We start from the raw sequence: 44157 nt of genomic DNA on the forward strand, positions 1-44157 counted from the left end.
TCATACCGCCAAAACCAAAGAGGAAAAACTAACACAGAACAAATATTTCTTTTGGTACAAACCTGAGGTAAAAGGTTGGATAAAAAGTCGTCTACTTAAACTTGGGCATAAAGAACTAGCCGCAAAGCTTTTGAGTCCTTTAAAACCTCAAAATCAGGAAGCCAAAAAGGTAGAGGAAGTTCAGCAGAAATCGACTACCGTAATGACCCAAAAACCAAATTTTAGCTCAAAAAAAACAATAGAAGCAAAGCCCAAAGAGGAATTTTTCCAAAAGAAAAAACCCTTGAAAAAGAAGAAAGGTTGGGCGTAAGATTAATTTTATAACATGATTGGAGTTTTTGATTCAGGCATTGGCGGCCTTACGGTTCTCAAAGAAATGATGTACACACTGCCTCACGAAAACTTCTTATATTATGCAGATACCGAAAACGTACCATATTCTTACAAGACCACGGAGCAAATCAAAGAATATGTAGAAAAAGCAGTTGTTTTTCTGAGAAATGAAGGTTGCAAATCTATAGTTTTGGCGTGTAATACAGCCACCAATGTGACCATAGAATATCTAAGAGAAAAATACGATTTACCGATAATCGCCATTCAGCCAGCTGTAAAAGTAGCGTTTGATAACAATACCGAAAACAAAAGAATTTTGGCTTGTGCTACACCTGTAACACTCAAAGCCGACAGATTTGAAAACCTTATCAACTCACTAGACATCGACCATATGGTAGATAGACTTCCACTCCCAGGTTTGGTAGAATTTGCTGAAAATGAACAATTCGAAAGCCCAGAAGTCTTGAAATACCTTAAAAAAGAATTCTCAAAGTTCAATTTAGAAAACTATAAATACGTAGTGTTGGGTTGTACGCATTTTACTTATTTCGAAAAAATGATTCAAGAAAACTTCCCGAATTTGCAACCCGTAGATGGTAACGAAGGCACCGCTCGGCATCTTAAAAATACTTTGGCTGGCCTAAATCTTCTCATTTCCACAGTTAAACCCACAATTCGTTTTGTAGAATCTGGTCGATATGTAAAGGATGAAGCTAGGTTTTGGAGGTATTTGGATAGGTAGAAAATCACCCACACACCTAATTACTTTCCAATCTGATAATGCAAAAGTGGTTTCTGGCCTAATAAATTCTCCAAGAAATAATCCCAACGTTTTTTGGTAAAATAGTCCCCTGTGGTTCTGCCAAAATTATGATTTCTGCTCGGCCAAATAAACATATCGAAGTCCTTTCCAGCTTTTATCAGTGCCTCGGCAAACTTATAAGTAGCTGAAGGATTGACGTTTTCGTCAATCGCTCCATGTGCTAGGAGCAATTTCCCTTTCAGGTTGGCCGCATTGGTAATGTTAGACTGTTGGTGGTAAAAATCACCCACTGGATAGCCCATGTACATTTCAGGCCACCAAGCTTTTTCCATGCGGTGGTCGTGATCTCCAGCAGAAGCCACGCCAACTTTGTAAAAATCAGGATGCAGCAACATCGCCCTAGCAGCATCATAACCTCCCGCAGAGTGTCCAAAAATACCGACTTTTTGGATATTCAAAAAAGGCTTCGACTTGGCCAATTGCTTGATAGCCAACACATGGTCGGTAGTACCATCGCCCAAATTTCTGTAAGAAACATCTTGAAAAGCCTTTGAACGGCCAAAAGTGCCCATTCCGTCTACAGTAACCACCACAAAGCCCAGCTCAGCCATGGGCTGCTGCAAACCAATGAGGCCTCCTTTGAAAGTCTTGGGTGTGATATCAATAAACGGTCCAGTGTAAGTGTAGTCGATAACTGGATACGATTTCTTTGGGTTAAAGTCGGTCGGAACGTAATAAATGCCATAAATCTCGGTTTTCCCGTCTTTACCGATAGCCGAAAACTGTTGTGGAGATTGATACCCTTTTGCTTTTAAGCTTGAAATATCTGCCTCCGAAATCTGCATGAAAATATTACCAGATGCCAAATCTCTCAAAACCGACTTTGTGGCTTGATTTACTGTGGAATAATTATCGACCACATATTCTTTATCTTCTGAAACATAGATTTCATGAAAAGCATTTTCGGGTGTAAGTAGCGTAAGTTCTTTGCCATCCAAACCTACGCTATACAGATGCTGATAATACACATTTCTACCTTTTTCTTTGCCCGCAGCCATAAAATACAGTTGATTTTTTTCTTCATCCGCATATAAAACCCTGTTTACCACGTATTCACCAGGCGTTAGATTTAGAATAATTTTTCCAGTTTTCCAATCTATCAAATACAGATTATTCCAACCCGATTGTTGCGAAGCCAAAATAAATCTATCACCTTTCAACTTTTGAAACATCGTGTTGTATTCTATGTGCGTTTGCTCCTTTTCAGAATAAACCGTCCGTATCTTGCCCGTATTTGCCTCTATATCCAAAATATCAAATTGCTTGTAACCTCGGTGGAAATAAGTCCCCATCAAAGTCACACTGTTTTTATCCCAGACCAAATCCAGGGGCATAAAATGTGGCGTAGTCAAACTCAATAATTTCGTTTCTTTCTTTGTATCGAGGTCGAAAATGACAGGAATTTTCTTCACAAGCGTGGTATCTCCAGGCGAACCACGGTAATATGAAAGCAGATTGGGTCGGAATTTCTCATCTTTGCTAAAATCCAACAGATACATTTTTTCCCCCATTCGCAAGTCTGCTATTTGCGTCAAAATCTTTTTGGAATCTGGCGACCAACGCACGTAAAACTGCTCTGGTCTTATGCCATTTTCTCCCTCAATAATATCGCTCCAGCCATAAAAAGTGCCGTATTCGTAGTCTTTTTTTCCATGAAAACTCAACTGAAACACTTGAGTAGTTTCAAGATTTTCCACAAAAAGATTATAATTTTTGTTAAAAGCTCTCCATTTTTTATCGGGAGAAAGACCTCGACTATCTACAGGTTTTGGTATTTGAGTAGAGCTAAGCTTATGATTAAAAAATTCCCAGTTTTTGTTTTTCCATTCAAACTCAATTTTGTTTTCCTCCGTAAATTTGATTTTGTCGAAAGGCAAATCAGTACTTTTGAGCGTATCTCCTGCTGCTTCATTGAGCAATTTGGCCAAAAGCTCATGATCGAAAGCACTTTTTGTTTCCTTTTTAGCTATATCGCTAATCAAAAACCTTTTGCCGTCTTTGGTATATGTTACATGCCAAAATGCATTCTTATCCTTTATCCAATTGGGGATAACTTCCAGATTATAAATCTCTTTTTGGATAGAGTTGGTCAAAAAATACTCGGCTTTTTTATAGGTTTCTTTGGTCACTTGGGCACTGGCTGAAATGCAAAATGCTGTTGACACAAAAAAGAAGGATTTTAAAAAACTAAAGACAGAAAATTTCTTCATTTTTTAAGATGGTAAGGTTTATAAAAGGGTCTTAACAAAGATTGGAATTAATATCGAATGTGGCAAGAATAAAGAGGTGATTTGTATTTAGAAGAAGTTTGCCAAATCAGCATTATATGAAATTTTCTATCAAAAGCACAAAACATTATCAAACTTTGAACAACACTTTATTTTTGATAAATTTGAAAAGTTTCTAAAAAACGAATTGGTCTTTCGTTTTTCTTTATATAAAAAACAAATCCTAAATATGGCTATTTCTCCAATTATTCAAGCAGTAGATTTGCTGAAATTATATCAATCCAAAGATTTGTTTATTGTAGATGCAAGCAATGGAAAAAATGCAAAGACAAATTACGAATCTCAGCATTTAGAGGGAGCAATATTTGTTGATTTAAACTCTCAAATGGCTGAAATCGAGGATGATGTGTCCATTGGTGGAAGACATCCATTACCCAAAATTGAAAATTTCATTAAAACATTATCCAATATTGGAATTTCCCCAAAAAGCCACGTAATAATTTATGATGACAAAAATGGATCGAATGCAGCGGCAAGGTTTTGGTGGATGCTTAAAGCTGTTGGGCTTGAAAAAGTACAGGTTTTGGATGGCGGAATTCAAGCAGTCAAAAAAATCCACTTTCCGACTAGGTCAAAAAAAGAAATTTCAGATAGAGTAGAATCTATAAAAGTCGACGATTGGAAACTTTGCATTGCAGAAATTGACGATGTTGAGTCGTTTTCCCAAAAAGAAAAGTACATCGTTGTTGATGTCCGTGATGCTGAGCGTTTCAATGGTGAAATTGAGCCTATAGATTTAGTTGCCGGGCATATTCCTGGTGCCATAAACATTCCTTACACAGAAAATTTAGACAAAAATGGGATGTTTTTGCCGCCGAAAGATTTAAAAATGAAATATGAAAAGGTATTTGGGAATGTTAAAAATGAGAATATAATAGTTCATTGCGGCTCAGGAGTAACCGCATGCCATACGCTTTTAGCAATCGCTTACGCTGAATTGGAAATTCCGAAACTTTATGTGGGCTCTTGGAGTGAATGGAGCAGAAACAATAAACCTATTGAAAAGAAAAGTTAAAAATAAGAAAAGTAGGATCCTTAAAATTTCAAAAAGTAATATTTTATACCATCGAAGCAACAATTATAAAATCAAACCATCCCACTTCCTCCACTTTCGCGTCCATTCTAATGCCCCAAAAACAGCTATAATACAGAATACAAAAAAGAGCATGGAATAAAGTTTCAAGTCTTTTGCGAAATACATGTAAGTGCTAATGATATCTATAACGAGCCACATCTACCAAGCCTCTACTTTCTTTTTCATGAGCATAAACGTGGCAATAATACGCATTGCGGTAGTGAAACTGTCCACATAAGGAAACGCACTCGGCAGACAAAATAGGTTTAGAAATATTTCATGCAGGTTTTTGGAGAAAGTAGCCATCAAATAAGTAGCTATCAAACCACCAAAAGTCAAAATTGCAGATGTTTTAGGTTTTAATTTCGTGATTCTAAGTTCGTTTTTCTGGTTGGCATTTTCTATTTTTGGAAACTTCCACCACCAAAAACTTATAATATTGGTCACAAAGAAAAAACCTTGCAAAAACATATCGGGATAGAGCTGAATCTGGTAAAACATGATACTCCCATAGCATACCTTTACCAACCTCAAGATTCAAGACCAAAAGTTCTCTTTCACCTAAAGCCCAAAGCATCAGAAATCGTATTTGAGAACTACAAATGACTCATTTCGTAGCCCCAAATGGCGAATAAGATGTTTTTCATATCGAATCTGATTAAAGGTAAGGATTATTAAAATCGAGGAATTTGTGCCCTAAAAGGCTTAATTCTCATCACAGCCAGCTATTTTGGCCTCAAAAACTGAACCTACTTGAGTTTTAAATCCTGGCAAAAGTTCTATCCCATTTCCAGCAAAATATTTCCAATTGTCAATGAGCTGCTGATTGGATATTATAACAGTTTTCGACCTTAGTGGATTATCAATATTCGTTGTAGATATTGTTAAATTGATTCCGTCGAAACAGGTAGTCATTTTCTTTTCAATAAATCCAAAATTTAGTTCGTCTGTTCCAGCAACATAGACTATTAACGTAATTTCTTTGCCAAGTGTATCAATAATAAGCGAGTCTCCAATTATATGAGCTGGTCCACTAATTACTAGAAATCTTACACTATCTATTGTATTCGTAGTCCCATTTAATTTTATCCTTGAAGCGGGTTTATTTGCACTTGGTATGAAGTTATAGGTTAATGATTGATTTACTCTTGGTTTCCTTACAATCAAACTTTGCTCTTTATATGGTGCTATGTTATGTACATTTTCTTGACCGTGTTGGGTTGCTCTAATGGTAATAATGCCGGGTTTGGATATAAACTGAAGAGAATCATTATAGATAGAACCTGGTCCTGAAGTAATAAAAAAAGTAATCGGAAGCAATGATGTAGCCGAAGACGTAAGTTTAATTCGGTTTACGTTGTAGGTAGTATCTGACGGTTTAGTAAAAGTTAGTGTTTGATTTGTTCCCCAACAATTTTTACTAAATAATAAATCTTTGGTATCAGACAATCCTTTGTCAGAAGTAATGGTACACCTCACCAAGGCCCAATAACTGGCCCCTGACTCACAAGTAATATTAGGCAAAGAAAAATTCGGTTGTGGGTCAGTGCTCACATGTACCAAATGCCTATGGCCGTTATGGCTGTCATAAACTTCCCATTTATAATTTATTGGCTCAGATGTAGGATTTATAACAGCGGCTGTAAACTGAGCTGTATTGATGGGGTTTTGATCAACATACTCATTCAAATCAGGATCAGCGATTATATTATCAACTATCGGCTTCTGGGTATTAAAATGAATTTTTAGAGAATCCTGCGAAAAAGCACCTGTTGAATCCACAACTTTCAATTTTAACCATATAAAATTATAGTTTAAATTATTAGCGTCTCCAACTTTAAAATAAGGTTTTAAGCCAGTGCTCGACTGTCCATCTGATAGTTCCCAATGATAGGAAAGACTATCATTAGGATTTGGGTCATAAGATAAGCTAGCATCAGGTGAAATAATATAACTTGCCGAACCAAAATTGACAGGCAGGAGTATCTTTGAAATTGGGTTTGAGTTAGAATTTGTGGCTTTAATTCTAATTATTTGTCCAAAAGTAGAATTTGATAAGTCTATAACACAAACATACAAATCTCCATTAACAGGGGAAGTCCTAATGGCTGCGATTTGATCATTTAAGGTACCAAACTTATATATAAATTCTGGATTATAATTTGCATCAAATTTTGTTCGGTAAATATTTTTACTCACAAAATCTCCAAAGAATAAGTTATCATGGTAAATTTCCGGATATGAAGCAAAATCATGATAAAAATCACCTATAACAATGGACGCGTTTCCACTTAGGTTATCGCCTGGTAAAGAAATTGTTCCCACTTCTGTTTTGTTTCCATGTATGTTTCCATATATAGCGTCTCTCATAGCTATTACAGGCTTTTTCCAAACAGCTGGTGGCGTAGGGGGTCTATTAGTATCTTCAAAATCAATGCCCTCAAAATAAGGCCAACCAAAATTTTCACCGGGACTTTCAAGAATGTTAATCTCCTCTGCTACGTTTGTTCCTACGTCTCCAATTAAAAACTTTCCTGGTTGTGAAATAGAACCCGTATGAGGTATTTTGAGTAATTTCCAGGGATTTCTCAATCCCCTTGCATAAGTTTTTGAAGCATTTGATCCCGGATCATTTCCATCATAATAAGGGTTATCTGGTAATCCTAGTCCAGTATTTTTATCTATCCTTAATATTTTTCCACTTAAAGAATTTAATTCTTGAGCTCTAAGTGAACCTATGTTTTGATCCCATGTAATTATTCCTATATCTAGTGATTTCTGGAAAAATGACGTTGGGTCCGAACCGTTATCATCACCAAAGGATGCTCCATCGCCTGCAGAGAATAGAAGAGAACCATCAGTACCAAAAGCCAATGCTCCTCCTACGTGTCCAATATAGGTAATAGGCCATCCATTCGAAAAGTTAGAACCAATAAGTATAAATTCTGAATTAATATCCACTGTTGGATTGGGAGAGGCAGGATTCATAACCGTAAACCTGCTAATTCTTCCAACAGAAGGAGCGGGTGCGGGCTGATTGTCAGGTATTGAATCTTCTTTTAGGACATAAGCTAAATATATATAGCCATTTTGCAAATATTGGGGATCTAAAGCAAATCCTTGTAGACCGCTTTCACAACATTCGGCTGTTTTAAAACTTATATCTAAAAATGGGGTAGAAGAAATATTGTCGTTTTTAATAAACCATAATTTGCCTGATTTTTCAAAAGTATAGGCTCTGCCTAAAGAATCAAACTCAATTCCAATTAAACCTGCATTATGATTAACAATAGTTTCAGAAACAAAACCTGAAGGTAAATCTTGGGCATTTGAAGTATTAAAATTTAAAATACCTATGAAAAATATTATAAGTAGTTTTGAATTCAATAATGTATCGTCTATAAAGTTTCTAAATACTAATACGAAAACTTAGACTCAAAAGTTTATAAATAGTTTAATTATTTAGGGTATAATATTAAAAAAATTAAGAGGATACATTTAATAGTTTGTGGAATTCAACAGTAACCCTCTTTCAGGAATCGTTTTTTAAAGTTTTGGGTCAATTTGGATAATTTATTTACTAATTGGCTAGCTACAAAGTCTAATTTTTTCGTGCTATTAAATGATGTTTAGGTTTCTTGGTAGACATTGTCAGTTAGGTAGGTCGAAAATACTTAAAGCTAAATTAAAGTCAATTGGAATAAATAAACTGAACCCGATTTTTAATTTTTAAAATTATCCTAAAGAAAATAAAATCAATTAGACATCCAGATTTCCTAATTATTACCTTCCTTGTTTCCACTTCCTAGTCCATTCCAATGCCCCAAAAACAGCTATAATACAAAATATAAAATAGAGAATGGAATAAAGTTTCACGTCTTTTGCGAAATACATGTAAGTGCTAATGATATCTATAACGAGCCACATCCACCAAGCCTCTACTTTCTTTTTCATGAGCATAAACGTTGCAATAATACTCATTACGGTAGTGAAACTGTCCACATAAGGAAACGCACTCGGCAGACTAAATAGGTTTGGAAATATTTCATGCAGGTTTTTGGAGAAAGTACCCATCAAATAAGTAGCTATCAAACCACCAAAAGTCAAAATTGCAGATGTTTTAGGTTTTAATTTCGTGATTCTAAGTTCGTTTTTCTGGTTGGCATTTTCTATTTTTGGAAACTTCCACCACCAAAAACCTATAATATTAGTCACAAAGAAAAAACCTTGCAAAAACATATCGGGATAGAGCTGAATCTGGTAAAACATGATGGAAGCCAACACCACATTCACAAGACCCAAAATCCATGACCACACGTTCTCTTTCACCGAAAGCCATACTGCCAAGGCACCAGAAATTGTAGCCCAAAACTCCAAATGGCTCATTTCGTAGCCCCAAATGGCGAAAAAGATGTTTTTTATATCAAATATGTCAGGCATTCAAAGATTAGTTATGAGTTGATAGTTGTGAGTATTGAGTAATGAGTTAGATAAAATTAGAATTAAAGAGTGGGATTAACCTATATAGGCAAGTACAACTTTACTTGAAACTCACAACTCGAAACTCTTATTTATTTTAACGATTTTCTAATGATTTTATCAAACCTCTTAATATTTTTGAGGTTTCCTCACACATTTCCTGTATCAAAAGTATTTCATTTTCATCTGCAAAATTCAATCTTTTAGCCAGATAAAGCATTGATTTCACCTCAGAACAAGACCCTTTTGAAATATATAAAAAACGGACAAATTCCTTTTTTGAGTATCGGTCAAATCCTTCTGCGATATTGTTCGATATAGACACCGAGGCTCTACAAATTTGATCTCGAAAACAAAATCTCGTAATGTGTAGAAGTTCTTATATACCAATTCTGCGATATCCTGAGCCTTTTGCCATGCAGTAAATCCTCAAATGACGTTATTTTCATTGTTGCGTATTGTTTGTTTTTATTATAATTTATTCATCCAAAAGACGAAAAAATCTTTTCAAAATAAAAATAAACCAAAAATATTCTCCCAAAACGCTCAGCACTATACTCATAACCGGGTACTCACAACTCAATACTAAACACTCACAACTCATTTATTCTTAAAAAGTGGCACCGTACTACATGGCTCGCCAAACATCAGACTTTTTACAATCGGCTTGAGTCGACGAGTAAGTTCTACATAAACATAAGTCGGAATCTGTGAATTACTACAGCCTTTCACTACGATTCTTTGGCCTGCAAATTGCTCCAAATCTAATGCGTTAAGAGCTTGTTCATAGAGTTTTTTCTCCAAATCTTCCAAATTTCCAAAAACCACCATATTGGCATAAGGTTCTAGCTGAATCGCCAAAAGCATATAAGCCCATGTGGGCACTATAGCATCTTCTGAGCAGATGATCGCCACATTTTTTCCACTGTATTCCGTCCAGTCTTTGGTTTTTAAAAACTCCCTAAAATCCTTTTCTTTCAGAATCAATCCCATAAAAAGATTGTCTTTGATATCGTAAACCAGCCGATCACCTTGGTGAAAATAATCCTCCAAATCAAACGATATCAGGCCGCTATTGGCCACTTTATTTACTATTTCTGCATCCATTTTTTCAGTTTTCTTCTTGTGTTTCAGCAACCAAAACTACTTTTTCTAACTCAATGGGTCTTGCTTCAAAATAGTTTTTTGCAGCTACTTGTGTACTTATTTTTAGAAATGTTCGGCCCAAAACAAAAACTTGTTGTACCAAAAACATCAGAAAAATGGTCAGACTAGCGTGCATTCCTATCAGTCTATCTATGCCCAAATAAACCACAGAGAGTATAATACCTAAAACAATAATCAACCAAAAAAGTGCAATGGCCGAAGGCCATTTGAAAATATAGCTGAAAGCCTTCCAGAAAGCACCGTAAGATGTAAGTGTCGGCGACTTAAATAACATCACTCTGCCATAATCGCCCATAATAACCACAAAACCAACAAAATATACAAGAATAAGCACGGGCGGAATCATCCACAAAATATAATCTTTCTCTGAGCCACCTTCGGCTATGGCCGCAAAAATGAAGAAAAACATGCCTGCCAAAGAAACCAATACCATTAAAAAAATAAACAAAAAAACCAAAAGCATAGCAAATCGTGCAAAATGCTGAGCCGAGGCTTCAAAAAAACGAGGAAACTTGAATTTTTCTTGTTCAGGGGCATCCAAAATACCTCCTGCAAAGAAGGTATTGAGCAACAGATACACTATTCCCAAAGTGAAAACTAAAGGCAAAAACGGCTGAAAGGCTTTCTGACTTTGGTGAAAAAAGTCTGTAAAAATCATAAAATCAAAGTCGGCTATAAGCTTATCCAAAGCCACCGAGGTGTAGGCTTCATTCAGAAATGTGACATAAAAAGGCCTGGCCACCAACATGGCCAGCACAAAACCAACAGCGTACATGAAAAACACCAGTAGTGGTTTTTGTGCTATTTGATTAAATGATTTGGTTATTATTCTTAGCATTTATATTCTTGCTTTATTTTCGAAAATTCACCTGGTAATATTACGAACTCACTGCGTTCGCAAATGAAAGTGTATTTTGTGTTAAATCTCTCTTTAATTCCATAAAATTCGTCTCATTTTACTCACGCTAGCTTCGGATTATTCTTGTGTCTGTCAAAATCCCGCTTGGTTTTTTTTTCCAGATTTTTCACAAAAGCATCGTTCAAATCTATACCAGTTTGATTCGCCAAACATATCAGTACAAACAACACGTCAGCCATCTCATCACCCAAATCTTTGTTTTTATCCGACTCTTTCTCTGATTGTTCCCCATATCGACGAGCCATTATTCTAGCCACTTCGCCCACTTCTTCCATCAATATGGCCGTATTCGTGAGTTCGTTAAAATACCTCACCCCAATGGTTTTAATCCATTCATCTACAATACTTTGTGCTTCTTTTATCTCCATGGACTACTTTTTGGCTGGTGGCGAAATCATGATATGAGCCCTGTGTGTTCCCGGGTCCATAATCCACGGAGCACCTGGCACCACCTCTTTGAGCGGCAATCCCGTAGAGGCCGCAGTAGCCCAAGGTATATACACCACATAGCGATAATTGGCCTTTTCTAAGCTTTCACCACTCAGCATATGCAGCGTTGATGGATTCTTGGGCATTTTCAATTTGCCCTTCTTGGCCTCCGCTTCACGAATATCAAAGACCTCCTTGAACGACTTGTTTTCCTTTTGTAATTGACGACCACGAGCCATAAAAGGCTCTAAATCTTGGTGATAACATGACACACTAAAACCCTTTTTGTTGGGATCGTCAGCCAAACAAATGTATCCACTACCTCCTTTCTGCAACTCTACCAATTCCCCATCCGCATTATAGCCCCATATTTTAGCATTTAATCTATCTGCTTCTGGCAAAGCCATTGTAGCTTCTTTAATTTGCTGCTCAGTTGGCAAAACTTGTGCAAAAGCACTTATTGAAAACAGAAAACCCAAACAAACCAATAATCTTTTCATGTTATTAAAAAATTTAAATTGATAATAAATCAGGGCGAATTCCATGGTCCTTTTGCATCAGACCCATGGGTCGGGCATTCTCCTTAACTCCTCGTCACCTCCTTTCGTCAGCTCCTGAAGGGGTATTGGCTCAATCCCTCTCGCAACACAAGGCTGCTTAGAAACAAAGATAGCAGGTAAAGCGATTTTTCAAATCGCAAAAAACCATTTTCACTGATTTTCATTTCTATAAATTTGATTTGAAAATCGAAATATGTGATTAACCCATATTTTTCGTATTTTTGGCATTCAATAAAAACTAAAAATCATCATTCCATGAAGCGAATAGGCTTAGTATCGGTGGCAGCTCTTTTCATAGTATTTCTAAGTTCATGGGGTATGTGGGGGCATTATGCCATCAATCAATCGGCCATATTCTCACTTCCTCAGCCTATTGCCCAGTTTTTCTATCGCCACATAGATTTTATTTCAGAAGGCGGCAACCTGCCTGATGTAAGAAAATATAGTCACCTCAAAGATAAAGCCGAAAACCCTCGCCATTTTATAGATATTGAAGACTTTGGCAACATACCATTCGATAGTATCCGAACCCGTAAGTGGGACGAAAAAAGTCTCCAAAAATGGGGAAATTTGCCGTGGTTTATGAGCGACACCTACAAAAGTCTTGTAAATTCCATGAAAACCGGTCGTCGTACCGAAACCTTGTTTTCAGCTGCTGAGCTAGGTCACTATTTAGCCGATGCTCACATGCCTCTTCATACTTCGTCCAATCACGATGGCCAACTTACCAACCAAAGAGGTATTCATGCACATTGGGAAGCCCTTTTGGTAGAACGCTATGCCAAAGGTTATAATTTGAAAGTAGCACCAGCCACTTATATTACCAATGTTGACGCCGAAATTTGGAATATCATCAGAGACACCCACAGCCTCGTAGACACACTTTTGGCAATAGACCGTAAACTAAGAAGTGAATTCCCAGCCGAGCAACTTTACGAAAAAGACAAAGACGGCAAAGTGGTAAAGAACAAATTCGGTCAGTGGGTATTTACCAAAGAATATTCAGAATTGCTACACAAGTCGCTCAACGGCATGGTAGAAAAACAAATGCGAAAATCTATTCAACAAGTAAGCAACTTTTGGTACACTGCTTGGGTAGATGCCGGTAAGCCAGATTTATTGGCCATGGAACAACCCGAACTTTTGAAAAGAACCAATAAACAGTACAAAAAAGACGTCAAAATCTGGCAAGGTGGACAATTACCTTATCAGTACATGGAGAAAGAATATTAGTAGTGCGACTTTTTATGCCGACATAAATTCAAATCGGCTCTACGCTATTTTTTCAATTTTCGGTTTATAAACCAAAGTTATTATAAGCTAGTAGCAGCGATTTTCCAAATCGCTGCTACTTCAATTCTTTCCTTCTTTTTCCCACCTCTCTCCAAGTAGTCAATATAATCTTGTTATCTGCCAAATACTTCTTAAAAACTGGATCCATCATGGTCATAGCGTCACCTTTACGCACTATTCCTGAGTCCGAAATATGCTTAAATATTTCCGAGGGCCAAGTGCAATGCATGATCACCATGGTTAAACCTGGTTTAAGACTTTCTATAGTTTCTATATATTTCTTGGTTTTTGAGGCTAATAGCTCAGCTTCTGAGCAGTCTTTTTTGCCTTCTGGACAACCCCATCCATAAGATACATTGTGCAAATCGTCAATCACCGGCAGACCAGCTGCCCACAATTGTTTACCAACAGCCGTGGTCATTTCTATGGTTAATCCTGCATCTTTTTCAGTTTGTAAAATCATAGAATTGTGTCCGCCGGGAAACATCACTGGTATTTTTTCTTCCATGGCCACTTTCAGATATCTTTCTAAGAAGTCTTTTCTCGCAAAAACCGTCCCCATATGCGTGTCCAAATGTGTCGGCTCCCAACCCATGGTGCGAGAGCGGTCTAGCTGGGCTCTTATTTCTTTTTCTATTTCATCTGGCGTGGCATTGGTGGCTGTTGCTCTTACGCTTGGCCACATGGCACCTTGTTTATCTACCAAACCCGGTACGGCAGGCTTGCCCATCAATGGCCCCCATCGGTAGCCTTTCCATTCAGAAGTAAGAGTTAAATGAAGCCCTGCATCTGTTTGAGGGTGGGTTTCAAGATACTTGAAAAAATCTGGAATCCAAGGACAGGGCATCATCATACTCAATGAATTGGCCACGCCTTCTTCCATAGCTTTTATGGCTCCAAGGTTAGAATCATACGACATCCCCACATCATCGATATGTAAAATGAGGACTTTGGAGCCTTTAGGAAAACCCAATTTCTCGGCATAAGTGGGTTCTTGGGCAAAGATATTTTGAGAAAATAGAAGTAGAATGAAGAGTATTTTTTTCATTGAAGGTTGATGTTTGGGTTGAATATTTATATGGTTTTTAAAGGTAATCAAATTTTACTTTTGGTGCAAAATATTGGCAATCGGGTATGGAGATGTTTTTGAGAACACAACCATTTGCTTCACTTTTTAATTCTAAACACCAAAAACAGAGCGGAAAGTCCAATTAAACCCATCAAAATCCAAAGCCAATATTTTGTGATTTCCAAAGGCTCAGTGTTGCCATTTACTACAAAACCTGCCCAAAAATATGGGTGAGCTTTAAGTGGATTTTTACTAATAAATGTTTTCTTGGCATTGCTCAGTGCCTCATCTTTGTATTGTCCTTCTTTGAGGTTTTTGTAAAAATCAATGATGATCTCCGCAGTCTCTTTGTCAGGTACTTGCCAAAGGCTGTAAACCGAAGATTGAACACCCGCATAAGTCAATGCACGAGAAATACTCATGATACCTTCCCCAGATTTTAAAATGCCATTTCCAGTATCGCAGGCACTTAAAACTGCCATTTTTGCGGGAAAATTGAGACTGTACAACTCCGAAAAAAAGAGTTTCTCGTTGTTTGAGAAGACTAAACAAGACTTATTGAAATCATCCTCAAAGAGTTGAGAATGCATAGAAAAATGAAAGATTCCAAACTTGTCTATTGAACTCAAAAACCTTGCTTTGGTAGCTTCATGATTTTTTACAGTTTCACCTCCAAACATACTGGCTATGGCTGTAGCTTCCTCACGAGCAAATTTTAAATCCGCAAAACCAGCCCTAACCAAACTTACCTCTGATTGGTTGTATTGTGGCGAAAAAGCGATGAGTTTTTTATTGGATATATCTATATTATTCTGCTGGTTAAACAACCAAATGGATAAAGAATAATGGTAGGAAAGTTGATTTTTCAAAACAATGAACTGCTTGGATTGCGGATCAATGAGCGATTCGAAAGGCAAATAACTCAAAAAACCTTCTGGGATAATGCTGATTTTAGGAGTTGAAGAATAAAAACCCAAATTTCTGCAAAGGGCAATGGCATTTGTCTGATAGTCAGCATTTATGTTTTTGGTTTTGGTCAGAAAAGCTTCCATCTGTGGTTTTAATGCACTTACCAAACCAAGTTTTTTTATCTCTAGATGGTTCTTGCTCAAATTCAAAACATATACGTGTTCGTTTCCGATATAATATTTTAAAATGGATTCGTCATTTTTGAGATTCGCAAGTACTTCGTTTACATCAAAATTAAGAACAGATATTTCTCTTATGGCCCGGTATGTTTCTGATGTACTTTCGAGTAATTTATTTATTTTATTCTCCAAAGTGTTAATCTTCAAGTTGTTTTTTGAGATAAGCTCCTTATCTGTAAGAACAAGGTTTTTATAATAGTTTAACTCTCCTTCGAGATCTTTTATTTGTGAGGCCGTGCGTAGATGGGCATTATCAGGCTTATAGGCTTTTTTGAGGTATTCTTTAAAAAGATGTTGTGAAGAATTCTCCTCAATCGAATTGATGTATTCTATGAGCTCTACTTTTGAAAGTTTTTTCTCCGTGGCGGTGCTCAGCAAACCTTCTATTATTTCAGAATGGTATTCGTTTAAGGTTTCATTATATTCACCTTTTTGATAGTATTCAAAAAACAACTTGGAGGCGATTTTATACAGCTTTTCGGCTTGAATTAAGTCTTTTTTATTTTTTGTTACTTTGTAATTCTTTAAATATACCTCTCCACTTTTTGTAAAAACCTTGATGAAATTCAAGGAAACAATCTCCTTAACGTCTTTAAATTCTATTTTTTCAAGTGACTTACTTTTTTTAGAAAGCTCAAAAACCAAGTCCTCTAAATTCTGTTTGACATCTTTTATCGCCGCTGGATAAAGGTTAAGGCTTAAATTTATGTCAGCCCGCATTGCCTTTAAAGTAAACTTACTAGAACTGAAGTTTTCAGGATTGATATTCTGTATGGCTAATTCTATGAATTTGAGAGCGTTGGGATAGTCTTTTAATTCATTATATATCTTCGAAATCTTTGAGTAACCCATCATTTGATGGTGGTTTGATTTGTATTTGTTCGCCACAGATAGTGTTTTTTTGGCTAATTGAAGTGCTTCATTGTATTTTTTTTCTTGGATATAATACTCTAATATTTCGTCGGAGGATTGAAGAAAGTATCGCAGGTCTTTGGGGTTATCGTAGGAGAAAATAGGGTCTTTTATCAGACTGGTCAATAATAGATTTGCCTTTTCCAATTCTTTATTAATCAGGTGAATTCGAATATTGTTGAGAACATAACTTTTTTTGGCTTCAAAATAGGTTGGTAGTTTTTTACTTTCTTCGGTGGAATACTTTTTTAGATAATGTGCATTGAGTATTATGTTGGCCTGCTGGGCTTTGGCATAATCTCCATAACCAATATATTGATATGTCAGATTTTGATAAACCGTAATCAAGTAATCTTTACGATCAAATTCGGTTTTGTGAACTTTCTCCCAAATATTAGCTGCTTTTGTGTAATACGTTATCGCATTTTTTTCATTACCTACTTCGCTGTATGCATAGGCTAAATTATTATATGTCAAGGCCGTATGCGTACTCACTTCGCCAAACTGCCTGATGTATTGACCCAAAGATGTTTTGTAGTAAGATATGGCCTCAAAATTTTTGTCATTGGTATCATATAGATAGCCCAAATCGTAAAGATAATCCGTTCGAGATTCAAGCATAGCTTGGTTAAAATCTTTAATTTCTAAGCCCTTTAGTGCAAAAGTTAGAGCCGCTGACCAATCGCCGGAATAGGCTATATAGTGGTACTTGGCCGTGTAAAAATTAAGTAAAAGTGTGGTTTCGTATGGTTTCCTGTTTTTTAAAGCAGACAGGTTTTTTATTCCTAATTCAACGTTTTTTATGAGTTCGTCATCGCTCAATTTGAAATCAAATAGCAATATGTAGTTGTCTATAAAGTTTTTTTCAGAACTGCTAAGAGATTTGTTACTTTTAAGAGATAAAGACGCGGCTTTCGCAGCTTTATAATCCGATTTATCATCTAAGTCGTAAATTTTTTTCAAACCGTCAGCGAATACTTTGGATTGCGAAATTGCGGTATTGCTTGAAAAAAGAAAAAGTAGAAAGAATATAGAAAACGAACCTAAAATTTTTGTCATTTTGTTGAGAGATATAACGAAAAATACTTGATTTCTACACAAAGTAAAAATCAAGTATCTATTTAATTTGTTTTAAATTTAAAACAAAGATTTGTAAGATGAGGTATCGAAGGTAGATTTATCCGAAAGTTTCACTTCCTCTATCTCCATATCCACGGTATTTCCATTTTCGGCTTTTACACTATAGCCCAACACCGCACGACCTTCTTTGGCCATTCTGGCTAGTTCGGGATGTGCATAATAGGCCATGTAGTTTTTCAGAGCACTTTTACCGCCCATTCCTCCCGAGCCATAACCCATTTTTTGTCCCAATTTCGCAAACTCACCAACACGACTCTGGCTTATCCACATCAATACCTCGTCCTTAGATTCTTGGTCCTCAACTTTATAACCGTCACATTTGTAACCCGCTATAGTTTTGGTTTCCGAGGTTTTGGTGATTTTTATTTGCTCATCTTTTTCAGTGGCATATTGTTCTAGCTTATCAGGTTTGAAACCAATGGCCATCAGGTTTTTGGTACCGTTGTTGTTCGTAAAAGTAAACATCTTGTTTTGCTCCAAGTCCATCACAATCATGTCCATATTGCCAGAGGCTTTTTGCATATCTGGGTTTGATGCTCCTATAAACTTTATCCCTACGGCCTTATCATCAGCACCAAAAAAGTATTTGTTTTGCATGACGTTTTGTGTTTTTTTCTTGGGTTCAGTCATGGTCATTTTCATGGTCATTGAAGACACAAAACTGTAAGAGGTTTTTGGTTTTCCTCCGAATGAAAATCCACCAAATCCACCACTAGACTTTTCCTCTTTTGGCTCCTTAGCAACCGGTTTTTCTTTAGAATTTTCGGTTTTTGTGGTAGTTTCTTCCTTTTTCTTGGTTTTAAAAAGGCCATCAAAGGCTTTGTCAAAAGCCGCCTCAGCTTTTTTAAGTGGATCTTCTTCCTTCTTTTTTTCGGTCTCTTTTTCTTGACTCCATCCTGCAAAAGAAAAGGCCGAAAGCACGATTAGCAACAAATATTTTTTCATTTTTGAGTGATAATTTATTATTCCAAAATATAACGTATTGGGCCAAGAAAGCCAAGTTAAATTTTAGAATTTTATTTTGTGACAGAACTTCAATTGTGATAGTCGTAATGAGAAATGTAATGTACTAACTTTAAACTTGGATTGTCTATTTGCCACGTAATGATATGGTTAAGTGGCTCTTTTAAAATGATATCTGAAGTTACGGACGACGAAACCGGAAAAACAGCCACATAATAACTATTAGACGTAGCATACACGGCAAACGGCTCACCGGCTCCTTTATCAGCCAGACTAAAACACCTGTAAGTATTTGTTGCACCATCGCTTCTGATAACCATTTTGGGATTGACTGTAAGGCTCATTTGGCTTTGAGAATCATTTACTTCGTATATCATTGCAGCCAAATCTCTTGCGTTTTCATTATCCAAAACACATATTTTGCCATCTTTGACAGATAAGGCTGAGAAACTAGGAGCAAGAGGATATACAAGCGGTGCCATAAGGCGATATAAGTCTTGATTAAATTTTGATTGAGCCTCAACCTGTCCATCTGCTGAAAATTTTCTGATTTGACCCATTTCAAACGCACCAACCTGAATTTGAAATGGCGATATTTGCTCAGGAAAAAATGCAGCTGCTGGCAAAGATAAGTACTGCCTTGGCGACGATTTAGTAAGTACACCATCTGCATCGACAAAAAGTGGATTGGCAAAATTTTGATTTGGTATAATTACAGATTGAGCCCCAACCGAACCTGCCATTAATGTGTTGAGGGTGGTATTTCCACTTACAGAAAGATTCACAAAACCACCGCTTTGACCAGAAACATTACCTGAAGCTGTGATGGTTTGAGAGAAAACAGTTTGACTGCTATGAGCACCTGTTCTGAGATTATTGATACGTGCACCAGTACTGCGGAATCTCGAAATTCCAATACTATCCGGTGATTTTACTCGGATAGAATCAGTGACAAGTTTATTTGTAACCGTCTCATTCGGTAAAATCTCCGTGTTTTGGGCCATTCCAAAAAAGGGCAAAAGAACAAACAGAATTTGCTTTTTATTCATTTCAATCTTCAATTTTCGCAAGTAAATTCTTTCAATTGCTCTTCATAAGCCTTTCGTTGAGCGGCAGTGTAAACCGAGCATGATTTGAGTACATTATTAAGTGATTTTTTCACAGCCTCACACTTACTTTTGCTCTCAATATCTGTTGACCAAGCCTCTATGGCCTTAAGGTAATCTTCGGTTACGTTTTCACAATTGTTAGAAACTGGGTCTAATAATTTGGCTGGTCCACAAGAAACGGTGGTAAAAAATGCTAAACAAAAAAGTAGTTTTTTCATGGTTATAAATTTTGAATTTTGTTACTTGTATTCCATCGAGAACTTACATGCCTCAAGTTTGATGTCGATATCAATGTAATTCGACAAATCGGCATTTAACTCACCTTCAATGACTTGTCCTTTTTTGTATTTGGTGATTTTGAAAGTTCCGTTTTTCGCAAAGAGCGTATTGCTGTTGAATTTCACCAGGAGATTCCCGTTGAGGTTAGCTTCTCCATTTTTAGTATCAAACTGATAAGTTTTGTTAAGTTCTAGCTTGTTTTCAATGAATTGGAAAGAAATGGAATTGGAATCATCCACTTTGCCGCTGACATCGATGAGGGCAAAAGGTCCTCCAAAACTGATTGTTTTTGCCTGCCAAGTTTTACCATCCAACGTTCCTTTCATAGTGCCAGAGATTTTGCTGCTCGAAGAACTTCCTGTGTCGTCTTTATCGTCCGGAGTGATGTCGATTTTACCACATGAAGTGATAAATAATGTGACTAAAAATAGAATAGTGAGTTTTTTGATTGTTTTCATGATTTTTATTCTTCGTAAGTGATTAAAATTTTTACAGGTTTGGAAAGGATTAAATTGCTATTGTTTGGCTTGTTAGCAATGTTAATAAACGTTGAGTCGCTAAACCAATCGAACTCATAGCCGGGATTAAAATTATATGAAGGTGGTATGTAAGATGTAGTTGAATATTCTAAGATAATTTGTATATTCAGTATCTTAGAAGCATTCAATCCATGTGCTAAAAATACTGTTCCACCTTGAGTACTCGATGTTGTGGTTATTAGTTTTTTTACTTTTATGGCAGGGGCATCAGAGCCTAGTTTTGTGAAGCCGTTAACCTCAAATTTGGTATTTGGAGTAGTCGTTCCAACTCCAACATTTCCAGTTGGACTAATTCTAAGAGCCTCAACATAATTATTATTGATATTGGTTTGAAAACCAAAACCTTGATTGGTTACGATTAAGAAGTCACGGGCAATGTTAGTTGTAATGAACCCATAATTGGTAGAATTATGACGAAAAAATATAGCTGGCAGGAAACTACTATTACTTTCTATTGTTAAATTTGGTTGACCTGGGTATACTTGAATACCAATTGTAGAATTAAAACGTAAGTTATCAGGCTCTACACTAATGCTTTGTCCGTAAATATTAGTGATTAGTAAGGTCAAAATAATTGTTTTTAAGATATTTTTCATAATTAAATTAATATTTACAATTTCACAAATTCAACTCTACGATTATTGGCCTTACCCTGCGGCGAGGTATTTGGCTCAGATGGCTGACTTTCTCCTTTACCATCGGTTTCTAATCTAGACGCTTCTATCCCAAACTCTGATGAAAGCGAGTTCTTTACTGAAGCCGCACGGCGTTTAGATAAATCGAGATTTTTGGTGTCGTCGCCATCAGAGTCAGTATGACCAATAATCTTTACTTTCACAGTAGGATTTTCTTTCAATACCTTTCCTATTTCCTTCAGCACGCCATAAGATTCTGGCTTAATTTTATCAGAATTGACATCGAAAAGAATTCCTCTGGTCACCAGTTTGCCTTCGGTGATGAGCTTGGAGCGGGTATCGGGTGCACCTACAGCGTAGCGTACATTGGCTACCATATATTCGTCTTTGTTTTCTTGCTCGGTGTAATTCATATAGCTCGAGCCTAACTTAAATGCATTATATTTTAGTTTTGGGTCAAATGCTTTCGGGATATCTAGCACTTTGACTTCGTTGGCATAGATACGCAACCTGCTTTTTTGCCTCCAAATAGAAAAATGAACTTTGCTGGGTTCTTCAAAACCATCGCCTTGGCATGCCAGACTTTTGATGACCAAATTCTCATTCTTATTCACCACTTCGCCATTTTCATATACTTCAAAGCCTGCTGATTCTATACCTCCACCCCAATTGAAATAGAATCCATTGCTTATATATTTCTCCGTAAAGTCTGCCTTAGGATTTGGGCTAGAATAAATGTAGAAATTGTAGCTCAGCAAGTTATTGCTGCGGTATCGGGTGAAAATATCATACTCTAGCGTGAAGTTTTCTGGCATATCTTTCACAAAATCCGGTTGAAAAAAGCCATCTTGACTCATAAATAACCATTTTTCGGGGCTATCGTTGAAGGTGACAATCTCCGCAGAAGCGTTCGTATTCCATTCCAAAGGAAAGTCTCCCACACTTGTTTCATTAAAATCATCGAAACCCAAAACCTTTTCGCCAGGAACGAAATCAAACTTTGAATATGTCTTCATACTTGCTTTTTGAATAGGAGCGGCTTGCTCCTTTCTTGTCTCTTTCTTTTCGATAGATGCTGAGCCCTTAGCATCATCCTCATTTTCCTCCGAGCCAATTTCTTTCTGTTTTGTTGAAGCTGCGTCTCCTCCTTTGGTGCGGTCCGACGTTTCGGTTGGGGGGCTTTTTTTCTTGAAAATATTCCCTATGCCTTCTTCAACTTTGTCCAAACCCTTGTCAATGCTTCTGTCGATGGCATTATTGGTGCGATCCGTAGCTTTTCTTTTTGCTACTTCTTTGGGTTTTATAATTTGGGCCGAAAGACTCTGGACGGTCCAAAACATAATCAGCATTATGTAAAATTTCATTTATATTTAATTTTGGTATTAGTGTCAGTTTCTAAAAAAAGTAAACTCGGGTTTTGTGAAAAATTATTCAGCACATTTGTTTTAAATACAAAAGACTGTTTTTCAGCCCAGTAAGTCTTCTTCTCGAAATACTGGCTTTCATATTATTGACAAGCAAGACTTCTTTGTGTTGAATTTCCAGAAAATAAAGCAAGTTGATGATACAAGACCTGTGGGTGCGATAAAATGGATATGGCTCAAAAATACCTTCGCATTCTTTAAGGGTTTTGGCCAAAGTAATGCTCCTTCCGTTGGAAAAATAAAACACGCTGTAGTTTTCGTCCGCTTCTACTTTTATGACATCCTCGGGTTTTACCTTGGCTCTCTTTAGTCCTCTTACATTTTTAAATTGGTATTTCATGAACGCTTTTTTTTAAATTTGTGCAGAAAAAGCCAAAAAGTAAACTGCCTTAAAATAAAAAATTTCGTATGTTTACTTTTCAAGAAAAAAAACACTAAGCTCAGAACAGTGACAGAGATTGAGAATTTAAAAAGGCGGGATGGAAAAACACTGGAGCGGATTTATACTTCGTATCGTAGTGGTTTTTTGTTGTTTGCTTCGAAATATAATTTAGCTCAAGAAGACATTTTGGATGTATATCAGGATGCATTTGTAGCATTAATTGAAAATGCGGAAAAAGGCAAACTAGACGGACTGAATGCCGAACTAAAAACTTACCTTTTTTCTATAGGCAAATACATGATTTTTGCCAAACTGAGGAAAAGTAAAACGGATTTTGTAGAAATAGAAACGCTTCCTGATGGCTTAGAATGGCCAGAAATTGACGAAAACGATCATCAAATAAGTCTTCTAGAAAACAGTTTGAAAAAGCTTGGAGACCAATGCTACAAAATTCTGAGACTGTTTTATTACGAAGAAAAAAAACTCGATGAAATAATGGAACTGCTGCCTTATCAGTCAAAAGACGTGCTAAAAAGTCAAAAAGCCAGATGTCTGAAACATCTCAAAGAAATGTTATCGAAAAACTAAAATGGAAGAACTAATTATTAAATATTTCGAGAAAAAACTAACTGACACGGAGTTGGAAGATTTTGAAAAAAAACTCAAAACTGATTCTCATTTCCATGCTGAATTTGAATTTCAAAAATCCGTCCAATCGGCTCTTAGATCAAAGGAAAGATCTGAAATTAAAAACTTGTTGGTTGGTTTCGAAAAACAAAAAAAACAAAACAATTGGTGGATGTTCGCCGCTGCTGCGGTTGTAGTAATATTGGGTGGTTGGGTAGTTTTCCTACAATTCCTGAGCAAACCCAATCCATCAGAACTTTACCTAAGTTATTACCAAACTTACCCAAATGTTATTGCTCCCAATGTGCGTGGAGAAAGTCAAGAAAATCTAAAAACGAAGGCTTTTATGGCTTATGATTCAGGCGATTATGAAATGGCTACCCAACTTTTTGGTGAACTCAAAACACAAATATCCGAGGACTACGCAGTATTTTATGAGGGCGTTTCTTATCTCGAAGTCAATAGACCTAAAAAAACCATTGCATTATTTGAGAACAAGAAATTTACTAATTCAAATGCCCAATTTGAAGATTATAGAAAATGGTATCTAGCCTTGGCGTATCTTAAAACAGACAAAAAAGAGCAAGCAGTTGAAATTATAAAAGGCTTGTCTATCACTGAGAATCCTCAAAAAGAACAAGCTTTGAAGCTTTTGGATGAAATTTAAACTTATGGGTCTTCCTGATTTTAAAATAGAACCTACCTATTCCTCGTCGTTTTGTGTTATTTTTGATGCGTAAATTATCAAAAACGCATTATTTAGTGGATTTTAGCAAGAAAATTAGGTCAGTTTTAGTAATCATTTTATTTATTCCATTCGCTGTTTTTTCACAAACCAATGTCACCCACCAAAATTTGTTTTGGATGCGGGCTATGGTTCAGTCGAATCTGAACAAAAAACTGTTTTTGATAAACGAAATAGACAACCGTAGGTTTTATGAGGGCAATACTCAACACCACACTATTCAACACAATCACCTGCATTTTCGGATAAATCCGAGCGTAGATATAGCCATTGGGCAAACATTTTCGTGGCAAAATCCACAATTTCCCGATGCTACAGTTAAACTTACGGTACCTGAAATTCGCCCTTTTCAGGAATTGAATGCGGTGCAAAAAATCAATAAAAAGATAGTTTTTTCTACTAGAGTGAGGGTGGATGAAAGATTTATAAGAAAAAATGATGGTTCGCAACTATTGGAAGGTTACAATTTTAATATACGTTACCGACTTCGCCTGCAATACCAGTTTTTTCTGTGGAAAAAACAAAACGCAAATCTAAAAATATCTAATGAGTTGATGGTGAATTCAGGCAAGAATGTAAATTTCTTTGACCAAAACAGAATATACATTGCCTACGAGCATAGCTTTACCAATAAATTCTCCGCTGAACTGGGCTATTTGAGATGGTATCAACAACGTGCTCAATTCGATACATATTTTCAAAGAGATATTGTTCGTTTGACTTTATTTAAAAAGATAAATTTTACAAAAAATTAGATTTATTATCGTTTTTTGATGAAATAGCAAAAAATAGTAAGGATGAAAATTTTATTGGTTGAAGACGAAGCCAAAACTTTGCAACTCATTAAGCAAGGTCTTGAACAACATAATATTGAAGTAGATATAGCCTATGACGGCTTAATGGGACTTACGCTAGCACAAAGAAATCCTTATGATTTATTAATCACTGACATTATACTTCCTGAAATAAACGGACTTAATCTTTGCCGAAAACTACGTGAAAGTGGTTTTGAAACACCTATATTGTTATTGACAGCTCTCAGTACCACCACTGATATTATTACGGGCCTCGATGCCGGTGCAGATGATTACCTTGGGAAGCCTTTCGAGTTTAGCGAACTTATGGCCAGAATTCGAGCCTTGACAAGAAGAAATAAAGCCATTGCGGCTCCTTCAAACATTCTTCGTGTGGCTGACTTAGAACTTAATCAAGATACCAAGCAAGTTAAACGTGCAGGAAAAGAAATATTATTGACCGCCAAAGAGTTTAATCTATTGGAGCTGCTGATGCGGCACCCAGGTAGGGTGATTTCTAAAGTTGAACTTGCAGAAAAAATTTGGGAAATTACCTTCGATACAGGCACCAATGTTATTGAGGTTTATGTTAATTTTTTAAGAAAAAAAGTTGACAAAGACTTTGACAAAAAACTGATACATACGCAAATAGGCATGGGCTATGTCATAAAAGAATGACGTATTTTTAATCTAAATGATACAATGAAAAGGTGAGGTCATTAATCGATAAAATAAATTTCAAACTCAACATTCGAGGTCAACTCACGCTGCAGGTTCTTATGCTCGTGGGTTTTCTTTTTATGTTTTTTTCGGTCAGTATTTATTTTTTCAGTAAACTTTATCTTGAAAAACGCTTTTACAAAAAACTACAGGATAGAGCACTTACTACATCTTCCTTGTTTTTTGATTTTCAGGCCAATAACATTGAGATTCAGAAAATTGTAGAAAATACTGAAAGAGAGTATCTTAATGAAGAGGTTATCTCTATTATAGACATCAAAAGAAATCTATTTGTGTTTTCTAACAACTTCAAAAAGGAAGAATTTCACAGACTTTTGATGTTGAGAATCGACATAAACAGCTCAGTCGGAAACTCCAGCTTGGGAGCTTACAAAATGGCCTACCTGAAAATAAAAGACAATTCCGGAGAATATTGGGTAATGGTAAGTGCCGTTGATAAAATTGGCGAAGAAGCCTTAGCTGACTTAAAAAACATACTGATCATCATGTCACTGGTTGCCTTGCTATTTATAGGTTTTTTGGGTTGGTATTTAGCCAATAAGGCATTAGCTCCTATTTCTGATATTATTCAACAATTAGATCAGATTTTCCCGAAAAATATATCCAAAAGGATTATTCACACCAACTTTGGTGATGAGATTGGCCAAATGGCCGAAACCATCAATAAGCTTTTACAAAGAGCAGAAAATGCAGTTTTTACCCAAAAAATGTTTGTGGCCAATATCTCCCATGAACTTAAAAATCCATTAACCAAGATTTTTACGCAGATAGAATTGCTGGAAATGAAATATAAAAATTTCACTGAATTTCATGAACAGATAGTTTCACTCAGAGATGATACCCTGAAACTTAATCACCTTACACATTCTCTTTTACAATTGGCCAATATATTTTCAGATGAAAATGCTCTCCCATTGACCGAAATCAGACTCGATGAAGTGGTTTTTGACGCAGTGTCGGAATTTAAAAAATGGAACCCTGGTAAAAACATTGAGATTGACTTGGAAAACTTCCCTGAGGATGAAAAATATCTAATTGTAAATGGAAATGCAGAGGCCATGAAGGTAGTTTTTAAAAATTTGATAGATAACGCTTGCAAATTTTCAAGCAACCAAACTGGCTTTTTGAATATTTCAGCCATAAAAAATCAGGTAAAAATTGAGATAAGGAACGAAGGCATTCCAATTCCCAAAAACGAAATAACCCAAATATTCCAACCATTTTATAGATCTGACTCTACCGCAAAAGGAAAAACTGGGCATGGAGTAGGCCTGGCCATTGTAAAACAAATCGTAGAGCTGCATCACGGCAAAATTGTAGTTCTTCCACAAACCAACGGAAACCTGTTTCAGGTTACACTTCCTAATTTTTTCAACTAAGCGGCAAATTTTAAGGTAAATTTAATTTCCATTTAACACAGGTTTAAGGTCAGTGTGTTTAGTTTGTTGCATAATCGAAATTAATATATTTAAATATGGAAATGGAAAATCATTCACCAAGTAACTCAAATACACTCAAAATAGGTTTAGTTGTTCTTTTAGGAGCTTTAGGACTTTTGGGATATTTATACTACGGTTCTCAAAACGAAAACGCAGATTTACAAAAACTTCTAACCGGCAAAGTTGATGAACTTTCTACCACAAAAGTGAAATTGGATTCAATATCACAATCATTGGATGCAAAAATTGCCGAAGTAACTGCATTAGGTGGTAGTGTAGAAGAGTTAGAAAAAATAAAGGCACAGTTGGAACAAGATAAGAAAAGACTTAAGGCTGACTCAAATTTCTCAACCAAAAAGTATGAAGGCAAAATAGCTGAGTATGAAGCATTTCTACTTCAAAAAGACGAAGATATACTAAAATTGAAAGAAGAAAACGGGCTACTAAACTCACAAAATCTTACACTACAGACTGAAAAAGAGCAAGTTATTACGCAAAACAAATCATTGAGTTATTCAAAAGATTCATTGAATACTAAAGTAAGCGAAGTAAGTTCTCAAAACGAAGATTTGCGTAGAAAAGTAAATGTGGGTTCAGCACTAAAGGCTGTAAGTGTACAAGTGGTTGGCTTAACTTCAAAAGGAAAAGAAAAAGAGGGTGAATTGAAAAATAAAAGAATCGACCAATTGAAAGTTTCTTATATTCTTCCTTCAAACCCGCTTACTGAAAGAAACAATAAAGAGGTGTACATGAGGGTGTTAGATCCAAATGGAGCAGTATTAAATGACATGGCTAGAGGCGGTGTATTGAATTTTGCCAATCAGGAAATCGGTTACAGCACAAAGCAGAGCGTACCTTACACCAACGACGATCAAAAAGTAGATATGTTTTACAAAAAAGAAGCAGCTTTCAAATCAGGTAAATATGCTATAGAGTTGTATTCTGAAGGTTTCAAAATCGGAACAGGAAGCTTTTTGGTAAAATAACAAAGAATATATTCATAATGGTTTATAGGGTTCTATCAGATTCCTGCGTCGATATTCGATGCAGGAATTTTATTTTATAAAAAAAGTTTGCTAGACTAATCAAGCAAACTTTCCTATTTTCATAAATCTTATCTATTCTAACTCATCAAACAAACTGTTTGCCGTAAGCCTCCGCTTTGTTTACAAATTCCTTAACTTTTTGTTCGTCATCTTTCTTGCAAATCATCAAAACACCATCAAACTCTGCCACAATATACCCTTTTAAGTCATTGATAACAACCAACTTATCTTTAGGGGTTTTTATAATACAATCCTCTACATTAAAGAGCATGGCCTTTGCATCGATAACATTATTAACTTCGTCTTTTGCTGAGTTCTCGTACACCGATTTCCAAGTTCCAAGATCTGACCATCCAATGTCAGAAAGCACCACAAAAACATTTTCAGCCTTCTCCATTATGCCGTTGTCAATCGAAATTGATCGACATCGTGGATAAGCGATATCTAAGGCTTCTTTTTCTTTTGTTGTGTAAAAATGCTTTTGAGCAATTCTAAAAGCATCTGCCACTTCTGGCAAATACATATCAAAAGCGGCATTGATAGATTTCAAACTCCAAATAAATATTCCTCCATTCCACACATAATCCCCACTAGCCAAAAACATTTCAGCCAATTCGAGATTGGGCTTTTCGGTGAAGGTTCTTACCTTTTTAACTTCCTTGGCTTCTGAATCATCAAACTGAATATAGCCATAGCCTGTATCTGGTCTTGTAGGTTTTATGCCCAGTGTCACCAACACATCATTTTCAATGGAATAATCCAAGGCAACGTTTATCCTTTTCCTAAACTCTTCTTCTTTCAAGATGATGTGGTCTGCTGGAGCCACCACAATATTGGCATTTGAATTTTTCTTTGCTATCTTGAAACAAGCATAAGCAATACAAGGAGCTGTATTTCTTCGACTTGGCTCCAAGAGAATCTGTTCATCGGTAAGAAACGGCAATTGTTCTTTTGTGATGGAATAATATTCAGGGCTAGTTACCACAAAAACATTTTCATTTGGACAAATTCCTACAAATCTATCAGCGGTCTGCTGAATAAGCGTTCTGCCAGTACCCAAAATATCGTGAAATTGTTTTGGAAAGGTTTGACGGCTAAAAGGCCAAAACCTTGTGCCTACACCTCCAGCCATTATTATTAAGAAATTATTTGATGTCATGTTGTTCTAAATAGTTTTTCACTCGCAAAGCTACGTTTTCTCTTATATCCATCCAAAAAAGATTATAGTCGGCAAAGTGCCAAATTTTTGTTTTCACAAATACTTTTCCAGCAACCTTCGGTTTTTTTATCCAAAGAATTCCTTGTTCCTCTCTTGAAGAGATAATTTGAGGTGAAATTTTAAATTTCAATCCCAAAGTACCTTTGTGTTCTGCGTAGTTTGTAAAAGTGTTCGTTGCAGTCCAAGTAATTGGATTTACGGATTGAGCCTTGTTTAGTCCATTTTTATAATACTCAGGAAAATATCCATTGGCAAAAGTATTCCAACTTACATAACCACCTACATCAGATGGGTTTAGACTAATTTTCAAATCCTGAAACATGGAGTCGTTTACGGGCATTCCCACCAAATAAGAAGAAACTAAAAGTGATTTAAGTGGTTTATTGTCGAAAAACTCCTTTAATAATCTAACGGCATGCAAAGTACCTTGGCTATGTGCCGCAATAATGATAGGACGATTGTGATTATAATTTTGAAGGTAATAATTAAACGCCTCCTTTACATCTTCATAAGCAACTTCCAAGGCCTTTCGAGCCGAAACGGAGTCTTTGGTAAGAAAAACAGAATAATGTGCCTGCCTATACCTTGGTGAGTACACTTGACAACTACCATTAAAAACCGAAGCTTGGTTTTTAATGGCTGAATTATCAATTTTGTCATTCAAATTTTTATCAGTTATTGAAGCATTCCAAGTAAACTCATTTTCAGGCTTTTGTGTGTAGATGGTCGGATAAATAAAGAAAACATCTACTTTGGCTTCAGCTTGCTGGTCTCTTAATTCAGACTTAGATTTGGGTATTTGGTCGGCCATATCCACTAAGCTAGGCAAAGCAGCCCATGAATTGCTTTCAGCAAAATTCGGCCTTGAAGGAAGTTTATTTTCATCAAAGTCATTGATTATAAGAAATTTATTTTGACAAACGGCTTTTAAACCACCTAGGATAAATAATGCGAACAAAAACCGTATAAAAATTAATCTCATCATTTTATGATTATTTTTTGATTTTATTGTATTGAAATAATTAAAATTCTTATTTTTGACCTTTATTTTCATTCATTAACCAAATAATATTGACTTGACTATGATCAAAAATTACCCAAACCTAAAAAAATTATTCCTCTTTATCGCTATTTGTCTTTTTAATGTAGGGTTTACATTTGGACAAACGGTGATTTCGGGAATGATTTCTGACTCGAAAACCAAAGAACCTTTGGTTGGGGTTAGTGTTCAAATTAAAGGAAAAGTAATAGGAACTATTACGGATGTTAAAGGTAAATTTGAGTTTACTACTTCTACACCTTTGCCTATTCAACTGTTGATTTCTTCGGTAGGATACAAAACCCAAGAATATACCGTAAACTCTGAAAATGCAGCTATCAATGTAAGTCTCGAAGACCAAGATATTATGGGTCAAGAGGTGGTGGTGTCTGCTTCGAGAGTAGAGCAAAGTGTGATGAAATCACCCGTAACTGTTGAAAAACTTGACCTAAGAGCGATCAGAGAATCAACAGCACCCAATTTTTATGATGCCATTGCCAATATGAAAGGCATTGACATGACTACGCAAGGTTTACTTTTCAAATCAATCAATATGAGAGGATTTGGAGCTACAGGTAACCCGCGTACCGTTCAAATGATTGATGGAATGGACAATCAAGCACCAGGTCTTAATTTCCCTGTGGATAACATCGTGGGTATGCCCGAGTTAGACGTGGAATCGGTGGAGATTCTTCCAGGAGCAGCATCGGCACTTTACGGTCCGAATGCTATTCAAGGTCTAATTTTGATGAACTCAAAAAGCCCATTTTTATATCAAGGCTTGAGTACTACCATAAAAACTGGCCTAATGAATGAAAGCAGTAGAGCTAAAGCAACTACTCCTTTCTATGATTTGTCATTGAGATATGCTAAGGCATTCAACAACAAATTTGCCTATAAAATCAACCTATCTTATATTGGAGCAAAAGACTGGGAAGCCAATAACTTTACTAACCTAAACCTTGGCGGAACAGAAAACGGAACACGTGGTGCAGGCGTAGATATCGACTACGATGGTGTAAACATCTATGGTGACGAAGTACAAGCCAATATGTTGACCGTTGCAAACGGATTGGTAGCTGCTAAATTACTTCCATCAGCTGCTACAGCATTGGTGCCAAACGTACCAGTAAGTAGAACTGGTTTTATAGAGAGAGACTTAGTAGACTATAACACAAAATCGTTCAAAACAAACGTAGGTCTGCATTACAGATTGAACGAAAAAGTGGAAATGATTGGCCAAGTAAACTATGGTTTTGGTACAACAGTTTATACAGGAGCTGCAAGATACTCATTGAGAAACTTCAACATTACACAAGCAAAATGGGAATTAAAAGGTGACAACTTTAATGTGAGAGCCTATACAACGCAAGAAAGATCAGGACAATCTTATGCCTCTGGGCTTTCGGCAGTGTCTATGTTGAATGAAATCAAACCTCATGCTACTTGGTTTGGACAGTACGTGGGTGCATTTGTTGCTGCTCGTTCAGCTGGGCAAGCAGAATCTGCTGCTCACTTAGCTGCAAGAGGTGTTGCGGATCAAGGAATGCCAGCTCAAGGAAGTGATGCATTATTGGCATTGGCTGGCAAATACAATGAAATGAACATAGTTAACGGTGGTGGAGCTTTTGCTGATAAATCAAATATGTATCACCTAGAAGGATATTATAACTTCAAAAATGAGATTAAATTCATGGATTTGAGTGTAGGTGCCAATGTTAGAAAATATCAACTAAGATCAAATGGAACCCTATTCTCTGATCAAAAAGAAGGAAGAGATGGCACCATCGGTATCAATGAGTTCGGCGGTTTTATTCAAGCAGCCAAGAGTATGTTTGCAGATCACTTCAAACTTTCTGCATCGATGCGTTATGATAAAAACGAAAACTTTGAAGGTCAATTTACCCCAAGAGTTTCGGGTGTATTTTCATTTGGAGAGCATAATTTCCGTCTATCCTACCAATCAGGATTTAGAATTCCTACTACGCAAAATCAATACATTGATTTAAAAACTGCCTCAGGTACCTTAATCGGTGGATTACCAGAGTTTGACACAAGATATGATTTGGCGAAGGGTATAGCTGTTACAAGCTTAGATGCTGCCAATGTCGCTAAATATGCAGCTTTGCCAGAAGTTCAAGCAAGTGCTAAGGCTTATGCTACGGCTGCAGTTACGGCTCAGGCTACTCCCGCCATCACTGCTGGTGTTACTGCTGCTATAACTGCAGCTGTAAACAAAGCAGTAACAGATGGGATCACCGCCCAAGTAACTGCAGGTGTTACTCAAGCCATTACTGCTCAAGTAACCCAAGGCGTTACTGCGGCTATAACCCAACAAGTGACTGCGGCTGTAACTGCCTCAGTGAACGCCGCTGTAACTGCTGGAACCATTACCGCTGCAAATGCAGCTGCAGCAATACAAGCTGGAGTTGCAGCCCAATTGCCTGCAGCATTAACTGCTAATTTGCAAACCCAAGTAGCAGCTGCACTTCCGGGTGCTTTGGCAGCTAATTTGGCCCCAGGAGTTGCTGCAACTTTACCTGGAGCATTGGCTGCGAACTTTGACAAGACCGTAGCAGTAGAATTACCTAAAGCACTTGCCGCAAACTTCCAACCGGCATTTAATGCTGAATTAGCAAAAGCTTTAGCAGCAAACGTTCCAGGAGTAACTGCTCAGGTATTACCTGCTTTTGCATTACAAAAAGTTCCTAAATACCAAGTAAAAGCATTACAACCAGAAAGAATTCAGTCTTATGAAATTGGTTACAAAGGCCTTTGGGGCAAAAAACTATTTGTAGATGCGTATCACTATTGGAGTAAATATACCAACTTTATTGGTGGTACTTCTATCGTGGTACCAATCGCTGCGGCTGGTCCTGGATTACCTATTGAATCAGGTGTTGGTAGTGCTTCAACTAGATTGGCTTATTCTCGCCCTTCAAATACAAGTGCTGTTATTAAAGTAAAAGGATGGGCAGCCAACATGAACTATACATTGGGTAAAGGATTCAATGTTGGAGGTAACGTTGCATACAACGAACTTACTGGTTTTACATCGACTGCTGAGCAACAATATGCTGGTTTCAACACGCCTAAGTATAGATATAACTTAAACTTCGGTAAGAGATTGGGTAGCGGTGACAAAATTGGTTTCAACGTAAACTTCCGTCACCAAGATTCATTCCTTTGGGAGTCATCGTTTGTAGCACCAACAACTACTACAAACTTGAACTTTACAAACACTACCGTTCCTAAGATCAATAACTTGGACGCACAGGTTAGTTTCAAATTGTCTGCAGCTAAATCAATCTTGAAAGTTGGTGCGAACAATTTGGGTTCTAAACCATATTTCCAAGCTTTTGGTAGTGCTATGGTGGGCAGTACTTATTATGTAACGATATCTTATGATGAGTTATTCAATAGATAATTAGCCAAAAATTATTGGAAAATGACTTAGGTCAAACTTCATAATTTTCTTTGGTTTATTAGAAAAAGACCTCCAATTGGAGGTCTTTTTTTTATGCTTTTATGATTGAATTAGGAACAACTAAAATAAAAGATCCCAAGAATAAAATTTGAATTTTATGCTTTAAAAAAAATACTACTTTGCAATACTTCTCAAGTTTGGGATAATTACCTCAAAGCTTTTAAATAAGAAATAATCTCTCCTTTTAAATCTTTGGCAGCTCCGATGATTCTTACGAATTGACTACCTATGATAGCCCCTGAGGCATATTTTGAGGCTGTTTGAAAAGTATCTTTATCCTTTATTCCAAAACCAATAAGTCGTGGATTTCGGAGATTCATGGCATTTACTCTGTTGAAATATTCCTCCATTTGAGACGTAATGCCCGATGTAGCACCAGTAACACTAGCAGATGAAACCATGTAAATAAACCCATCGGAAATTTCGTCAATTTTACGGATTCTATCCTCTGAGGTTTGTGGGGTTATCAAAAATATATTGAGTAATCCATATTGGTCAAATATCTTTTTGTATTCTCTAAAATACTCATCTACAGGCAAATCAGGCAATATTAATCCATCTATGCCAATTTCTTGACATTTTTTAGAAAACGCTTCAATCCCAAACTGATAAACGGGATTAAGGTAACCCATTAGTACAATCGGAACCGTAACTCCCTTTTCTCTTATATCTGCTAATTGCTCAAAAAGCACTTTTAATGACATTCCATTTTCCAATGCCTTTTGGTTGGACTCTTGAATGGTTTCACCGTCTGCAACTGGGTCAGAATATGGCATTCCAATTTCTACAATATCCACACCACCAGCTTGCAAGGCCGTCAAAACCGTCACTGTGTCGTTGAGTTCTGGAAAACCAGCCGTAAAATATACATTTAAAACCTCTTTTTGTTTGTTCTGAAATAAGGCAGTAATTCTGTTCATCTATATTTTGTATTCTGCCTGCAAAATTAGGTAATTATTTAGGCACTGAATGGAGATATTTTCAAAAATCACTACTTAGTAGACCCATCATAGTTTTTATTCCATCAAAATAATTGCCTAATCGAAGATTTTCGTTGGCACTATGCTGATTATTATCTGCATTTACGGTAGGAATTATCACAGCAGTTACTCCCAACTTGGTAACAAAAGGAGATATAGGTACCGAACCACCCATGGTAGGAAGTTTAATAATGGACTTATTCGTAGTTTTTGCTATGGCATTTTCCAACCAAATACCTACTGTACCATTTAATTCTGTATTAAAAGCACCATAACCAGGTCGAGTAGCTATCCTAATAATTTTATCATGCTTTGCTCTTTCTTCGGGTGTAGGATCATTTTCTACTAAATAATAACCTTTAGAAAGTATGAAATCTTTAACATTCTTTATCAATTTGACAGGGTCAGTGGCTGCCACAATACGGATATCTATTTCAGCAATGGCCTTATCTGGAATGATAGTAGCTGCCAAAGTTCCTACTTCGCCAGACTTTAGTCCTCTAATGTTTAATGAAGGAAAAGTCAATGCCTCTTGATAGGTCTCCCCTACTTTATCTGGAGTTTTTATCCCAAGTTTAGCATTCATTTCAGCTAAATTATCAGGAACTTCTTTGAGTTTTTGCTTGGTTTTGGCATCTAAGTTTACACCATCATAAAAGCCTGGAATCAGCACTTTGCCATCATCCGACTTCATAGAAGCCAGCAATTGTGCCATTCTTAAAGCTGGATTTGGCAAATAATTGCCATAATGCCCACTGTGTTGTGGTGTGTAAGCACCATATGTGGTTAAAGTAATTGTTGCTATGCCTCTCGCCCCAAAAGTAATTGTTGGCAAATTAGAGGCATGCCCTGGTCCATCAAAAATCAAAAGCAAATCTGAACTAAGTAAGTTTTTGTGTTTATCAATTATACTTGGAAGATTCACTGAACCCTTTTCTTCTTCAAAATCAACCAGGATTTTAAGATTATAAGGCGTATTAATATTTTTTGACGCTAAGGCATCCATGGCTGCCAAAAGCATAACACCTGGACCTTTATCATCCGAAGATGCTCTACCAAAAATTCTCCATTCTGGATCAACCTGCTTTTCAAGATTTTCAATAGGTATAATTTCCCAAGAATTACCCTCGGCATTTTTCTTTTTCAAAACTGGCTTAAAAGGGTTTTCTTGAAACCACTCAGAAGGAATCACAGGCTGACCGTCAGAATGATAATAATACATTATGGTCTTTGCGTTTGGATTTTGGGATTTCTTAGTTAGGAGCAAAACAGGTAAAGTACTGGTTTCAAGCCTTTGTGAAGAGAAACCCCGTTGGGTAAACTGATTTTCTACCCAAACGACATTTTTTATTATATCCTCTTTATAATTGGCATCACAGGGAATAGAAAGATACTCTATCAAAGTTGGAAAATGCTTTTTGCCAAAATGCATCGCCAGAGAATCATAGCTTATTTTTTGAGCAAAAACATTCGGAACAATCAACAAAAAGAGGACAATCTTTCTCATATTAAGGGTATTTTCTAAAGGTTTTCGAAACACTACAAACTTATAGTAAACTAACTAAAATTGTCGACTTTTGATTAAAAATACGCTCTTTTTATAAAAAATAAATTCAAATTTTCCCCTCTTAAATATTCTGTTTTTCTTTAAATAATAGAAAAAATATACCTGACAGTAAATTATTAATAAACGCAAACTCCTAAAAAACAAATACTTATAAATTTTTTTCAAAAAAAATTTTCAAAAATAAACTTTTGGCACAGATGTTGAAAAGAGAAAAACATAGCCCGTTTTTAACGCTTTTCTAAAATACAAATATGAAACATTTTTTACTATCTCTTTCAGCATTAATTGCTTTTGCAGGTTTGAGTTCTTTCAAAGATAAAAACCCAAACTCAAAAAACGCTCCCAAGGTGGTCAATTTCGAGATTTTCGGAAGTGAACATGCGACAACACCAATTATTGACAATGAACTTTACGATCATGTTTATTATATAGTAAGTGGTCATGGTGGACCTGATCCAGGGGCAAATATCACGGTAAATGGTAAAATGGTAGCTGAAGACGAATACGCCTACGATGTAAGCCTTCGTTTGGCCAAAAATCTTTTGATGCATGGAGCCAAAGTGTATATGATAGTTAGAGACGAAAACGATGGAATCAGAGACCAAGAGTACTTAGAAACTGACATAGATGAAGTAGTTTGGGGTGGAGAAAAAATCCCTTTGAGCCAATCAGCCCGACTGAGACAAAGAACCAAAATAATAAATGATTTGTATGCTGAAAATGCAGCCAAAGGATATGAAACTCAAAGGGTAATTGAAACTCATGTGGACTCTCGCATAACCAACCACAAAGTAGATATATTCTTTTACTACAACGACAGAAAACCTGAAAGCAAGGAATTGGCTGAGGGCATGTATGATACCATCAAACAAAAATACAATGCCAAACAAAAAGGTCGTGGTTACACAGGAGAAGTAAAAGCCCGTGATCTTTGGATGATTAAAGAATCAAAGCCACCGATTGTTTTTATAGAATTAGGCAATATCACCAACGAATTTGACCGCAAACGCTTGCTGCTGGCAGATAATAGACAAGCCATAGCCAACTGGTTTGCACAAGGACTAATGCATCACTAGGATTCTTTATAAAATACATTTGAAATTACCGGAAGTCGAGAGGTTTTCGGTATTTTTTTGTTTGGACATAAACCTAAAAAACCATCACAAAAAAAAATAAATTTATGTACTGCAATAGGATAAAACTATATTTTATAGACAACCAACAAGTTTTACTAGACAATCTAAATTTACTTTTTGTACAAAAACATAACTTTTAAGTTACAGGACAACAAGTTAAGGGTGAAAAATAAGTAAATTAATTAAAAAACAGCATCCTGATATATCATCCAAGTTTTAAAAATACACCAACCATTTTACCTCTAAATAAAACATTATCAAGTATTTACAGCTTGTTGAATTTTATTTAATCAATATGAATTAAATTCACATTTTTAATAAACCCCCAATAACCCATGAAAAAATCTCTTTCACTAAGTGTTCAGGCTGTGTACGTGCTTATTACTGCACTTCAGCTTATTTTTGTACCCAACATGCTTTTGGGTATGTTTGGTTTTGAACCCACTTCCGAAGTATGGATAAAGGTGCTAGGCATAATTCTGCTTTCTTTGGTAATGGTCTATTACGCTATCATTCAAAGTGGCGATTATAAAATCTTAAAAATGACCATTTATAGCCGATTGACGGTTGTATTAGGTTTTTTTATATTGGTAGCCACAGGCCAAGCCGCCACTCCATTAATTCTATTTGCCGGTATTGATCTAGCCACTGCGATTTGGACTTGGTTTGAGTTGAAAAAAGCTTAAGGTTGGCTTTTCTAAAAATCACTATTGTTAAGGCATAAGTTGTATGGCGAAAGAACTTTGGTAAATTTGAAAGACAAAAGAATTAAAAGTACAAAAGCCTGATAAATATGAATTTGTCAGGCTTTTGTTTTGTTTATCAATTCTTTTTTTAAAATAACAACCCTGCTATGGTAGCAGACATATAACTAGCCAAAGTTCCTGCTATTAAAGCTCTTACGGCCACTTTCGTTAAATCTTCTCTTCTAGAAGGTTCCAACGCAGAAATACCACCAATTTGGATTCCTAGAGAACCGAAGTTGGCAAAACCACAAAGTGCGAAACTTACAATTGCTATGGTTTTAGGAGATAAAGCTCCCGCGTCCATCATTCCTTTTAGATTGAGATATGCCACAAATTCGTTGGCTGCTAACTTTGTACCCATTAATGAACCAGCCTGAACTATCTCTGCAGATGGAACACCCATGGCCCATGCAAATCCAGCGAAAAGATATCCCAAAATCAAGTCCAGACTTAATGTTGGCATGGCCACCAAACCACCAATTTTACCCAATAAAAAGTTAATCAAAGCTATGAGGGCAAGAAATCCTATCAACATAGCCAGTACATTCAAACCTACTTTAAGACCGTCTGAACAGCCCGCTGATACTGCATCTATGAAATTGGTATGTTCCTTTTTTACTTTTAAAGAAACTTCTCCTTTTGTTTCGGACTCTTCAGTCTCTGGAAACATGATTTTGGCAATCGCCAATGCCCCAGGAGCAGCCATTATACTTGCAGCAATCAAATATTCGGCCTTCACACCAAACTGAATATAAGTAGCCATCACTCCTCCAGCAATACAAGCATAACTTCCAGCCATAGAGGCAGTTAATTCAGAATTCGTCATGCCTTTGAGGTAGGGTTTTATCATGATTTGTGCTTCTACTTGACCCACAAACGTACTAGCAATATTAGAAAGAGCCTCCGCTCCACTGATGTTCATGATTTTTTTCATGCCAATGGCCAACCACTTTACCACAAATTGAATAATGCCGAAATAGTAAAATATATTTACCAAAACCGCCACAAAAATGATTGTAGGAATGATCTTGAAAAAGAAAATGAAACCTCCACCACCAAAAGCCTTAGCCACTAAGTCGTTCTGAGCTAATGGGCCAAAAACAAACATGGCACCGTCATTTGAAAAGTCGATGATTCGGGTAACCCATCTTCCCAACGTGGAGAAAAGCTCTTTACCAACAGTGGTTTTCAAAATAAACAATCCCAACAAAAGCTGAAGAAACAATCCCACACCAACCGTGCGATAATTGATGGCTTTGCGATTATTTGAAAGCAAAAATGCTACAACTAGAATAAGTACTACTCCGAGGAGTCCGATGAGGTTTTGCATTGGTTATAGGGTTAGTTTATAATTGAATTGAAGTTCATTTTATATTTTCAAAAGACTGATGTTTATAATTATTTGGAACAAATATTAAGTATCATTATAAGATTACAAAAGCAATTTTAACCAAAAATCATCTTTATCAATCACTTTTATCCGGAAAATCTTTAAATCAAACAAAATTAACTCCAGTGAAATACTCCAAAAGACGAAATTGAAGACCTAAAATGCCAATTTCGATGTTTTAAATGGCTGAAAATTATTTCCCCATTCCTACTCTTCCCAAGCCCAATCAATTTTGTGCTTCATATCCTTAATGCTCATGCTGTTGGCCTTGAAATAGGTTCTGATTTGGTCAACTTTATCGTATTCTTGTTTTGCTTTGTGGTCGCGGTAGAGTTCCAGCATTCCCTGAATTACGGCTTCGTCGTTGGTTGGTTTTTCTTCCTCCAATCCCAATATATTTTCTATGAAATCGACAAACTTGGACTTTAGTTTTCCAAAAGTATCCTGGCCGATTGCTGAAGGTTGAAGCTGATTCATATAAATCATATTCACATATTTGAGCAATGTAAACAGTTGAGCAATAGCTACCGCTGTGTTTAAGTCATCATTCAAAGCTTCATAAAAACCCTCTATTGATTTCTCTATTTCAGCCCTCTTTTTTTCATCAACGACAACCTCATCGTTTTCGACAAATTCAAGATTTTTAGAAACTCTCAAGCCATTTATCAGTCTTCTGTAACCTTTTTGGGCTGCCTTCAGTGCGTCGTTTGAAAAATCTAAAGTGGATCGATATTGCGATTGTAACATGAAGAAACGAACCGTCATAGGGCTGTATGCTTGCTCCAAAAGCGGGTGACTTCCTGTTATTAATTCAGATGGCAAAAAACTATTACCAAGTGATTTAGACATTTTTTGACCATTCACTGTCAACATATTAGAATGCATCCAATATTTAACTGGCTCCACCCCTGTCAAGCCTGTTCCCTGAGCTATTTCGCACTCGTGGTGTGGAAATTTCAAGTCCATACCACCGCCATGTATATCAAACTGCTTACCCAAATACTTGGCACTCATACATGTACATTCCAAATGCCAACCTGGAAATCCCATGCCCCATGGGCTAGGCCATTGCATAATATGCTCTGGTGCAGCCTTTTTCCAAATTGCAAAATCGAGCGGATTACGTTTTTCAGCTTGTCCGTCCAATTCACGGGTTTCGTTCAGCAAATCCTCCAAAATTCTTCCAGAAAGCTTTCCGTAATTGTTTCCTGACGCGTTATATTTGTTGATATCAAAATATACCGAGCCATTTGCTTCATAAGCCAATCCTTTACTAACCAAATCCTTCACAGCTTCTATCTGTTCCACCATGTGACCAGTAGCCGACGGCTCTATGCTTGGTGGAAGAAAGTTAAATAACTTCAAAACATCGTGAAAGTCATTGGTATAGCGTTGCACAATCTCCATTGGTTCTAACTGCTCCAATTTGGCCATTTTCCCAATCTTATCTTCTCCCTCATCTCCATCTCCTACTAAATGGCCTACATCCGTGATATTTCTGACGTATCTTACTTTATAGCCAATATGAATTAAATACCTATAAAGCACATCAAAAGTCATGAAAGTCCGAACATTTCCAAGGTGCACAAAGTTGTAAACAGTAGGACCACAGACATACATTCCCACGTGATTGGGTACGATAGGTTCAAAAACCTCCTTTTGTCTGGACAGTGAGTTATATATTTTGAGCGTTTGCATTTATAGTTTTGTAAGTATTAGGCACAAAAATAATTCTATTCGGTTGATATTTTTCTTTTTTTTTGGGTAAGTGTCATCCTAAAAACAATTTTAGTCCGTATTTAGTAACAAATTTGTAAAATGCCAAAGAAAAGAATTGATGAAAAACTGTAAGATTTTGATAATCGTTCTGATTTTGATTTCGTCACATACATTTGGACAAAAAGATTCAACACAAAAAATATTCCGAAATAAAAGCATCCTGGTTTTACCCGTTGTTTTTAGGCTTCCCGAAACCCGTTGGGGTGGGGGAATAGCAGGTGCCGCAAGTTTTTCATTTGCCAAAGATTCTATAAATGCCAAACCGTCGCAAATAACTTTTGGCACAACATTTACCCAAAATAAACAGATTTTGGTATTCTTCCCTTTCAAAATTTTCACAAACAACGACAAATATTACTTCTTTTCTGAAAATGGTTGGTATAGATTCAATTACCTGTATTCAGGTATTGGCGAAAATAGGATTCCAGACGAAAAATATGACACCGACTACTTCAGAGTAAGGCTTTTAGCTGCTAAGCAGGTTAGAAAATCGACATATTTGGGACTAAGACTAAATTTCGAAAACTATAAGGTTACTGGCACAGTGGCTGGTGGAGAGCTAGAAACTGGAAAAATCAACGGAAGTGATCAATCGAGAACCATAGGCCTTGGTTTATCCGTTTTGAAAGACACCAGAGATGCTGTTTTCTATCCTCGAAAAGGGATTTTTGGTGAGTTTTACATTATTCCTTCATCTAAAATTTTTGGAGCAAATAGAAATTTTACCAAAATTAACCTTGACTTAGCTCATTACAATAGTTTCGGTCCTAAAACAGTTTTTGCCAAACAAATCATTGCCACTTCCAACATCGGTAATGTCCCATTCAACCAAATGGCTTACTTGGGAGGTCAACAAAAAATGCGGGGCATCTACGAGGGCTATTTTAGAGATAAAAACGCCATGATCCTACAGACTGAAATCAGGCAAGAAGTCTGGAAAATGTTCGGAGTAGTGGGCTTTGGTTCCATGGCATTTCTTGGAGACCAAAACGATTTATTGAGATTCAAATACCCAAAATACACCTACGGTCTAGGACTAAGAATAGCCACCAAAAATCACCTAAACTTAAGAATTGATTACGCACTTTCTCCCTACACTTCTGGCAATTTTTATGCAACTGTGGGTGAGGCGTTTTGAGGAAATTGTTGGTAAAATGACCAAATGACTTTAAATTAATTACGGAAAATCTATCATATTTTATAAATTGCATCCTTAATTCAACCTTCCTCAAATTATGAAGAACCTTCTTTTTATAGCTTACTCTTTTATCATCCTTTCCTGCTCCCCTACCCGAAAATTTCAGGAAGCAGCAAAAAGCTGGGAACCAGAAATACAGAAACTCGAAGCCAAAGACAAAGTCGAAAAAGACCCTGAAAATGCTATATTGTATGTAGGAAGCTCGAGCATAAGACTTTGGAAAAACATAGAAAAAGACATGGCACCCTACCCAGCCATTCAACGCGGTTATGGAGGTGCTAAGTTTACCGATTTATTAGTCTATGCCAAACGCATTATTTATCCACATGAGTTCAGAGCTTTGGTAGTATTTGTTGCCAATGACATCACTGGTGGAAAGGAGGACAAAACACCAAGACAAGTATTAGGTATGTTTAAATCGCTAGAAAAAATAGTCAGAAAAAAATACAAAAATCAACCTATCTATTTTATTGCCATTACACCTAACAAGTCTCGTTGGAAAGTTTGGCCACAAGCACGAGAAGCAAATGCATTGATTCAGGCTTATTGCAAAACCAAAAAGAACTTACAATTTATCGAGACTGAAGCTCAATATTTAGGTGCTGATGGTTTGCCTATAGATGAGTATTTCATCAGCGACAAACTCCACCAAACCCAAAAAGGTTACGACGTGTGGGCTTCCATAATTAAAAGTAAACTAAACGAGACACTGAAATAAATGAAAAAATCATTCGGTATTTTAATTTTAACCTTATTTTGCTCGGGTCAGCTTTTGGCTCAAAAAAGTAATGCTTATAATATATTGGTCGGAACGTATACCCAAAAGACTTCTGAAGGTGTGTATTATGTTTCTATTGATAAAGAAACGCTTTCATCAACTATAATCAGTCATTCTGACAAAATAGACAACCCATCGTTTTTGGATATTTCGAAAGACAATAAATATATATACACTGTCTGCGAAACCGATGGTGGAAGTGTACAAGTTTTAAACTTCAATCAGGATACTGGACAATTCAAACATTCAAATATTGTTAACTCCGGCGGAGCACATCCTTGTCATATAGCATTGGATAAGACAGGCAAATGGATTTTTACAGGAAATTATACCGGAGGCAGTTTGGCCGTTTTGCCTGTAAAAGCTGATGGTAAATTGGGTGAACCAAAGCAAATTATTCAACATTACGGAACTGGCCCAAATAAAGACCGTCAAGAAAAACCCCATGTACATTCGGTAAATATTTCGCCAGATAACAAA

General features: G+C 36.5%; 39 protein-coding genes and 1 pseudogene (1 of these 40 cut by a window edge). 16 read left to right on the plus strand and 24 right to left on the minus strand.

The annotated features are described in order from the left end of the window. On the plus strand, window positions 1-310 hold the 3' end of the coding sequence (locus tag EGI24_RS20815) for a YgiQ family radical SAM protein (RefSeq protein WP_262926223.1). It extends 1700 nt beyond the left edge of the window; the window shows 310 of its 2010 coding nt (coding positions 1701-2010); its start codon lies off the left edge, out of view; it ends in the stop codon at window positions 308-310. Between the two features lie 15 nt (window positions 311-325). Then, a complete protein-coding gene (gene murI, locus EGI24_RS20820) occupies window positions 326-1075 on the plus strand; it encodes a glutamate racemase (protein ID WP_255050561.1) in 750 nt (249 codons plus the stop codon). Window positions 1076-1095: 20 nt separating this feature from the next. On the opposite strand, the gene EGI24_RS20825 is transcribed toward murI, so the two are convergent. Beyond that, a complete protein-coding gene (locus EGI24_RS20825; protein ID WP_255050562.1) occupies window positions 1096-3366 on the minus strand; it encodes a prolyl oligopeptidase family serine peptidase in 2271 nt (756 codons plus the stop codon). 247 nt (window positions 3367-3613) lie between these two features. On the opposite strand from EGI24_RS20825, the gene EGI24_RS20830 reads away from it, so the two are divergent. Next, entirely contained in the window at window positions 3614-4459 is an 846-nt protein-coding gene (locus EGI24_RS20830; RefSeq protein ID WP_255050563.1) for a sulfurtransferase, read from the plus strand. Window positions 4460-4522: 63 nt separating this feature from the next. On the opposite strand, the pseudogene pnuC (EGI24_RS20835) reads toward EGI24_RS20830, so the two are convergent. The 8 genes and pseudogenes from pnuC (EGI24_RS20835) to EGI24_RS20865 all read right to left on the minus strand — a co-directional run bounded on the left by pnuC (EGI24_RS20835) (window position 4523) and on the right by EGI24_RS20865 (window position 12013). Further along, a pseudogene (gene pnuC, locus EGI24_RS20835) lies at window positions 4523-5020 on the minus strand (nicotinamide riboside transporter PnuC). Window positions 5021-5224: 204 nt separating this feature from the next. Further along, entirely contained in the window at window positions 5225-7906 is a 2682-nt protein-coding gene (locus EGI24_RS20840; protein ID WP_255050564.1) for a sorbosone dehydrogenase family protein, read from the minus strand. 396 nt (window positions 7907-8302) lie between these two features. Next, entirely contained in the window at window positions 8303-8959 is a 657-nt protein-coding gene (pnuC, locus tag EGI24_RS20845) for a nicotinamide riboside transporter PnuC (RefSeq protein WP_255050565.1), read from the minus strand. A gap of 136 nt (window positions 8960-9095) precedes the next feature. Next, window positions 9096-9323, minus strand: a complete 228-nt coding sequence (locus tag EGI24_RS22045; protein WP_409035502.1) for a four helix bundle protein — start codon at window positions 9321-9323, stop codon at window positions 9096-9098. 275 nt (window positions 9324-9598) lie between these two features. After that, on the minus strand, window positions 9599-10105 hold the full coding sequence (locus tag EGI24_RS20850) for a DUF2480 family protein (RefSeq protein ID WP_255050566.1): 507 nt from the start codon (window positions 10103-10105) through the stop codon (window positions 9599-9601). A 4-nt stretch (window positions 10106-10109) separates the two neighbouring features. Continuing rightward, entirely contained in the window at window positions 10110-11003 is an 894-nt protein-coding gene (locus EGI24_RS20855) for a hypothetical protein (protein WP_255050567.1), read from the minus strand. Window positions 11004-11125: 122 nt separating this feature from the next. Next, a complete protein-coding gene (locus EGI24_RS20860) occupies window positions 11126-11452 on the minus strand; it encodes a nucleotide pyrophosphohydrolase (RefSeq protein ID WP_255050568.1) in 327 nt (108 codons plus the stop codon). 3 nt (window positions 11453-11455) lie between these two features. After that, window positions 11456-12013, minus strand: a complete 558-nt coding sequence (locus EGI24_RS20865; protein WP_255050569.1) for a hypothetical protein — start codon at window positions 12011-12013, stop codon at window positions 11456-11458. A gap of 315 nt (window positions 12014-12328) precedes the next feature. Between EGI24_RS20865 and EGI24_RS20870 the strand changes: the two genes are divergently transcribed. Further along, window positions 12329-13306, plus strand: a complete 978-nt coding sequence (locus EGI24_RS20870; protein ID WP_255050570.1) for a zinc dependent phospholipase C family protein — start codon at window positions 12329-12331, stop codon at window positions 13304-13306. A gap of 115 nt (window positions 13307-13421) precedes the next feature. Here EGI24_RS20870 and EGI24_RS20875 read toward each other — a convergent pair whose 3' ends face one another. The 9 genes from EGI24_RS20875 to EGI24_RS20915 all read right to left on the minus strand — a co-directional run bounded on the left by EGI24_RS20875 (window position 13422) and on the right by EGI24_RS20915 (window position 22924). Further along, window positions 13422-14414 (minus strand): polysaccharide deacetylase family protein, encoded by a 993-nt coding sequence (locus tag EGI24_RS20875; protein WP_255050571.1) that lies wholly within the window; start codon window positions 14412-14414, stop codon window positions 13422-13424. 119 nt (window positions 14415-14533) lie between these two features. Beyond that, a complete protein-coding gene (locus EGI24_RS20880; RefSeq protein ID WP_255050572.1) occupies window positions 14534-17554 on the minus strand; it encodes a CHAT domain-containing protein in 3021 nt (1006 codons plus the stop codon). A 78-nt stretch (window positions 17555-17632) separates the two neighbouring features. Beyond that, entirely contained in the window at window positions 17633-18580 is a 948-nt protein-coding gene (locus tag EGI24_RS20885; RefSeq protein ID WP_255050573.1) for a DUF4412 domain-containing protein, read from the minus strand. A gap of 89 nt (window positions 18581-18669) precedes the next feature. Continuing rightward, window positions 18670-19647: a hypothetical protein gene (locus tag EGI24_RS20890; protein ID WP_255050574.1), complete on the minus strand. Its 978-nt coding sequence runs from the start codon at window positions 19645-19647 to the stop codon at window positions 18670-18672. An 8-nt stretch (window positions 19648-19655) separates the two neighbouring features. Beyond that, the gene (locus EGI24_RS20895) at window positions 19656-19925 is read right to left on the minus strand and encodes a hypothetical protein (protein WP_255050575.1); all 270 of its coding nucleotides are present in this window, start codon (window positions 19923-19925) and stop codon (window positions 19656-19658) included. Window positions 19926-19946: 21 nt separating this feature from the next. Then, window positions 19947-20444 carry a hypothetical protein gene (locus EGI24_RS20900; RefSeq protein WP_255050576.1) on the minus strand — a complete coding sequence of 166 codons (498 nt, stop codon included), beginning with the start codon at window positions 20442-20444 and terminating at the stop codon, window positions 19947-19949. A gap of 5 nt (window positions 20445-20449) precedes the next feature. Beyond that, the gene (locus tag EGI24_RS20905) at window positions 20450-21121 is read right to left on the minus strand and encodes a hypothetical protein (protein WP_255050577.1); all 672 of its coding nucleotides are present in this window, start codon (window positions 21119-21121) and stop codon (window positions 20450-20452) included. Window positions 21122-21135: 14 nt separating this feature from the next. Then, the gene (locus EGI24_RS20910; protein ID WP_255050578.1) at window positions 21136-22524 is read right to left on the minus strand and encodes an OmpA family protein; all 1389 of its coding nucleotides are present in this window, start codon (window positions 22522-22524) and stop codon (window positions 21136-21138) included. Between the two features lie 67 nt (window positions 22525-22591). Beyond that, complete coding sequence (locus tag EGI24_RS20915) at window positions 22592-22924, minus strand: LytTR family DNA-binding domain-containing protein (protein WP_255050579.1); 333 nt, start codon at window positions 22922-22924, stop codon at window positions 22592-22594. Window positions 22925-23032: 108 nt separating this feature from the next. On the opposite strand from EGI24_RS20915, the gene EGI24_RS20920 reads away from it, so the two are divergent. From EGI24_RS20920 to EGI24_RS20945, 6 genes are all read left to right on the plus strand, one after another. Next, complete coding sequence (locus EGI24_RS20920) at window positions 23033-23554, plus strand: RNA polymerase sigma factor (protein WP_255050580.1); 522 nt, start codon at window positions 23033-23035, stop codon at window positions 23552-23554. Between the two features lies 1 nt (window position 23555). Next, window positions 23556-24260, plus strand: coding sequence for a hypothetical protein (locus EGI24_RS20925; RefSeq protein ID WP_255050581.1), 705 nt, complete (start codon window positions 23556-23558; stop codon window positions 24258-24260). Window positions 24261-24457: 197 nt separating this feature from the next. After that, window positions 24458-25093, plus strand: a complete 636-nt coding sequence (locus EGI24_RS20930; protein ID WP_255050603.1) for a DUF2490 domain-containing protein — start codon at window positions 24458-24460, stop codon at window positions 25091-25093. A 42-nt stretch (window positions 25094-25135) separates the two neighbouring features. Next, window positions 25136-25810: a response regulator transcription factor gene (locus EGI24_RS20935; protein ID WP_255050582.1), complete on the plus strand. Its 675-nt coding sequence runs from the start codon at window positions 25136-25138 to the stop codon at window positions 25808-25810. 32 nt (window positions 25811-25842) lie between these two features. Next, window positions 25843-27252, plus strand: coding sequence for a cell wall metabolism sensor histidine kinase WalK (locus EGI24_RS21935; protein ID WP_255050583.1), 1410 nt, complete (start codon window positions 25843-25845; stop codon window positions 27250-27252). 101 nt (window positions 27253-27353) lie between these two features. Beyond that, the gene (locus EGI24_RS20945) at window positions 27354-28298 is read left to right on the plus strand and encodes a hypothetical protein (RefSeq protein WP_255050584.1); all 945 of its coding nucleotides are present in this window, start codon (window positions 27354-27356) and stop codon (window positions 28296-28298) included. Window positions 28299-28443: 145 nt separating this feature from the next. Here the strand turns inward: EGI24_RS20945 and EGI24_RS20950 are convergent, their stop codons facing one another. Both EGI24_RS20950 and EGI24_RS20955 read right to left on the minus strand, forming a co-directional pair. Beyond that, window positions 28444-29517 carry a mannose-1-phosphate guanylyltransferase gene (locus tag EGI24_RS20950; protein WP_255050585.1) on the minus strand — a complete coding sequence of 358 codons (1074 nt, stop codon included), beginning with the start codon at window positions 29515-29517 and terminating at the stop codon, window positions 28444-28446. Beyond that, window positions 29504-30562 (minus strand): DUF3089 domain-containing protein, encoded by a 1059-nt coding sequence (locus EGI24_RS20955; protein ID WP_255050586.1) that lies wholly within the window; start codon window positions 30560-30562, stop codon window positions 29504-29506. The genes EGI24_RS20950 and EGI24_RS20955 overlap by 14 nt, the downstream gene beginning before the upstream one ends. A 97-nt stretch (window positions 30563-30659) precedes the next feature. Between EGI24_RS20955 and EGI24_RS20960 the strand changes: the two genes are divergently transcribed. Further along, entirely contained in the window at window positions 30660-34043 is a 3384-nt protein-coding gene (locus EGI24_RS20960) for a carboxypeptidase-like regulatory domain-containing protein (protein WP_255050587.1), read from the plus strand. A gap of 206 nt (window positions 34044-34249) precedes the next feature. On the opposite strand, the gene trpA is transcribed toward EGI24_RS20960, so the two are convergent. Continuing rightward, complete coding sequence (gene trpA / locus EGI24_RS20965; protein WP_255050589.1) at window positions 34250-35023, minus strand: tryptophan synthase subunit alpha; 774 nt, start codon at window positions 35021-35023, stop codon at window positions 34250-34252. Between the two features lie 61 nt (window positions 35024-35084). Next, entirely contained in the window at window positions 35085-36590 is a 1506-nt protein-coding gene (locus EGI24_RS20970) for a M20/M25/M40 family metallo-hydrolase (protein ID WP_255050590.1), read from the minus strand. A 311-nt stretch (window positions 36591-36901) separates the two neighbouring features. On the opposite strand from EGI24_RS20970, the gene EGI24_RS20975 reads away from it, so the two are divergent. Then, window positions 36902-37726 carry an N-acetylmuramoyl-L-alanine amidase gene (locus tag EGI24_RS20975; protein ID WP_255050591.1) on the plus strand — a complete coding sequence of 275 codons (825 nt, stop codon included), beginning with the start codon at window positions 36902-36904 and terminating at the stop codon, window positions 37724-37726. A 395-nt stretch (window positions 37727-38121) separates the two neighbouring features. Continuing rightward, a complete protein-coding gene (locus tag EGI24_RS20980; protein ID WP_255050592.1) occupies window positions 38122-38472 on the plus strand; it encodes a hypothetical protein in 351 nt (116 codons plus the stop codon). A 148-nt stretch (window positions 38473-38620) separates the two neighbouring features. Here EGI24_RS20980 and EGI24_RS20985 read toward each other — a convergent pair whose 3' ends face one another. Together EGI24_RS20985 and cysS are read right to left on the minus strand one after the other, a co-directional pair. Further along, entirely contained in the window at window positions 38621-39862 is a 1242-nt protein-coding gene (locus tag EGI24_RS20985) for a NupC/NupG family nucleoside CNT transporter (RefSeq protein ID WP_255050593.1), read from the minus strand. 267 nt (window positions 39863-40129) lie between these two features. Continuing rightward, window positions 40130-41620, minus strand: coding sequence for a cysteine--tRNA ligase (cysS, locus tag EGI24_RS20990; RefSeq protein WP_255050594.1), 1491 nt, complete (start codon window positions 41618-41620; stop codon window positions 40130-40132). A gap of 139 nt (window positions 41621-41759) precedes the next feature. Between cysS and EGI24_RS20995 the strand changes: the two genes are divergently transcribed. The 3 genes from EGI24_RS20995 to EGI24_RS21005 form a co-directional block, all read left to right on the plus strand. After that, window positions 41760-42839, plus strand: a complete 1080-nt coding sequence (locus EGI24_RS20995) for a BamA/TamA family outer membrane protein (RefSeq protein ID WP_255050595.1) — start codon at window positions 41760-41762, stop codon at window positions 42837-42839. A 97-nt stretch (window positions 42840-42936) separates the two neighbouring features. Continuing rightward, window positions 42937-43617, plus strand: coding sequence for a hypothetical protein (locus EGI24_RS21000; RefSeq protein WP_255050021.1), 681 nt, complete (start codon window positions 42937-42939; stop codon window positions 43615-43617). Further along, window positions 43618-44157: beta-propeller fold lactonase family protein (locus tag EGI24_RS21005; RefSeq protein WP_255050596.1), on the plus strand; the 540-nt coding region annotated here is incomplete at its 3' end. It abuts the gene before it with no gap.

The organism is Lacihabitans sp. CS3-21, assembly GCF_024343675.1.
Taxonomy (GTDB): Bacteria; Bacteroidota; Bacteroidia; order Cytophagales; family Spirosomataceae; genus Leadbetterella.

Excerpts from the sequence above, each read along its gene's own strand:
- murI (WP_255050561.1), top strand. The coding sequence starts at position 326 with ATGATTGGAGTTTTTGATTCAGGCATTGGCGGCCTTACGGTTCTCAAA.
- EGI24_RS20825 (WP_255050562.1), bottom strand. The coding sequence starts at position 3,366 with ATGAAGAAATTTTCTGTCTTTAGTTTTTTAAAATCCTTCTTTTTTGTG.
- EGI24_RS20830 (WP_255050563.1), top strand. The coding sequence starts at position 3,614 with ATGGCTATTTCTCCAATTATTCAAGCAGTAGATTTGCTGAAATTATAT.
- pnuC (WP_255050565.1), bottom strand. The coding sequence starts at position 8,959 with ATGCCTGACATATTTGATATAAAAAACATCTTTTTCGCCATTTGGGGC.
- EGI24_RS20850 (WP_255050566.1), bottom strand. The coding sequence starts at position 10,105 with ATGGATGCAGAAATAGTAAATAAAGTGGCCAATAGCGGCCTGATATCG.
- EGI24_RS20855 (WP_255050567.1), bottom strand. The coding sequence starts at position 11,003 with ATGCTAAGAATAATAACCAAATCATTTAATCAAATAGCACAAAAACCA.
- EGI24_RS20860 (WP_255050568.1), bottom strand. The coding sequence starts at position 11,452 with ATGGAGATAAAAGAAGCACAAAGTATTGTAGATGAATGGATTAAAACC.
- EGI24_RS20865 (WP_255050569.1), bottom strand. The coding sequence starts at position 12,013 with ATGAAAAGATTATTGGTTTGTTTGGGTTTTCTGTTTTCAATAAGTGCT.
- EGI24_RS20870 (WP_255050570.1), top strand. The coding sequence starts at position 12,329 with ATGAAGCGAATAGGCTTAGTATCGGTGGCAGCTCTTTTCATAGTATTT.
- EGI24_RS20875 (WP_255050571.1), bottom strand. The coding sequence starts at position 14,414 with ATGAAAAAAATACTCTTCATTCTACTTCTATTTTCTCAAAATATCTTT.
- EGI24_RS20880 (WP_255050572.1), bottom strand. The coding sequence starts at position 17,554 with ATGACAAAAATTTTAGGTTCGTTTTCTATATTCTTTCTACTTTTTCTT.
- EGI24_RS20885 (WP_255050573.1), bottom strand. The coding sequence starts at position 18,580 with ATGAAAAAATATTTGTTGCTAATCGTGCTTTCGGCCTTTTCTTTTGCA.
- EGI24_RS20890 (WP_255050574.1), bottom strand. The coding sequence starts at position 19,647 with ATGAATAAAAAGCAAATTCTGTTTGTTCTTTTGCCCTTTTTTGGAATG.
- EGI24_RS20895 (WP_255050575.1), bottom strand. The coding sequence starts at position 19,925 with ATGAAAAAACTACTTTTTTGTTTAGCATTTTTTACCACCGTTTCTTGT.
- EGI24_RS20900 (WP_255050576.1), bottom strand. The coding sequence starts at position 20,444 with ATGAAAACAATCAAAAAACTCACTATTCTATTTTTAGTCACATTATTT.
- EGI24_RS20905 (WP_255050577.1), bottom strand. The coding sequence starts at position 21,121 with ATGAAAAATATCTTAAAAACAATTATTTTGACCTTACTAATCACTAAT.
- EGI24_RS20910 (WP_255050578.1), bottom strand. The coding sequence starts at position 22,524 with ATGAAATTTTACATAATGCTGATTATGTTTTGGACCGTCCAGAGTCTT.
- EGI24_RS20915 (WP_255050579.1), bottom strand. The coding sequence starts at position 22,924 with ATGAAATACCAATTTAAAAATGTAAGAGGACTAAAGAGAGCCAAGGTA.
- EGI24_RS20925 (WP_255050581.1), top strand. The coding sequence starts at position 23,556 with ATGGAAGAACTAATTATTAAATATTTCGAGAAAAAACTAACTGACACG.
- EGI24_RS20930 (WP_255050603.1), top strand. The coding sequence starts at position 24,458 with ATGCGGGCTATGGTTCAGTCGAATCTGAACAAAAAACTGTTTTTGATA.
- EGI24_RS20935 (WP_255050582.1), top strand. The coding sequence starts at position 25,136 with ATGAAAATTTTATTGGTTGAAGACGAAGCCAAAACTTTGCAACTCATT.
- EGI24_RS20945 (WP_255050584.1), top strand. The coding sequence starts at position 27,354 with ATGGAAAATCATTCACCAAGTAACTCAAATACACTCAAAATAGGTTTA.
- EGI24_RS20950 (WP_255050585.1), bottom strand. The coding sequence starts at position 29,517 with ATGACATCAAATAATTTCTTAATAATAATGGCTGGAGGTGTAGGCACA.
- EGI24_RS20955 (WP_255050586.1), bottom strand. The coding sequence starts at position 30,562 with ATGATGAGATTAATTTTTATACGGTTTTTGTTCGCATTATTTATCCTA.
- EGI24_RS20960 (WP_255050587.1), top strand. The coding sequence starts at position 30,660 with ATGATCAAAAATTACCCAAACCTAAAAAAATTATTCCTCTTTATCGCT.
- trpA (WP_255050589.1), bottom strand. The coding sequence starts at position 35,023 with ATGAACAGAATTACTGCCTTATTTCAGAACAAACAAAAAGAGGTTTTA.
- EGI24_RS20970 (WP_255050590.1), bottom strand. The coding sequence starts at position 36,590 with ATGAGAAAGATTGTCCTCTTTTTGTTGATTGTTCCGAATGTTTTTGCT.
- EGI24_RS20975 (WP_255050591.1), top strand. The coding sequence starts at position 36,902 with ATGAAACATTTTTTACTATCTCTTTCAGCATTAATTGCTTTTGCAGGT.
- EGI24_RS20980 (WP_255050592.1), top strand. The coding sequence starts at position 38,122 with ATGAAAAAATCTCTTTCACTAAGTGTTCAGGCTGTGTACGTGCTTATT.
- EGI24_RS20985 (WP_255050593.1), bottom strand. The coding sequence starts at position 39,862 with ATGCAAAACCTCATCGGACTCCTCGGAGTAGTACTTATTCTAGTTGTA.
- cysS (WP_255050594.1), bottom strand. The coding sequence starts at position 41,620 with ATGCAAACGCTCAAAATATATAACTCACTGTCCAGACAAAAGGAGGTT.
- EGI24_RS20995 (WP_255050595.1), top strand. The coding sequence starts at position 41,760 with ATGAAAAACTGTAAGATTTTGATAATCGTTCTGATTTTGATTTCGTCA.
- EGI24_RS21000 (WP_255050021.1), top strand. The coding sequence starts at position 42,937 with ATGAAGAACCTTCTTTTTATAGCTTACTCTTTTATCATCCTTTCCTGC.